59 protein-coding genes and 1 riboswitch (2 of these 60 only partly in view) are annotated in these 57,671 nt (G+C 28.2%); of the genes, 10 read left to right on the top strand and 49 right to left on the bottom strand.

The window, feature by feature from the left end; genetic code table 11:
- The 5 genes from QU666_RS05710 to QU666_RS05690 form a co-directional block, all read right to left on the bottom strand.
- Nucleotides 1-522 carry the 5' portion of an endonuclease/exonuclease/phosphatase family protein gene (locus QU666_RS05710; protein ID WP_021769051.1) on the bottom strand. 204 nt of this gene lie to the left of the window's left edge, so 522 of the gene's 726 nt are visible here — the first part of the coding sequence; the start codon lies at nt 520-522; its stop codon lies beyond the left edge, outside the window.
- 55 nt (nt 523-577) lie between these two features.
- Nucleotides 578-1,312 carry a DKNYY domain-containing protein gene (locus tag QU666_RS05705; RefSeq protein WP_021769052.1) on the bottom strand — a complete coding sequence of 245 codons (735 nt, stop codon included), beginning with the start codon at nt 1,310-1,312 and terminating at the stop codon, nt 578-580.
- Between the two features lie 59 nt (nt 1,313-1,371).
- Nucleotides 1,372-2,211, bottom strand: coding sequence for an SH3 domain-containing protein (locus QU666_RS05700; RefSeq protein ID WP_021769053.1), 840 nt, complete (start codon nt 2,209-2,211; stop codon nt 1,372-1,374).
- 261 nt (nt 2,212-2,472) lie between these two features.
- Nucleotides 2,473-3,138, bottom strand: a complete 666-nt coding sequence (deoC, locus tag QU666_RS05695) for a deoxyribose-phosphate aldolase (protein WP_036070650.1) — start codon at nt 3,136-3,138, stop codon at nt 2,473-2,475.
- Between the two features lie 80 nt (nt 3,139-3,218).
- The gene (locus QU666_RS05690) at nt 3,219-3,926 is read right to left on the bottom strand and encodes a GntR family transcriptional regulator (RefSeq protein ID WP_021769055.1); all 708 of its coding nucleotides are present in this window, start codon (nt 3,924-3,926) and stop codon (nt 3,219-3,221) included.
- 331 nt (nt 3,927-4,257) lie between these two features.
- On the opposite strand from QU666_RS05690, the gene QU666_RS05685 reads away from it, so the two are divergent.
- Together QU666_RS05685 and fabV are read left to right on the top strand one after the other, a co-directional pair.
- Nucleotides 4,258-5,001 (top strand): SDR family oxidoreductase, encoded by a 744-nt coding sequence (locus QU666_RS05685; RefSeq protein ID WP_021769056.1) that lies wholly within the window; start codon nt 4,258-4,260, stop codon nt 4,999-5,001.
- A gap of 175 nt (nt 5,002-5,176) precedes the next feature.
- Nucleotides 5,177-6,370 (top strand): enoyl-ACP reductase FabV, encoded by a 1,194-nt coding sequence (gene fabV, locus QU666_RS05680; RefSeq protein WP_021769057.1) that lies wholly within the window; start codon nt 5,177-5,179, stop codon nt 6,368-6,370.
- Between the two features lie 133 nt (nt 6,371-6,503).
- Here fabV and QU666_RS05675 read toward each other — a convergent pair whose 3' ends face one another.
- The 3 genes from QU666_RS05675 to QU666_RS05665 all read right to left on the bottom strand — a co-directional run bounded on the left by QU666_RS05675 (nt 6,504) and on the right by QU666_RS05665 (nt 8,682).
- On the bottom strand, nt 6,504-7,409 hold the full coding sequence (locus QU666_RS05675; RefSeq protein ID WP_021770261.1) for a magnesium transporter CorA family protein: 906 nt from the start codon (nt 7,407-7,409) through the stop codon (nt 6,504-6,506).
- Nucleotides 7,410-7,597: 188 nt separating this feature from the next.
- Nucleotides 7,598-8,032, bottom strand: a complete 435-nt coding sequence (locus tag QU666_RS05670; RefSeq protein ID WP_021770260.1) for a hypothetical protein — start codon at nt 8,030-8,032, stop codon at nt 7,598-7,600.
- Nucleotides 8,033-8,061: 29 nt separating this feature from the next.
- Nucleotides 8,062-8,682: an EndoU domain-containing protein gene (locus QU666_RS05665; RefSeq protein WP_021770259.1), complete on the bottom strand. Its 621-nt coding sequence runs from the start codon at nt 8,680-8,682 to the stop codon at nt 8,062-8,064.
- A 173-nt stretch (nt 8,683-8,855) separates the two neighbouring features.
- Here QU666_RS05665 and QU666_RS05660 point away from each other — a divergent pair, with 173 nt between their 5' ends.
- Complete coding sequence (locus QU666_RS05660) at nt 8,856-9,446, top strand: histidine phosphatase family protein (protein WP_021770258.1); 591 nt, start codon at nt 8,856-8,858, stop codon at nt 9,444-9,446.
- Nucleotides 9,447-9,547: 101 nt separating this feature from the next.
- Here QU666_RS05660 and QU666_RS05655 read toward each other — a convergent pair whose 3' ends face one another.
- The 9 genes from QU666_RS05655 to QU666_RS05615 all read right to left on the bottom strand — a co-directional run bounded on the left by QU666_RS05655 (nt 9,548) and on the right by QU666_RS05615 (nt 15,168).
- Nucleotides 9,548-9,817: a GNAT family N-acetyltransferase gene (locus tag QU666_RS05655; protein WP_021770257.1), complete on the bottom strand. Its 270-nt coding sequence runs from the start codon at nt 9,815-9,817 to the stop codon at nt 9,548-9,550.
- A 69-nt stretch (nt 9,818-9,886) separates the two neighbouring features.
- Nucleotides 9,887-10,645: an ABC transporter ATP-binding protein gene (locus QU666_RS05650; protein WP_021770256.1), complete on the bottom strand. Its 759-nt coding sequence runs from the start codon at nt 10,643-10,645 to the stop codon at nt 9,887-9,889.
- A gap of 27 nt (nt 10,646-10,672) precedes the next feature.
- Nucleotides 10,673-11,647 carry an ABC transporter substrate-binding protein gene (locus QU666_RS05645; protein WP_021770255.1) on the bottom strand — a complete coding sequence of 325 codons (975 nt, stop codon included), beginning with the start codon at nt 11,645-11,647 and terminating at the stop codon, nt 10,673-10,675.
- Nucleotides 11,648-11,696: 49 nt separating this feature from the next.
- Nucleotides 11,697-12,452 carry an ABC transporter permease gene (locus tag QU666_RS05640; protein WP_021770254.1) on the bottom strand — a complete coding sequence of 252 codons (756 nt, stop codon included), beginning with the start codon at nt 12,450-12,452 and terminating at the stop codon, nt 11,697-11,699.
- Complete coding sequence (locus QU666_RS05635; protein WP_021770253.1) at nt 12,424-12,735, bottom strand: thiamine-binding protein; 312 nt, start codon at nt 12,733-12,735, stop codon at nt 12,424-12,426. Before QU666_RS05635 ends, QU666_RS05640 begins: the two co-directional genes overlap by 29 nt.
- A gap of 147 nt (nt 12,736-12,882) precedes the next feature.
- Nucleotides 12,883-12,972: riboswitch (TPP riboswitch) on the bottom strand.
- A gap of 32 nt (nt 12,973-13,004) precedes the next feature.
- Complete coding sequence (locus tag QU666_RS05630; RefSeq protein WP_021770252.1) at nt 13,005-13,640, bottom strand: EexN family lipoprotein; 636 nt, start codon at nt 13,638-13,640, stop codon at nt 13,005-13,007.
- A gap of 150 nt (nt 13,641-13,790) precedes the next feature.
- The gene (rpsI, locus tag QU666_RS05625) at nt 13,791-14,189 is read right to left on the bottom strand and encodes a 30S ribosomal protein S9 (RefSeq protein ID WP_015769247.1); all 399 of its coding nucleotides are present in this window, start codon (nt 14,187-14,189) and stop codon (nt 13,791-13,793) included.
- A 13-nt stretch (nt 14,190-14,202) separates the two neighbouring features.
- Nucleotides 14,203-14,637: a 50S ribosomal protein L13 gene (rplM, locus tag QU666_RS05620; RefSeq protein ID WP_018450228.1), complete on the bottom strand. Its 435-nt coding sequence runs from the start codon at nt 14,635-14,637 to the stop codon at nt 14,203-14,205.
- A gap of 195 nt (nt 14,638-14,832) precedes the next feature.
- Complete coding sequence (locus QU666_RS05615) at nt 14,833-15,168, bottom strand: hypothetical protein (protein ID WP_036072001.1); 336 nt, start codon at nt 15,166-15,168, stop codon at nt 14,833-14,835.
- 297 nt (nt 15,169-15,465) lie between these two features.
- Between QU666_RS05615 and QU666_RS05610 the strand changes: the two genes are divergently transcribed.
- The 7 genes from QU666_RS05610 to nagE all read left to right on the top strand — a co-directional run bounded on the left by QU666_RS05610 (nt 15,466) and on the right by nagE (nt 23,236).
- Nucleotides 15,466-17,523: a PTS sugar transporter subunit IIA gene (locus QU666_RS05610; RefSeq protein WP_021770250.1), complete on the top strand. Its 2,058-nt coding sequence runs from the start codon at nt 15,466-15,468 to the stop codon at nt 17,521-17,523.
- A complete protein-coding gene (locus QU666_RS05605) occupies nt 17,517-17,948 on the top strand; it encodes a PTS sugar transporter subunit IIA (protein ID WP_021770249.1) in 432 nt (143 codons plus the stop codon). Before QU666_RS05610 ends, QU666_RS05605 begins: the two co-directional genes overlap by 7 nt.
- A 46-nt stretch (nt 17,949-17,994) precedes the next feature.
- Nucleotides 17,995-18,264, top strand: coding sequence for a PTS sugar transporter subunit IIB (locus tag QU666_RS05600; RefSeq protein WP_006803591.1), 270 nt, complete (start codon nt 17,995-17,997; stop codon nt 18,262-18,264).
- 23 nt (nt 18,265-18,287) lie between these two features.
- On the top strand, nt 18,288-19,637 hold the full coding sequence (locus QU666_RS05595; RefSeq protein WP_021770248.1) for a PTS ascorbate transporter subunit IIC: 1,350 nt from the start codon (nt 18,288-18,290) through the stop codon (nt 19,635-19,637).
- Between the two features lie 41 nt (nt 19,638-19,678).
- Complete coding sequence (locus tag QU666_RS05590; protein WP_021770247.1) at nt 19,679-20,527, top strand: transketolase; 849 nt, start codon at nt 19,679-19,681, stop codon at nt 20,525-20,527.
- Nucleotides 20,528-21,490, top strand: coding sequence for a transketolase family protein (locus tag QU666_RS05585; protein ID WP_021770246.1), 963 nt, complete (start codon nt 20,528-20,530; stop codon nt 21,488-21,490).
- Between the two features lie 315 nt (nt 21,491-21,805).
- A complete protein-coding gene (gene nagE / locus QU666_RS05580) occupies nt 21,806-23,236 on the top strand; it encodes an N-acetylglucosamine-specific PTS transporter subunit IIBC (protein ID WP_021770245.1) in 1,431 nt (476 codons plus the stop codon).
- A gap of 431 nt (nt 23,237-23,667) precedes the next feature.
- Here the strand turns inward: nagE and QU666_RS05575 are convergent, their stop codons facing one another.
- The 32 genes from QU666_RS05575 to QU666_RS05420 all read right to left on the bottom strand — a co-directional run.
- A complete protein-coding gene (locus tag QU666_RS05575; RefSeq protein WP_021769554.1) occupies nt 23,668-24,468 on the bottom strand; it encodes a M23 family metallopeptidase in 801 nt (266 codons plus the stop codon).
- Nucleotides 24,455-25,642, bottom strand: coding sequence for an efflux RND transporter periplasmic adaptor subunit (locus QU666_RS05570; protein ID WP_232218460.1), 1,188 nt, complete (start codon nt 25,640-25,642; stop codon nt 24,455-24,457). Before QU666_RS05570 ends, QU666_RS05575 begins: the two co-directional genes overlap by 14 nt.
- A 105-nt stretch (nt 25,643-25,747) precedes the next feature.
- On the bottom strand, nt 25,748-28,381 hold the full coding sequence (locus tag QU666_RS05565) for a molecular chaperone (protein WP_051285839.1): 2,634 nt from the start codon (nt 28,379-28,381) through the stop codon (nt 25,748-25,750).
- An 85-nt stretch (nt 28,382-28,466) separates the two neighbouring features.
- The gene (locus QU666_RS05560; RefSeq protein ID WP_036071234.1) at nt 28,467-29,552 is read right to left on the bottom strand and encodes a hypothetical protein; all 1,086 of its coding nucleotides are present in this window, start codon (nt 29,550-29,552) and stop codon (nt 28,467-28,469) included.
- Between the two features lie 22 nt (nt 29,553-29,574).
- Nucleotides 29,575-30,546 carry a tetratricopeptide repeat protein gene (locus tag QU666_RS05555; protein ID WP_021769558.1) on the bottom strand — a complete coding sequence of 324 codons (972 nt, stop codon included), beginning with the start codon at nt 30,544-30,546 and terminating at the stop codon, nt 29,575-29,577.
- A gap of 12 nt (nt 30,547-30,558) precedes the next feature.
- Nucleotides 30,559-30,807 (bottom strand): hypothetical protein, encoded by a 249-nt coding sequence (locus QU666_RS05550; RefSeq protein ID WP_021769559.1) that lies wholly within the window; start codon nt 30,805-30,807, stop codon nt 30,559-30,561.
- A 26-nt stretch (nt 30,808-30,833) separates the two neighbouring features.
- The gene (locus QU666_RS05545; RefSeq protein ID WP_021769560.1) at nt 30,834-31,844 is read right to left on the bottom strand and encodes a PAAR-like protein; all 1,011 of its coding nucleotides are present in this window, start codon (nt 31,842-31,844) and stop codon (nt 30,834-30,836) included.
- A 47-nt stretch (nt 31,845-31,891) separates the two neighbouring features.
- On the bottom strand, nt 31,892-33,562 hold the full coding sequence (locus QU666_RS05540) for a hypothetical protein (protein WP_021769561.1): 1,671 nt from the start codon (nt 33,560-33,562) through the stop codon (nt 31,892-31,894).
- 45 nt (nt 33,563-33,607) lie between these two features.
- Nucleotides 33,608-34,471, bottom strand: coding sequence for a protein kinase (locus QU666_RS05535; protein ID WP_021769562.1), 864 nt, complete (start codon nt 34,469-34,471; stop codon nt 33,608-33,610).
- Nucleotides 34,472-34,576: 105 nt separating this feature from the next.
- Entirely contained in the window at nt 34,577-35,755 is a 1,179-nt protein-coding gene (locus QU666_RS05530; protein WP_021769563.1) for a hypothetical protein, read from the bottom strand.
- 45 nt (nt 35,756-35,800) lie between these two features.
- Nucleotides 35,801-36,511, bottom strand: coding sequence for a hypothetical protein (locus QU666_RS05525; RefSeq protein WP_036071237.1), 711 nt, complete (start codon nt 36,509-36,511; stop codon nt 35,801-35,803).
- 136 nt (nt 36,512-36,647) lie between these two features.
- Nucleotides 36,648-37,910, bottom strand: a complete 1,263-nt coding sequence (locus tag QU666_RS05520; RefSeq protein WP_021769565.1) for a toxin-antitoxin system YwqK family antitoxin — start codon at nt 37,908-37,910, stop codon at nt 36,648-36,650.
- 15 nt (nt 37,911-37,925) lie between these two features.
- Entirely contained in the window at nt 37,926-38,345 is a 420-nt protein-coding gene (locus QU666_RS05515; RefSeq protein ID WP_021769566.1) for a hypothetical protein, read from the bottom strand.
- Between the two features lie 2 nt (nt 38,346-38,347).
- Nucleotides 38,348-39,292 (bottom strand): hypothetical protein, encoded by a 945-nt coding sequence (locus QU666_RS05510; protein WP_021769567.1) that lies wholly within the window; start codon nt 39,290-39,292, stop codon nt 38,348-38,350.
- Nucleotides 39,293-39,320: 28 nt separating this feature from the next.
- Nucleotides 39,321-40,274 carry a hypothetical protein gene (locus tag QU666_RS05505; protein ID WP_304984891.1) on the bottom strand — a complete coding sequence of 318 codons (954 nt, stop codon included), beginning with the start codon at nt 40,272-40,274 and terminating at the stop codon, nt 39,321-39,323.
- Between the two features lie 65 nt (nt 40,275-40,339).
- The gene (locus QU666_RS05500) at nt 40,340-40,528 is read right to left on the bottom strand and encodes a DUF4926 domain-containing protein (RefSeq protein ID WP_021770036.1); all 189 of its coding nucleotides are present in this window, start codon (nt 40,526-40,528) and stop codon (nt 40,340-40,342) included.
- A 188-nt stretch (nt 40,529-40,716) separates the two neighbouring features.
- Nucleotides 40,717-41,157, bottom strand: coding sequence for a DUF5376 family protein (locus QU666_RS05495; RefSeq protein WP_158663003.1), 441 nt, complete (start codon nt 41,155-41,157; stop codon nt 40,717-40,719).
- 417 nt (nt 41,158-41,574) lie between these two features.
- Nucleotides 41,575-42,597, bottom strand: a complete 1,023-nt coding sequence (locus tag QU666_RS05490) for a hypothetical protein (protein WP_071124455.1) — start codon at nt 42,595-42,597, stop codon at nt 41,575-41,577.
- A 1-nt stretch (nt 42,598) separates the two neighbouring features.
- Entirely contained in the window at nt 42,599-44,818 is a 2,220-nt protein-coding gene (locus tag QU666_RS05485; RefSeq protein WP_021768959.1) for a PAAR-like protein, read from the bottom strand.
- 17 nt (nt 44,819-44,835) lie between these two features.
- Entirely contained in the window at nt 44,836-45,438 is a 603-nt protein-coding gene (locus QU666_RS05480; protein ID WP_021768960.1) for a toxin-antitoxin system YwqK family antitoxin, read from the bottom strand.
- A gap of 29 nt (nt 45,439-45,467) precedes the next feature.
- Nucleotides 45,468-47,204, bottom strand: a complete 1,737-nt coding sequence (locus QU666_RS05475) for a hypothetical protein (protein ID WP_021768961.1) — start codon at nt 47,202-47,204, stop codon at nt 45,468-45,470.
- A gap of 49 nt (nt 47,205-47,253) precedes the next feature.
- Complete coding sequence (locus QU666_RS05470; protein ID WP_021768962.1) at nt 47,254-48,516, bottom strand: hypothetical protein; 1,263 nt, start codon at nt 48,514-48,516, stop codon at nt 47,254-47,256.
- A gap of 9 nt (nt 48,517-48,525) precedes the next feature.
- Nucleotides 48,526-49,770, bottom strand: a complete 1,245-nt coding sequence (locus QU666_RS05465; RefSeq protein WP_036070549.1) for a hypothetical protein — start codon at nt 49,768-49,770, stop codon at nt 48,526-48,528.
- A gap of 74 nt (nt 49,771-49,844) precedes the next feature.
- Nucleotides 49,845-50,000: a hypothetical protein gene (locus QU666_RS05460; RefSeq protein WP_198012120.1), complete on the bottom strand. Its 156-nt coding sequence runs from the start codon at nt 49,998-50,000 to the stop codon at nt 49,845-49,847.
- A 47-nt stretch (nt 50,001-50,047) separates the two neighbouring features.
- The gene (locus QU666_RS05455; RefSeq protein ID WP_021768965.1) at nt 50,048-52,432 is read right to left on the bottom strand and encodes a PP2C family serine/threonine-protein phosphatase; all 2,385 of its coding nucleotides are present in this window, start codon (nt 52,430-52,432) and stop codon (nt 50,048-50,050) included.
- A gap of 90 nt (nt 52,433-52,522) precedes the next feature.
- Nucleotides 52,523-53,059 (bottom strand): FHA domain-containing protein, encoded by a 537-nt coding sequence (locus QU666_RS05450; protein ID WP_021768966.1) that lies wholly within the window; start codon nt 53,057-53,059, stop codon nt 52,523-52,525.
- Between the two features lie 3 nt (nt 53,060-53,062).
- Nucleotides 53,063-54,307, bottom strand: coding sequence for a toxin-antitoxin system YwqK family antitoxin (locus tag QU666_RS05445; RefSeq protein WP_021768967.1), 1,245 nt, complete (start codon nt 54,305-54,307; stop codon nt 53,063-53,065).
- A 72-nt stretch (nt 54,308-54,379) separates the two neighbouring features.
- Nucleotides 54,380-54,907, bottom strand: coding sequence for a hypothetical protein (locus tag QU666_RS05440; RefSeq protein WP_036070553.1), 528 nt, complete (start codon nt 54,905-54,907; stop codon nt 54,380-54,382).
- 12 nt (nt 54,908-54,919) lie between these two features.
- Complete coding sequence (locus QU666_RS05435; RefSeq protein ID WP_304984890.1) at nt 54,920-55,561, bottom strand: hypothetical protein; 642 nt, start codon at nt 55,559-55,561, stop codon at nt 54,920-54,922.
- A gap of 109 nt (nt 55,562-55,670) precedes the next feature.
- The gene (locus QU666_RS05430) at nt 55,671-56,315 is read right to left on the bottom strand and encodes a hypothetical protein (protein ID WP_304984889.1); all 645 of its coding nucleotides are present in this window, start codon (nt 56,313-56,315) and stop codon (nt 55,671-55,673) included.
- A gap of 109 nt (nt 56,316-56,424) precedes the next feature.
- A complete protein-coding gene (locus tag QU666_RS05425; RefSeq protein WP_304984888.1) occupies nt 56,425-57,066 on the bottom strand; it encodes a hypothetical protein in 642 nt (213 codons plus the stop codon).
- 38 nt (nt 57,067-57,104) lie between these two features.
- Nucleotides 57,105-57,671, bottom strand: the 3' portion of a protein-coding gene (locus tag QU666_RS05420) for a polymorphic toxin-type HINT domain-containing protein (protein WP_021768972.1). Its footprint extends 2,328 nt past the window's final position; only the last 567 of its 2,895 coding nucleotides appear in the window; its start codon lies beyond the right edge, outside the window; it ends in the stop codon at nt 57,105-57,107.

Below are 57,671 nucleotides of genomic sequence, written 5' to 3'. Positions count from 1 at the left end.
ATTCCAGTTTTCAGCAATTTTCTGATAATGCTCTGTTGTTGGCAAAAGGTTAAAATCACCACATAGAAATTTTATATCTCCCTTAAAATAATCTATAACTGTCATCAAATCGTCAATTTGGGTACTTTTTACTGCAGGCTCATAATCTAGATGAGTATTTATAACCAAAATATGTTTTTTATATTTTGAACTGTTAATTTGTGCTGCCAAAACCTGTCTTTTTTCATTTCCAGCAGATGGTAGCTCGTGAACATATATATTTTTCACATCATATTTTGAAACAAACGCAATTCCAAACTCCCCTTTGTCAAAATCCATTGCCTTTTGAAAATAATAATAATTATACCCAAGTTCAAGTGCAAAATCCTGCGTTACATCACGAAAATTACTTCTTTTCGTATTTTTATCAACTTCCTGCAACGCAACAAAATCAGGCTTATATTTTTTTATGCTTTTTGCCAATTTTTTCCCATCCGCAAGCCTTGCTCCATAAATATTGTAAGTCATTATTCTAAATTCCATTTTTTATTTCCTATCCTTTTTATTTTATCTGTATAAGCAATTAGTTTCCTGTTGATTAAAACCATTTCAACTCATCTTTAGTCAAATATTCATAACTTCTATTTTTATCTTTTCCATCTCCATTTGGAAGTACTTCAAATGTATTATAATCTGCACTTTCTAAAATTTCTCCCTTAAAATAAATATTTTTATCATCCGTTATAAACCATTTATTCAGAACTTCTACTTTATCTTTATTAATCCCTTTTACTTCATAAATAGAATAGTATGTATCAAAACAGTTTATCATTTTATTTTCAATATAATACACATTATATTTATCTTTTCCATACAATGTAGCGTTTATTATTCCATTTGGCAAAAATTCAAATGTTTTAGGATCTTTAATTCCTCTACCTATTGATTCATTTCCATCATAAACATTATTTTTATCTTTTGCATAATCTTCATTTAAAACTTTAAAACTCATAATATCAGCATTTTCTATTTTTTTATCCCGATAATAAATTTTATTATCATTTTTCCAATAATTCTGCCCTAATTTTTCAAAATTTTTAATTTTTACATCTTTTATTTTTTCACCCATGTAATAAACATTCTTATCATCTTTTAAAAGAGAAAATTCTATCAACTCAGCAGTTTTCGGATTTGCTCCTTCCAAAATTTTATTTTTGTAATAAACCTTTCCTTTATCTATCGAATAATAATCTCCTATAATTTGTGCAACATCTCCAAATCCCACATTTGCCAAAATTAATAATAATACCATTTTTAAAAAAATTTTTTTCACAAGTTATCCTCTCTTTGTAATCAAAAGCATAAATTTTTTCAATTTTATTACATAAATCTCTAATCAACATGTTTTTTCAACTGGCTCTTATGGATAAATCCCCTATATTCTTTAACTTTCCACTCTTTTTCAAGGTCAGAAGGATAGTCAGCAAAGTAAACATAATACCAGTCACCATATTTTGTAATATATCTTACAATCGTTTCATTATCTAAGTTTGAAATAACTTTTGAATCTTTAGTTGGTTTTTCACGCATATTTGCATATCCATCCTTTGAGTTTACCCTGTATTCTCGAAGGTAACCCGCTTCATCTAAATGCGGTTCATCAAAATCATCTGATTCATCCGATTTTTTCACTTCAAGTTTTGTAATTTTTGATTTTGTACCATCAATTTTCTTTATTTCAGTAACTTGAGCATAAACTGTTGTAAAATCACATTCTGTATATGGAGTTACTTTTTTTATTTTAACTCTTACCGGAGACTGTAATTTCCCTTTTTGAATTTTTTCCATTTTTTCAAATTCTTCTGAAAAAGTTTTTTTTAATATTTCAACTTTAGCCTTTTCCATATCAGCAAATTCCTTTTCAGCATTTCTGGTTTCATCCCAGTTATGATAATCAAAATCCCTAGGCTTCAAAACTATAGCTTTTTCATTCACAATGTCCTTATTATAAGGATAAAACAGCATTTCTCCATATTCTATTGCAGAACATGGTACATCTGGATCACTTTTATCCCAATTAATTTTAAATGTTCCCTTCAAATCTAAAATTACTCCATCATCAGTCAAAATAATTTCATCAGATTTCCTATTTTGCCCAAAAGAAAGTATAGAAACTAGCAGAAGAAAGCAACAAAAGAAAATATTTCTAAATTTAAAATTTTTAAATTTCATAAATACTCACTTCTCCTTTACATTTTACTGACAGCTATTTGCAAAAGTTTATATACCTATTAATATGCTATTTTCAATTTTAAACTTCTTCACTTTCTGATAAAAGTTCTTAATTTCTTGCTGCATAAACATCTGTTATCCAATTTTTTACTTTAACAAGGGGTACTAACCCCTTGCTTTATAATCCTTCTTTTATTAAATTCTAAAAATATATAGTTTCTGAAGAAGTCTATTATTATGTTCCTCTTTATTTACTAAAATTTAATAGCCAGTCTTTTCACTTTCCAGTCCTGTTACAATAGCGATTCCTGAACTTGTTCCCAGTCTTGTTGCTCCTAATTCAATATATTTTTTTGCAGTTTCAAGGTCTTTCACTCCACCACTTGCCTTAACTTCTGCTTTATCTCCAACTGTTTTTTTCATAAGCTCTACATCTTCAAATGTAGCTCCTCCTGTTCCAAATCCTGTTGAAGTTTTTACAAAATCTGCCTTTGCATTAACTGATAATTCGCATGCCTTTACTTTTTCCTCATCAGTCAAATAGCAAGTTTCGATTATAACTTTCAGAACATTGTTTCCAATTGCCTCTTTTATTTTTCTAATTTCGTTTTCCACTAAATCATAGTTCTTGTCCTTCAATGCTCCAATATTAATAACCATGTCAATTTCCGAAGCTCCATCTTCAATAGCCTTTTTTGCTTCAAATACCTTCACATCAGTCGCCATCGCTCCCAAAGGAAATCCAACTACCGCCGCAACTTTCACATCGCTGTCCTTAACTTGATTATAAGCATATTCAACATTCGCCCCATTTACACAAACTGAATAAAATCCATATTCTTTCGCTTCATCGCATAATTTTTTTACATCTTCCTTTGTAGCTGTTGCTTTCAAAATTGTATGATCAATAAATTTGTTTATTTTCATCATTACCATTCCCTTCCTTGATTTATTGTTTATTATTTTTATTCTACTATAAGTATACCGAGTTTTTTCCCTTTTAGCAACTATCTTTTAGCAATTGCAGTAAAAGTAAATTTATCAGGATGATAAGTTATTGTTTCATATTGGAAAAGATTTCCGTTGGATAAATAGGCGTAAGTTTCAATAACTACAACTCTGTCAATATTTTCAAGATTTATATGCCGTCTTTCCTCATCTGTTGCGCTTCTGAACTTTATTTCCCGTCTTGAATACGATATTTTTAAATTTAGTTCATTTTCCAGATATTCATAAATAGACTTGCTGGCTATTTCATCATTCAGATAAGTGACTATTTTTCTATCAAAATAAGAAGTAGCATACTGAACAGTTTCGCCATCCAAGGAATAAGTACGGACAACCTTGTAAAAATCAGCAGTTTTAGAAACATTAAATTTTTCCATCAGTTCCTCGACACCTTGTACTATATATAGACTAACTAGATTTGCCTTGACATCTATATTTTTTATCTTATTTAATTCCTGGAATGTCTGTATTGAAGTAAGCGAAATATTTTTCAAATCGCCTTTTTCAAGCACAACTGATCTTTTACCTTTTATTTTTTGAATATATCCTTCCGATTCCAGTAAAGCAAGTGCTTTTCTCACAGTAAGCACTGAACAGGAATATTCTTTGGCGAAATCTGCTTCCTTTTTTAAATAATCTTTTGGCTTTAATTTTCCATCTTTAATTTGTTTTTTTATATTGTCGTATACTTCTTTATATTTACTCATTTTTTACCTTTCCAAAATTATAGTCAATTCTTTTAAAGTTTGAAGCAAAAATCGATAAAAACAAGAAATTGTCTATATCTAACCTTCTACTCTCGTTTTAAACTGGAATGCTATAATCCCTTTAACATCGTGTTTCTTTTTTATAATTTGAATGAAATAACCGCAACTTTTAAAGTTAATTTATTATAATTATACTTTAAAATATTAAAAATAACAACTATAATATATCATTTATTTTTTATAATAGATATATATAGACCTATTGACTTTTTAAAAAGATATGATATAATTTGATTGTATAAAAATTAATTATTTAAAGGAGATGATTTAAATGGCTGTAAAAAACAAAGTCGTTATTGTTACCGGAGCTTCTTCAGGAATTGGAAGGGCTACTGCGAAATTATTAGGAGAAAGCGGGGCAAAAGTTGTACTTGCCGCAAGAAATGAAGACAAATTACAAGAAGCTGTTGCTGAAATAAAGGAAAAAGGAGGAGAAGCCACTTACAAAGTGACAGATGTATCAAAAAGAGAGGAAGTAAAAGCATTGGTTGATTTTGCAATTTCTGAATACGGAAAAATAGATGTTATATTCAACAATGCCGGATTAATGCCAAATGCACCATTGTCAGAACTAAAAAATAGCGAATGGGACGAAATGATTGATGTGAACTTAAAAGGTGTCCTAAACGGCATAGAAGCTGTACTTCCACATTTTATCAAGCAAAAATCTGGACACGTTATCAGCACATCTTCTGTTGCTGGACTGAACACATATCTTGGAGCAGGAGTTTACTGTGCCACAAAACATGGTGTAAAAGCACTAATGGAAGTACTGAGAAAAGAAAGTGCCAACGAAAAAATGAATGTCCGTACAACAACTCTATATTTAGGAGCATTCCGAACTGAACTTGCAACACGTATTACAAACAAAGCGATTAAGGAAAGAATCGAATTTCTTTATGACACAATTGGAGCAGATCCTATGATAGTTGCCCAAGCTGTAAAATTTGCGATTGATTTGCCAGAAGAAGTTAGCATGAACGAAATCACGCTTTATCCTACTGCACAGTTATAATATTAAAAAAACTTTTCTCCAAAGAATTATTTTGATTACCAAAATTATTTATTTCTATTTAAATTAAAATATTTCTTGAAAATACATCATAAAATATGTTATCATTTTAAATGTATGATTTTTTTAAAATTGAAAAATAATTATAATAAATAATTTTTTAGGAGGAAAAGAAAAAATGGTTATAAAACCTAGATTAAAAGGTGGTTTAGCGCTTACAAACCATCCAATTGGAGCAAAAGAATTTGTAAAAAGGCAAATTGATTATGTAAAATCACAAGATAAATATGAAGGTCCAAAAAAAGTTCTAATTATCGGTTCTTCATCTGGATACGGACTTGCCACAAGAATCTCCCTTGCCTTCGGTGCCGGAGCTGAAACTATTGGAGTAGCATTTGAAAAAGGGGTAGAAGGGAAAAGAGTAGGTTCTGCTGGTTGGTGGAATACAATTGCCTTTAACGAAGCTGCTGAAAAAGAAGGTTTAGTTTCTAAAAACTTTATTGGTGATGCTTTCTCAATGGAAATGAAAGATGATGTAATAAAGTTCATTAAAGAAGAATTTGGTGGAAAAATCGACTTGTTAATTTATAGCTTAGCAAGTGCAGTTAGAACTGATCCAATTGATGGCGTAACTTACCGTTCAGCATTAAAATCTACAACAAAGGACATTACAGGTCCAACTATCAACTTTGAAAAAGAAGTTATGGAAGAAACAACAATGGGTGTCGCAACTCCAGATGAAATCAAAAGCACTGTAAAAGTTATGGGTGGAGAAGACTGGAAATTATGGATTGAAGCGCTTGATAAAGGCGGTGTTCTTTCTGAAGGCTTCAAAACAGTAGCTTACTCATATTTAGGACCAAAAGTAACTTACGGAATCTATAAGGAAGGTACAATTGGAGCCGCAAAAAGAGATTTGGAACATACTTCTGATGTTTTAAATGACTTTTTAAAAGAAAAATACAATGGAGAAGCCTACGTTTCATTAAGTAAGGCATTAATGACAAAAGCAAGTGCGGTTATCCCTATTTTCCCATTATACGCAGCATTGCTTTACAAAGTAATGAAGGAAAAAGGTATCCACGAAGGAACAATCGAACAAAAACACAGACTTTTGACTCAAATGGTTTATGGAAACAATCCTGTTATTGACGAAGAAAGAAGATTACGTCCAGATAACTGGGAAATGCGTGAAGACGTTCAAGCTGAAGTAGAAGCTCTTTGGGATAAAGTTACTCCAGAAAACTTTAAGGAAATAAGCGATTACGCTGGTGCAAGAGAAGAATTTATGCAATTAAATGGATTTGACTTTGATAATGTGGATTATGACGCTGATGTTGATTTAGATGAATTAGCTAAATTAAAACCTTAATTTTAAAAATTTACAAAAATAAACAACAAAAAATTAGACTATCTTTTAGAAAAAATATTCTTTAAGATAGTCTTTTATTATATTATATAATAAATTTACTTTAAAATTAAATTTGATTTTTTATATTTTTATATTACAAAACTTTCTTTTTTAAATATTTCCATAAAATTACCATCAGCACCATCATTATTACAAAAATTGTTCCCAATGCAAAAAATCCTGCTTCTTGAAATGGCAATTTCACATTCATTCCATAAAATCCAAAAATCATATTTGGAACAGTAATCAATATGGTTACCGCTGCCAAAAGCTTCATTGTGATATTCATATTATTTCCAATATACGATGAATATGTTTCTCTTGTCGTTTTACAGATTTCACAGTATGAAGAGGATAAATCAAGTGTAAAATTTATCTCTTGCAAAATTCTTGTCATATATTCTTCATATTGTTCAAACTGCTCATCTTCTTTCAAATTCTCAACAACATAATCCAAATTTCTCAATGCAATATTATAAACATAAAATCCTTGTTCTACTTCCGAAAGAGAAATTAATTTCTCATTACTTTGCTGCTCCCTCAAAACAGTTTCTATCTTGTCGTGTTCTCCAATCAAAATTCTCACATATTTATACAAACTTTGAGAGATTTTATGAAGCATATTTAGAAAAAAACGATTTTCTTCAAGAACGTCATTTCTTAACTTGGTATATTCCTCAACAAATTGATAGAAATCGTTGTAATAATCATCATCTAAAATAACAATTTTATCTTCTTTAAAAAAAATTACAATTGGATTAATTTCATAAGATGTAAATTCTTTATCTTTCGTAGATTTTTTAACAGTTGGATAATATAGTTTATAAATTTCCCAGTCCGATTTTGAAATTCTTGGAGTAAAAATTTCCTCATCAATAACATTTTTTATTTTATCTTCTTCAATTTCTAATCTTTCCGATAAAATCTTATAATCTTCATCTTTCAAATTGTAAACATAAGAAATTATTTTACCACTTTTCGTATCTATTCTTTTTATCATAATTACCTTTCTAAGTCTCTACTTTTGCCTATTTATATTAACTATACTCCATTTAAAAAATAGGAATAAATTTTTATAATAGGAGTATTTGATAGCTAATGCATAATCATTCAACTAAATTATTTTTTATTATTTTTCACATATTTTGTTTAATAAATATTTTTTCATATTACTGTATTTTTTATTTATTAAATCTCCACTGCAACTTCACTTTTTAAATCAACTTCCATTTCCAAAAACTTTTTCCAGCCCTCAAAGATCTTTCTATATTCTTCAAACTTACATTCCCACAGTGGATATTCCTCACAAATCCCAAACATTGTATTCTCAAATTCAACTTTTTCCTTATTAATCTTATGCTGAAAAGCCTGTCCATCCCAAAGAGTTTCCTGCACTTTTCCAGTTTCAACTTTTTCTAGCTGTGGCAAAAAAATATTAATTATTTCCACATCTGGAAAATCTTCCATTATTCCAGTTATTAGATATTTTGTATACTCTTCTTTCTTTTTTTCTAAATGTTCACTTCTTTTATTTTTTGTTATTTTTTTTTCAGAAAATCTGATTTCTGGAAATGCAGTCAATCCAAAATCTTCATCGTAATAATAACTAAATTTTATAATCATCATTTCCTCCTTTCTAAAAATTTCAGTTTCTAACGATTTTCATAAACTGGATAAGCCGTTATTCTAGGACTTTTGTAACCACGAATTACAACTCCGCTTTTGCTGATTCCTTGCCACATGTTATTATCTCTGCCTTTGACATCTTTTCTATTTTCCCATGCTGAGTTTATTTCGTCAATAATTCTCGCTTCATCCCAGTTTTCTGGAAACATTGTATTTACTCCACCATTAGAAGTTTTTGCCTGCCAAGTTCCATCTTTTTTCTTTACTTCAATGCTTGCTCTATACACTCCATTTTTAGCTGGATTTCCAATTTTTTTTACAATTCTCACATCTCCACGCAAAAGTGAATGTCCGCCAGTAACTTTCCCTTGGGAATTTTCATCTCCACCAATTACATGATCATAATCAATTTGATATTTTCTATTTCCTTGATTTGAAGTATTTTGAGTTTGTTTTCCATTTTTATTTTCTATATTTTTCTGTTTAACAACATTCTTTTTGCTATTTCTCTTATTTTGTGCAATAAATTCTTTTGAAAAATTTTCTTTTGCATTTATACTGTTATTTCTGCTTAGATAAATTTTTCCAAGTCCAAATAAGATAATAGCAAATAACAGTAATATTTTTAATATTTTATTTTTACCCATTTATAGATTTCCTCCTTTTTTATATGCTTATTAATTATATCAAACTTATATTTTAAAATCAATATTATAAACTTTTTCTAATTTAATAGTTACGAGAAAATGTGATATAATAAATTAAAAAAGAAATCAAAATTATACAAGAATATATATAAATAGAAAGGAATAGATTAATTATGAAAAAGACTTTATATTTAATTCGGCATGGACAGACTTTATTCAATTTACGGAAAAAAATTCAAGGGAGCTGTGATTCTCCGCTGACTGATGAGGGAATTAGACAGGCTAAAGTGGCTGGAAAATATTTTCAGGATAAGGGAATCGCTTTTGATGCAGCTTACTCCTCTACTCAGGAAAGAGCTTGTGATACACTTGAAATTGTGACTGACAATAAGATGAAATATGAAAGATTAAAAGGATTAAAGGAATGGAATTTTGGATTATTCGAGGGAGAAAGTGAAGATTTGAATCCAAAACATCCGAATGAAAGAACTTATGGGGACTTTTTTGTAAATTTTGGCGGAGAAAGCAATAAAGATGTTGAGAAAAGAATGCACGAAACTTTGACTCAGATTATGGAAAAGGACGGAAATAACACTGTTCTTGCCGTGAGCCACGGTGGTGCCTGCTACACTTTCTTTTTAAAGCATGCTCCAGATGTTCCATTTACAGGCCTTCCAAACTGTGCCATTTTAAAATATGAGTATGAAAATGGTAAATTTACATTCATCGAACTTATTAAGCATGATTTTACAAAAGAAATATAACTAAAAAATGCCTTAAATAAACTTTTACTCTACATAATTTTGTAAAAATTTTATTTTAAGGCTTTTTATTTTTAGCATTTTTCAATGAACTAATAGTCCTTTTATGCTTTTAAATCATCATATTCTCCACTTTCAAACTTTTTCACAATATAGCTGCAAATTGGGACAATTTTATACCCATTTTCTCTTGCATATTTCACACCAGCATTGAATAATTTTCCTGCAATCCCTTGCCCTCGCAATTCAGAAGATACGACTGTCGATTCAAAATACAATTTTTCCCCTTCTTTTCTGTAAGTCAATTTTGCAAGTTCATCTCCATTTTTTCCAAATATAAAAAATCCTTCATTTACTACATGTCTTATTTCCATTTTTCAAACTTCCTTTCGATATTTTATCTTATTATATAGTAAAATCGTTTTAAAATCAAATAAAAAAATTTACAAATATTTTAATATCTCACGCTTGTATTCAATAAATTTTTCAGACATTATAACTTCTTCATTATTATAGCCCTTGTTCTGACTATTTTTCAAGTCAACATTTATTTGTGCAGCAATTTTACCTGGACTTCCTGCCAAAATATAAATTTTGTTGGAAAGCAGTATCGCCTCATCAATATCATGGGTAATAAACAGAGTTGACATTTTAATTTTGTTCATTATGCTAAGATACCAGCTATGAATTTTATGCTTTGTAATGGCATCCAATGCACTGAAAGGCTCGTCAAGAAGAGCAACTTCGCTGGAAAATAAATATGTTCTAAGCAGTGCCGCCCTTTGCTTCATTCCCCCTGATAGTTTACTTGGATACAAATTTTCCGTACCTTCCAATCCAAAATCTTTAAAATACGGCTTTGCAATTTCCCGTGCCTTATTTTTATTTTCACCCCTTATCACAAGCGGAAGTGCCACATTGTCAATAATTTTTTTATGAGGTAAAAGCAAGTCCTTTTGGAGCATGTAACTTATTTTTCCAGATTTTCCAGTTATATCTTCTCCATTCATTTTCACATTTCCACAATCAGGCTTTAAAAGTCCTGCAATAATGTTAAATAACGTTGTTTTCCCAGCACCACTTACTCCTAAAATACAAACCAGCTCATTTTCATACAAATCAATCGAAACATTTTCCAAAACTTTTTTATTTTCAAAAGAAATGGAAATACCTTTTATTTCAAGCTTTTTGTCTTTCTTCACTTAATATTTCTCCTTTTGATAAATTTTTTATTTCAGATACTCGTTACTATATCCAAAATTCTTTGGTATTTCACGTTCTACAGCCTTATTTTTGTAAAGCCATTCATAAAATCTGTTCCAACGGTTTCCATCGATTATTCCCCATTCTTTTGCATCAGACTGATATTCTTTAGAAATCCACTTTTGGCTGGCTGTTACCAAGTTTATGTCAAGCTCTGGAGAATTTTTTACCAAAATTTTTGCTGATTCCTCTGAATTTTTCATTGCGTATTCATACCCTTTTTTTATTGCCTTCAAAACTTTTTTTGCAATTTCAGGATTTTTTTTCAGAAAGTCATTATTTGCGATAATTACAGGGCTGTAATAGTCAAGTTCTTCTCCATAGTCACGAATTTTTAGAAAATTTGTCTGAAGCCCTGCCCTTTCTGTAGCAATTCCATCCCACGCATAATAAACCCAGACAGCATCAACATCAGTCTTTAAGCCAGTTACAACATCTGTTATAGTATAAGGAATTAATTTTACTTTAGAAAAATCACCTTTATCATCTGTTACTAATTTTTTCAAAATAGCCTGCTCAATATTATCTTCCCAAGTGGCATATTTTTTACCTTCCAGTTTTTTTGGCGAGTCTATTCCTTTTTCCTTCAATGAAATAATTCCAGATGTATTATGCTGAAGAATTGCAGCGACAGCTGTTACTGGTACAGGATTCTCCTTTGCAAATGATTTTGCCAATGTATCCTGAAAACTTATTCCAAATTCTGCTCCTCCAGCTCCAATAAGTGCCGTTGTGCTCCCTTCAGGCGGCTGCACAATTTCCACATCCAATCCTGCTTCCTTAAAATATCCCAAGTCTTTTGCCACATAAAGCCCTGTATGATTAGTGTTTGGCACCCAGTCCAGTACGATTTTTATTTTCTGATTATTTTTAGATTTTCCACACGAAACAGCCAAAACCAAGATTAAACATAAAATTAAAATTTTTGAAATTTTTTTCATTTTTTATACCTCTCTTTACTTTTTATTTTAAATTTTTTTATTTAAAAATTTACTTTTCCCAAACCATGCACCATTTCTGTATTTTTTTTACAAGATACATAAGCAGCAGGCTTATTGCAGAAATAAGAAAAATTACTGCAAACATCTTATCAAATGAATACGATTTTCTGACTCTTGTCATATAAACTCCAAGTCCGCTAAATCCACCAAGCCATTCAGCCACAACCGCTCCAATTATAGAATATGAAACCGAAATTCTAAGCCCTGCGAAAAAATATCCTAATGAACCTGGCAATTTGACATGAACAAAGTTCTGAAATGGCGTTGCTCCCATCGTTTTTAACAAATTCAACATATCCTTGTCAGCTGAACGAAATCCATCCAGAAGCCCAATAGTTATAGGGAAAAACGAAGTCATAACAATAAGCGTAATCTTTGGCAATATTCCATATCCCAGCCAAAGTACCAAAAGCGGTGCAATCGCAACTGTAGGTATTGTCTGAGTAATAACCAACACAGGATAAATCATTTTGAACGCATACTCAAACCTGTCCATAACAACCGCCACGGCAAAGCCCAGAATTATTCCCAGACCAAGCCCAAAAAATGCTTCAAGCAAAGTAATTTTTGTATGCTCCATAAGCAATGGAAAATCATAAACAAACGCTTTTACAACTTCAAATGGCGACGGCAGCATAAATTTTGGAATAATATTCACCATTGACAAAATTTGCCAAATTATCAATAATACAGCAATAATAATACTTGGTGCAATTTTATCTGTTATATTTTGAAATTTTTTCATCAATCTTTAAAATATCTCCTTTCGGTTTATAATTTATTTTTACATACGACATTACACCCTCAGCCCCCGCCTTCACAGCCACAACTTGACATTCCTTCACAATTTCCATAAGCTCGTCAAAATCCCCTTCTATCGTTGTTTCAAATGGAGCAACATTCATTTTTAACCCTTTGCTTTTAATAAATTCAATAACTTCATCAACAACTCTTACAATTTCCTCATTTCCCACAACATTTGGCAATACCTGAATTGCAATACTCGCATTAATTTCTTTTTTTTCCATAATTCATCATCCCTTTCCTTAAAACTGTTTTTTTATTTAAAATTTCTTTGTATAAAAAAATCCCCTTATCACAAGGAGATTCTATATTTCTATAAATTTTCTAAAATAATTTAAAAAGATATGCAAAATAACTTTAAAATTATTCCTTATTTTATATAAAATACTCCCTCCGACAGCATTACCTGTACAGGTTATATGGGTTTAATTCTCAGCAAAATTGCTCCCCAGTATTTTTTGTTAAATTGTCTAAATTTTTTTAAAACTTTTAATTAGTCTACTTTTACTTCAGCTAAATCAGGATATACACCTTTTATAAAAAATATAAAGTCTTTATCAAAATTAATAATATACCATTTATTTTCATCTTCAAATGCCATTGATTTACCTTTTGTTTCTATTGTCTGTCCATTAACTTCCATTGCAACTGTTGTAGGAATAATAGCATAACTTCTTCCTGTTTCAGTTCTTCCAACTTTTACATTTTCAAAATCATAGCTATTTTGGATAATTTTTACTCCTTTTGTAAAATTATCAAACATTTTCTTTGACATTTCTTTTAATTGCTCCACTGATATTGAAGCTTTGTCAGCTTGGTACTTGAAATATTTTTCTGGAACTTCACTCATTCCTGCCATAAAATCTCCAGCTTCCATTGCTTTAGCAATTCTATCGAGTCTTGTCTTAATTTCAGGTTTTACCTTATTCCAAGCCTCTAATGCCAATTCATTCTGTGCTTGTTCAACATTTTTACAAATCTTTTCATCATGTTTTTCCTTACATTTCAAAACTGTTTCCTTCAACAATTTATCATCTTTTTTTAAATTCTCAACACTGTACTTATTTCCACAAGCTGTGAAAATTATCATTGATATTACAATTAGAAATAATAATTTTATCTTTTGCATACATCCTCCAACATCATTTATTTGAGTTAATTATACCTTATTTTTTCAAATTTTCAAAATTTTTATTTTTGATTGTTTTTCTAACCAAATAAAAACCCCTGAAAACCAGTGTTTCCAAGGGCGTAAAAATATCTTTTATTATGTTTTTTCCTATCTTTTTGAAAATTGTGGGCTTCTTCTTGCTTTCTTTTTCCCGTATTTTTTTCTTTCAACCATTCTTGAATCTCTTGTTAAGAATCCTGCTTCTTTTAAAGCTCCTCTTAATTCAGCGTCAGCTACTAATAAAGCTCTCGAAACACCATGTCTAATTGCTCCTGCTTGTCCAGTGTTTCCTCCACCAATTACATTAACTTTTACTCCGTATTTGTTTAAAGTTTCTGTTAATTCTAATGGTTGTTCTACTATTTTAGCCAAGATTTCTCTTCCACCAAAATATTCTCTCATATCTTTTCCATTTATTGTTACTCCAGTTTCACCTGGTACTAATCTTACTCTTGCTACTGAAGTTTTTCTTCTTCCAGTTCCTAAATATTGAATTTTTTCTGCCACGAAAATTTACCTCCTATAACTCTATTCTTTCTGGTTTTTGTGCTGTATGTGTATGTTCTGTTCCTGTGAATAATCTCAATCTGTTAATCATTTGGCTTCCTAATTTGTTTTTAGGTAACATTCTTTCTACAGCTTTTCTGATTACTTCAGTAGGTTGTTTTTGTAACATTTCTTCTAAACTTCTTACTTTCAATCCACCTGGATATCCACTATGTCTGTAATATTTTTTGTCTAATAATTTGTTCCCTGTTACAGCAATTTTATCAGCGTTCAATACGATAACAAAATCTCCTCCATCAACGTGTGGTGTGTAGCTTGGCTTATGTTTACCCATTAATCTAACTGCGATTTCAGTAGCTAATTTTCCAAGTACTTTTCCTTCTGCGTCTATCTCATACCAGTTTCTTACAACTTCTTCTTTTTTTTGCATTACAGTGTATTTACTCACTTTGTTTCCTCCTGTTTTTATTCTCTATTTTATAGAATAACGGTCCTTTGTGGGAAAGGCTCATATTAGTTAATTATATATTATTTCTTTTTACTTGTCAAGTGAATTTCCTTGATATTTTTCCATTTGAAGAAATTTAAAAGATTTTATTCATAAAAAATACCCTTTTTACTTTTAATCCTTATAAAAATCTACTCATTCCATTTTCTCAAGATTTTTACTCATCTCTTTTTTTATTTGTTTTCTAAATTCATCTGATAACAAAAACTCATATCCATGTTTCTTAATAAGTTTCATCTCTTTTTCTGTTATTTCCTCTGGAGTTTTTGAACTGGCAATTTTATATGCTAACGAATCTTCCATACGACATTTTTTAATAAGTTTCATTTCTTTTTTTGTTATGTCTTCCAGTTCTTTTGAACGAATAATTTTATCAGCCATTATACTCTCAATCATACTATTACCAAAACAAGCAAATACATTTGTACTAATTCCTAAAGCCATTATAGCTAACACTAATATTTTTTTCATATTTATCATTCCTTCCATTTATTTTTACTGAAAATGTAATTCTTGACATTTTACCTATTTGATTAAAGCAATATTCAAATCCAAAATATCCTTTTAACACAAGATTATTATACTACATTTTATCTATAATGTCAATTTTTAAAGTATTGTTTTTTCCGTAATTTTTAACAAACTTTAAAAAAATAAAGAAATAATAAATTTATGCAGATGGTAACATTTTTTCAAATATATTTGAAATGGAATTTAGATTGATTATTTAAATTTTCGAGGTATCCTTATTATAGAAAGGTGAATAATATGTTAAATTATAGGGAAACTGAAATATTAAATAACCTTATTAAAGGGGAAAAATATAATTTCAAATTAATATCTGAAAAATATGGCGTTTCAGACAGGGCCGCTAGATATTATATTAATAATATTGACAGCATTTTACGGTTACTTGACTATAAGATTACTAAAAAAGTTAAAAACAGTATTTATCTTGATACTAATCAGGATTTTAAAAATCTATTTGAGATTTTGGAAAAAATTAACAAACTATCTATAGAAGATAGAATAAATATTTTGAAGTTAATATTATTTTTTGACGAAAAAGGACTTAATATTACAAAGATATGTGAAGAACTTGAAATTTCCAGAACAACAATAAAAAAAGATTTGAAACTGATGTCAGAAGAATTTAAAATGCAAGGAATCGAGCTAGTTTATAAAAATGCTAACGGTTATCGCCTTAATGGTAATTTTCGAGAAATTCTCATAAAAAAAATTGAACTTCTGGAGCAAATATTTGATTCCCTTAATAATAAAAATTTTTCAAAAGTAATCAAAACACAAGTTTTTCGTCATTTTTTCAAATATATTAAGCAAAAAAATATTGAAAATGCAAAAAAATTTATTGTAGAAATTGAAAAGGTCATGTTTTTAAATATAAATGAAGAAAGCTATAATAAAATATTTTCTTATGTCCTGCTACTTCTAAATTTTGAAAAAGCTCATGAAAATCAAAAAGATTTGATTGCAAAAAAATTTTTAATTCACACAGAAGAATATCAAAAAATCGAAAAGATTTTACAAAAAATTCTGAATAAAAATAAAATAAAATCTGAAATGTTAATTGAAATAACTGACTTGATAATGGGAATAAATATAAACAGTCTAAAAAATAATTCATTTAAAGGCTGGATAAATGAAGAGCTGATTATAAAAAAAATGATTTCTAAAGTGAGCAAAATTGTAAAAACTGACTTGACACGCGATGAAATATTATACAATGGACTTTTATACCATATAAAGCCTGCTATGTATAGAATAAAAAATAATATTCAAATTACAAATTCAGTTTTTCAAGAACTTATTTTAGAAAAAGATCCTATTTTGGAAGTAGTAAATAAAGCTGTTGAGGAAATTGAAGGGCTTTTTGAAGTAAAGTTTCCAGAAGATGAAATTGCTCTTATGGGCTTTCATATAAAGGCTTCCATCGAAAGAAACACTTCTGAAAAAACCAAAAAAGTAATTTTAATTTGTGGACTAGGTTATGGCAGTTCAAAAGTACTTGAACAAAGTTTAAAGGAAAATTATGATTTGGATATTGTAGATGTTCTGCCATACTACTTGATAAAGACTTCAATGCCCAATTATGCAAATATTGATTTAATTTTATCTACTATCGATTTAGAAGAAAACTATGATATTCCTGTTATAAAAATAAATCCATTGCTTAAAGAGCAAGATTTTATCCTCTTATCAAAATATGGAATAAGAAAAAATATAACAAAAATTTCTTTAAAGCAAATAATGGACATAATAAAAAATAATACAACCATAACAGATGAAAATAGACTTATAAATGAATTGAAAAATAAACTTGAAAATAAAGTTATTGATGATTTGTCAGAAGTAGGAATTATTTTAAAGAAAATGCTTAGTAAAAATAATGTCCAATTTGTGGATAAAGTTAAAGATTGGAAGGAAGCAATAGTTAAAGCTGGAGAGATACTTGAAAGAAACGGATTTATCAAGCAAGATTATACAAAAGAAATGATAAACATGATTGAAAAACATGGAGCTTATATCATTATTGAGGAAGGAATGGCAATTCCACACGCACCAATTTCAAAAAATGTATTAAAAACAGGCATTTCATTATTAATTGTAAAAGAAAAAGTTCTATTTCCAAATGGAAAAGGTGCAAACATATTTTTAAGTTTTGCAACTACCAACAAAACAGAGCACCTAGGAATTTTAAACGACTTATTTGAATTAATTACAAAATATAATTTTATTGAAAAAATCTCAAAAATAACTAAATATGAAGAATTAGAAGAATTTTTCAGAAAGGAACTTATATGTTAGAAAAAATACTTGATGGTAACATTCAAATAATAGATTCTGTAATCGACTGGAAAGATAGTATAAAAATTGCAAGTAAATCTTTGTTAGAAAAAAACATAATAACGGAAAATTATATCAAAGCTATGATAGAAAGTATTGAAAAACTAGGCTTTTATGTTATTTTAAGAGATAATTTGGCAATGCCACATGCAAGACCTGAAGACGGGACATTGGGAACTGGAGTAAGCCTTTTAAAACTCAATAATCCAGTATATTATGGGGATTCCAAAGTACAGTTAGTATTTGTGCTGGCAACTAAGGATGCCAACAGCCATTTAGAAACTCTTATGCAGTTAATGGAGTTGTTTCAGGATGATGAAAGCATTGAAAAACTTATAAATTCAAAAGATTATAATGAAATATTAGAAGTTATAAAAAAATATTGATTTAAAAAATAAAAATAATTTATAAAAAAATTAGGAGGAGATTATTATGAAAATTATGGCAGTTTGTGGATCAGGATTAGGGAGCAGCTTTATGGTGGAAATGAACATTAAAAAGGTTCTTAAAAAAATTGGCGTAGAAGCTGAAGTCGAACATTCCGACTTGGCATCAGCACTTCCAGGAGCAGCAGATGTATTTGTAATGGGAAAAGACATTGCAGAAAGTGCAACAGTTCCAGCTGATAAATTAATTGTTTTAGACAGCATTATCAGTATGCCTGAGCTGGAAGAAAAATTAACAGATTATTTCAAAAAATAAAATATAAAATTTAGGAGGTAAAAATGAAAAGCTTATTAACTCTTATTGTAGACATTTTAAAAGTTCCATCAATTTTAGTTGGATTAATAGCTATGATTGGTTTACTAGTTCAGAAAAAACCAGCTACAGATATAGTAAAAGGTACAATTAAGACGATTTTAGGATTTTTAGTGCTAGGTGGAGGAGCAGGACTTGTTGTAAACTCGCTGGCACCTATGGGAAGCATGTTTGAACAAGGATTTCATGTTCAAGGAATAGTGCCTAATAATGAAGCAATTGTTTCATTGGCATTAAAAGAATACGGAACAATAACAGCGTTAATAATGGCACTTGGAATGTTCTGGAACATATTTATCGCAAGATTTACAAAGTTAAAATATATTTTCCTGACAGGACATCACACTTTATATATGGCATGCATGATTGGAATAATATTAAAAGTTGGTGGATTCGAAGGGCCTTTATTAGTGATCATTGGTTCATTGACATTAGGACTTGTAATGGCAATATTTCCTGCATTGGCACAACCTTACGTTAGAAAAATTACTGGAAGTGACGATGTTGGATTTGGGCATTTCAGCACAATAGGGTATGTTTTATCAGGATTTGTCGGATCTTTAGTTGGAAAAGGTTCAAAATCAACTGAAGAAATGAAATTGCCTAAAAATCTAAGTTTTTTAAGAGACAGCTCAATTTCAATTTCATTGACTATGATGATAATTTACTTAATTTTGGCATTAGTTGCAGGAAAAAGCTATGTTGAAACTGAATTAAGTAGTGGAGATAACTACTTAGTATTTGCAATTATTCAAGCTATAACATTTGCAGCGGGAGTTTATATTATTTTATCAGGTGTTAGACTTGTTCTTGCAGAAATAGTACCTGCCTTTGTAGGATTTTCTGAAAAACTTGTGCCAAATGCAAAACCTGCATTAGACTGTCCAATCGTATTCCCTTATGCACCTAATGCTGTATTAATCGGATTTTTATGCAGTTTTTTAGGAGGAGTTATCGGATTATTTATGCTTAGTATGCTAAAATGGACTCTTATCTTGCCAGGAGTAGTTCCTCATTTCTTCTGTGGAGCGACAGCAGGTGTATTTGGAAACGCTACTGGTGGTAGAAGAGGTGCTTCAATTGGAGCCTTTGCAAATGGACTATTATTAACATTCCTGCCTGTAATTTTATTACCAGTGCTAGGAAATTTAGGATTTGCAAACACTACATTCTCTGATGCAGATTTTGTAACAGTTGGAATTGTATTAGGTAATATGGCAAAACACGTATCTCCTGCAATAGTTTCTGGAATAATCGTTGGAATAACTGCTATTTTAGTAGCCTTTGGATTTGTACCTTCAAAAAAATCAAAATAGATTATTGTTAAAAATTGACTATCATTTGGAAGGAGCCAAAAATGAATAGTGATTATAATGAAAAAGTGAAAGAAATGAAAAAATTAGCCGCCAATATTAGAATCAACACATTAAAATCCCTTACCAATTTAGGTTTTGGACATTATGGGGGAAGTTTGTCAATCGTTGAGATCTTGGCAGTACTGTATGGCGGAATTATGAATATTGACGCTAAAAATCCACATTGGGAAGACAGAGATTATTTTGTGCTGTCAAAAGGGCATGCAGGCCCTGCACTCTACACAACTTTAGCTTTAAAAGGATTTTTCCCGCTTGAAGAAATTTACACATTAAATCAGAATGGAACAAATTTGCCAAGCCATCCAGATAGACTCAAAACAAAAGGAATTGATGCAACAACAGGTTCTCTAGGGCAAGGAATCTCAATTGCCACAGGAATTGCAAAAGCCTTACAAATAGATAAAAAATCTAATAGGGTATTCTGTATTATTGGAGATGGAGAAATAAACGAAGGACAATGCTGGGAAGCATTTCAGTTTATTGCTCACCATAACTTAAATAATTTAACGGTGTTCCTCGATTACAACAAAAAACAGCTGGACGGTGCTTTGGATGAAATAATAAAACCTTTCTCTTTTGAGAAAAAAATGAAATCATTCGGCTTTGATGCTGTTACTGTAAAAGGAAATGATATTGAAAAAATGTATGATATTTTGAAAGTGCCTCGTAAAAACAATGAAAAACCACTATTTGTAATACTTGACACTATAAAAGGGCAAGGTGTCGAATACATTGAAAAAATGGAAAATTCTCATCATCTAAGATTGACTGATGAACTAAAGCGGGAAATCGAAAAGGCGATAAAGGATTTGGAAAGTGAGGTGGAATAAATGATAAAAGTTTATACTGGAACTCCAAAAAAAGATGAAATAGAAATGAGAAAAGTTTATTCTTCCAAACTTTGTGAATTACTAGAAAAACATAGTCAAGTTATAGCTCTCGAAGCTGACTTAATGAACGCAATTACAACTGACAAGATACAGGGTAAATACCCCGAAAGAGTGATAAATTGTGGAATAATGGAAGCAAATATGATAGGTGTTGCAGCTGGAATGTCTATTGCTGGAAAATACCCATTTGCACATACTTTTACAGCTTTCGCAAGTCGAAGATGCTTTGATCAATTGTTTATGTCGGGGGCATATCAGAAAAATAATATTAAAATAATTGCTTCTGATGCTGGCGTAACTGCCGCCCATAACGGAGGAACTCACATGTCCTTTGAAGATATGGGAATAATGAGAGGTCTCGCTAATACAGTTGTATTAGAAGTGACAGATGCCACAATGTTTGAAAATATTCTCGAACAAGTTGCCACAAAAGATGGCTTCTACTGGATTAGAACAATCAGAAAAAATGCATCAACAATCTATGAAAAAGGCTCAACTTTTGAAATTGGAAAAGGAAATTTATTAAAAGATGGTTCAGATATTACTTTAATAGCTAACGGAATTATGGTAGCAGAAGCCTTAAAAACAGCAGAAAAATTGGAAAACGAAGGAATAAATGCCGCGGTAATTGATATGTTTACTTTAAATCCAATAGACAAAGAATTAATTAAAAAATATGCACAAAAAACAGGAAAAATAATAACTTGTGAAAACCACAGTATTAACAATGGTTTAGGAAGTGCAGTTGCCGAAATAATTGCCGAAACTGGAAATGCAAAGCTACGTAGAATTGGAATAAAGGAAAGATTTGGGCAAGTTGGAACTTTGGATTTCTTGATGAATGAATACGAATTAACTGCAGAACATATTTATGAAGCTGCAATGAAATTGCTAAAATATTAAAATCCATTTTAATTAAAATGAAAAATATCGATTTATTAAGTTAGAGTTTATTAATAAGTCGATATTTTATTTTCTACATTAAACCTCATTAGATTAACAGAATAAAATGTTTTATTACATAATTAAACTGTTAAAAATTAGAAAAGTATGCAAAATAAGAAAAAATAGAATAAGATAAAAACACTTAGAAAAAAAATAGAAAAACATTAAAAAAAATTGTTTTTTAATATTGACATCTAATAAAAATAAGGTAAAAAGTTTATATTTATAAATAAAAAAATATAAACAAAAAAGTAGAAAGAGAGTTGGTTAAAAATGATGAAGTATTTACAGAAAATTGGTAAATCACTTATGCTACCGGTTGCAGTATTACCAGCTGCAGCAATACTTTTAGGAATAGGTTACAGACTTGATCCTATTGGCTGGGGTGCAAATAGTCCTGCAGCAGCTTTCCTAATAAAATCAGGAGCTTCAATACTGGACAATATTCCTATATTATTTGCAGTAGGAATAGCAGTTGGAACATCTAAGGAGAAAGATGGTTCTGCGGCATTAGCAGGATTAGTAGGTTTTTTAGTAATAACTACGTTATTATCAAAAGATTCTGTTGCAGTTTTGACAAAAGTGGATGTAGATAAAGTTCCTTTAGCTTTTGGAAAAATAAATAATGCATTTATAGGGATATTATCAGGAATAATAGCTGCTGAAATATTCAACAGATTTCATAAAACACAGTTGCCAATGGCTTTTGCATTTTTCAGTGGTAAAAGACTAGTTCCGATATTAACATCAGCTGTAATGCTTATATTATCTCCTGTATTATTCTTTGTATGGCCTATAATATTTGGAGCTTTAGTGACTTTGGGAGAAACATTCTTAAAATTAGGACCTTTAGGAGCTGGAATATTTGGATTCTTTAACAGATTGTTAATTCCTTTGGGATTACATCACGCATTAAATGCGGTTTTTTGGTTTGATGTAGCAGGAATAAACGATATTGGAAACTTCCTTGGAGGAACAGGAGTAAAAGGTATTACAGGGATGTATCAAGCAGGATTTTTCCCTATCATGATGTTTGGACTGCCAGCAGCTGCATTTGCAATGTATCAAGAAGCTAAACCTGAGAGAAAGAAACAGATTGCATCGTTAATGTTAGCAGCAGGGGTCACTTCATTTGTAACAGGTGTGACAGAACCTCTTGAATTTGCATTTATGTTTGTGGCACCTTTATTGTACGGAGTTCATGCTGTTTTAACAGGATTAAGTTTATTTATAGCATCTATGTTCCACTGGACAGCAGGATTTGGATTTAGTGCGGGACTTATTGACTTTTCACTTACTTCAGGGATGCCAATGGCTAATAATCCGTTTATGTTGTTAGTTCTAGGAGTTGCGTTTGGAGTAGTTTATTATCTGTTATTTAAAATATTGATAAATAAGTTTAATTTAAAAACGCCTGGAAGAGAAGACGAGGATAATGAAGAAGAATTAAAAATAGAAGCTTCAAATAGTAATCACGCAGAAGTTGCTGCAATTATATACGAAGCATTAGGTGGAAAAGATAATGTAGTTTCTATAGATAACTGTGCTACAAGATTAAGACTGGAAGTAAAAGATTCAACTATAATTGACGACAAAAAAATAAAAAAGGTTGCAGCAGGAATAATAAAACCTTCTAAAACAGATGTTCAGGTAATTATTGGTCCATTAGTGGAATTTGTTGCAAATGAAATGAAAAGATTATAAAAGTATATTACTACAAAAATAGAAACTGCACTTAAACTTTAAATACAGGATTGAAAGTGCAGTTTTAAAATATTTTTATTTTTTTATCTAATTTTGCTATGCTTATGAATGCTCAATTTTGGATTTCTCTAGCAAGCAAATAACTTCCAAATGCGGTGTAACCGGGAACATTCCAAAGTCCTTCAAAAGCTTTATTTTAAAGGGTTTATAATTTAATTTGTTACCAATTTGTTACCATTATTCTTGTTTTATTTTAGCTAAAAACGTTCAATTTATTTTTCTTATAAAAAAATATTTATTATATTTTATATATATTGTATCATATTTTCAGTTATTTTATATATATTTTTTATAACATTATTTTTTTATTTTAAAAATTAAATTAAATACTTATTAAGTAAAATCTTGATAATTTCTTTTCATTTTTTTATTTACCTATATTCAAAATCCATCGGATTAACTGAGTTCCCATCTTTTAAAACTTCAAAATGAAGATGGGAACCTGTACTTACTCCCGTACTTCCTACCTCTCCTATTTTATCTCCCATTTTTACACTATTTCCTACAGCTGTATTTATTTTATTTAAATGAGCGTATCTCACAGTTAATCCATCTCTTCTTCTCACTTCAATGAAATTACCATATCCTCCATTCCTTCCAGCATAAGTTACTGTTCCATCTACTGACGACATTACGGCAGCTCCTGTTACCGCTTTAATATCAATTCCATTATGAATTTTTTCTTTATTTGATATAGGATGTACTCTTTTTCCATATTTACTTGTTATTTCAGTTGATAGTACAGGCCAGAAAAGTTCATTTGTATTTTCCGAAATATAATTATCGTTACTTTCATAATTTGGTGTAATTTCTTGTTTGGAAATATTTAATTTATTCACAGAATAATTTTTGTTGTTGTTATTTTTATTTGTTAATACCTTTGGGATATTTTGAAGGGTGTTGTAATTTTCTGTAGCTTCCATTTTTATATCTTCTTGTGCTTGTGAATTTGTATCCATTATTATTAATGTTTCTAAATTTTCATTTTGAGAAGAAATATTTGTTTTTACATTATTTTTTTCTTCTCTATTCTTTAAAATTTGCTCTATTTCCAAAATCTTTTTATCATCCTCATCTTCGTATTCATTTTGACTAATTTTTCCTATAAAGAATGCAAATAAAATTAAAACAATTGAATATCCTGCTATTTTTAAAACATTATTTTTTTTCATTTCTTTTCAACCTTATTATCTCAGCTTCATTTTTCTCTATATCTTTTTTCTTTTGTTCATTTTCTCTTTGTAATTTTTCAAGCTCTTTTTCCTTATTTATCTTTATTTGCTTATAGTCTATTCTTTTCACAATTACATTATTTTTTATTTTATCATTAGGATTTACTACTATTTCCATTCCCTCTTTTATATTTTCACCAGAAATTTCTATTTTCTCTCCATTATTCATACCAACCAGAACTTCTTTTTCAGTAACTTTATTATTTTTATCTATCAAATAAATATAATATTTATCAGTTTTTCCATTTTTAGATTTTCGTTTAACTACAGCATTTAATGGTACAGTTATTACGTTTTCCTTCTTCTGATGAATCAGCCTTATATTTACTTCCTGATTTAAACTTAAATCTTTAAAATCTGAAGTTAAAAATTCCAATGTTTTCAAATTTTCTATACCTATATTATTTATTTTATACAAAATGGCTTCATATGAATTATTATTGTTTATTACACTAATATTTGCTGTATTTCCTACATTAACATATTGTAGCTGATTTTCTCTTACAGGTTCACTGACAATCTTGACATCCTGTATTTTTGCTAAAACTACTACTGGAGTTAACGAATCAGCATATTGTCCTTTTAAAGCATTTATTTTTACAATATAGCCATCAATTGGACTTATTATAGCTCTTCGCACTAATCCACTTTCATTGTTTAATTTTATCAATTCTCCTTCCAATGCTTTAATTTCTCCAGTAAGGTTGTTTATATCATTTGTAGTATCTGCTCCTTCACCATATTGATTTTTCAAAAATCTTAGTTGTGAATTTTTGACAGCTAGATTTTGTTTAAGCTCCTGCATTTTTGAATTTAAATCTCTTTCTTTATAATCACTGAATTTAACTAAAATATCCCCCTTTTTTATCCTAGCACCTTCCTTAAAAAAAACATCATCAACTTGCAACTGAACATCAAGTCCTATGGACACAAAATCTTTAGCTTCAACTTTACCTTTCATTTTCGTAAATATTTCTAAAGTTTCTCTTTTAGTAGTATCTACCATATACTTTTCATTTATTCTCGGAGTACACATTCCAACCATTAATAAAATTACAAAAATTAAAATACAAGGTAGTAACCAGATTATATTATCTTTTTTATTTATTATCAAAGTCTTCTCCTTTTTTATATTTAGTCATTATTTCAAATATAAATTTTTTGAATTTTACCCCCTCTTTTTAAACTTTGCTTATTTTCTATTTACAAAGTAATAATATTAATGTTCTCCATCAAAATATGAAATTTCATTAAGATTATCTTCATAAGGGAAATATTGTTTTTTCCCTAAATATAGCTGATCTCCATGTCTTTGCACTGGCACTACATAAAATCCCCAATTGTTCATATCAGTATATACGAAAAATCTTACTACATTGTTTTCAATTTCATCTGTTTCATATTGAGTAAATATTCCTTCATATTCACGTAATATATCTTCTGCATCTTCTTCTTTATATTCATTAACATTTTTATAAATTACTTCTTTTTTCAACTCATTTTCTGCATTATGTACATACAATTTCAATTCCATTGCTGAAATGGATTTATCTATATAGCTCATAAGTACGCTAGCCTTTCTTGAAGTTTCCAGCATTTCAACTTTTTCTCCATCATATCTTTCAGCATATACAGAATACGGTACTAACGGAACTTCATTTTCTATATTTACATCCATATGTCCAAATCTCTTATAATCCAAGTATTTTATCGCTCCGTCAAGACAATTTAACTTTAATTCGTAATCATCCCTGTGGCTAAGTTCCTTATACTCTATCATTTTTCCAGGCACAAATTCCTTTAGAACTTCCTGAAATGTACTTATTTTTGTAGATTGTCCACTTAACTTGATTAATGAATATTCAAATAGCATACCTTCCTTGTAATAGGTATTCAAGAATTTTCTAAGCATTGAATAAATATCTGATTTTAATATTTTTTCTATTTCCTTTATAGTAAAAATCTCATCAGGAAATTTATTTATCGTTTTAAATTTATCATTTTCCATTATATGAATATTCCATGTTTTCAATTCTGTTATATGCAGATCCTTTTCTCTTTCCATAATTTTAGGAATGTCAAATCTTGTTCTTAGCCTTCCGTCAGATGTAAAAAATTCTTTTTTCATATTTTCAGCAGCTTCCCATAACATATAAAAATTATTCTTTATTTTTCTATATGATTCACTCATTTTATTTTCAAATTTTGAATATTTTGTAGGAATTATTTTTTCACTTTTTTCATATTCCCTGTCTAAATTTTCAAATATTTTTTCTATTCCGTATTCATCTATAACTTTATAAATCATATCATTATCATATGGGATTAAGTCATTAACCGATATTTCATTATTTTCTGAATATTTTTCCGCAAGTACAACTTTCAAGTACTGCATTAATCGGTATGTCAAATTATTTCCCCCAAAATTTTCATCCCCATTTTCAAAACTTGTCTTTATATCAAGTTTATACGAAATTTTTCCATTGTCAATCACATATTTACAAGCCGCAAGATCCGTTGTTCCTCCTCCACAGTCTATAATTAACGCACTGTATTCTTCCCCTTGTATATATCTTCCTTTTTTTATCTGATTCTCTATTGTATTGTATAGCACAGCTATCGCTTCATCCATAGCATTGTCGGTTATTATTTCATATTCATACCTCTTGCCAGTTACTTTTTCATCCTTATTTTTCACATCAATAGAAAATATTTCCTGAAACATATTCAAAAACTGCTCCTTTAGCCTTACTGGACTGGAAGCATGTATTTTTTTAAATTTACACTTAAACATATACTCAGCTCTTTTTACGATATATTTCAAATATGCTTTTATAATTTCTCTTCTCTTTATATACCTTATATTTCCAAATTCATCATTTATTTTCTCCACTTCATCATGATCATGCACCCATTTTTTTAATCCGTAAAAAAGAGAGCCGTTTACAATGTAATCATTCATTTCAAGTTTTTTAACTACATCATAGCCAAAAGAATATTTTATATTATTTTCATCGCTGCAATCCTCAACATAAGCTATTGTAGGCAATATTTCCCTGTATCTTCTTTCTCCATCATTAAATTTCACATAGTTTATCTCATTTATTTTTATATTCCCGTTCAGTATATCATTTGTCGGTAAATCCCTTACATAATTGGTATCTAAATATGCTCCTAGTGCAGTATTAGAAGTTCCAAAATCTATACATAAAACTGTACTTGTTTCTTCCAGTTCCCTTACTTCAAAATTTTCAATATCAACTTTATAATAATTTAATTTATATGGATATGTTGGCAAAGCATCATCTTCTTTTGTATTATAAAATTTATAGATATATTTCAAGTCATCTGACTTAAAAAATAAAAATGAAAATTTATTATTTCTTAACTTTTCTACCCTTAAAAACTCTGTCTTGCATGTCAAATAGTATTCATCATTTTTTTCAAGATCCTTCTCAAGATTAAATATTCCACAAACATAATTATTTGCATTTACCAAAAAAACATTTGCATTCCCGATTTTATCAGGAATAATTATTTTATAATTATCTTCCCTGGTCAAATTCAAATCCTTATACAAAATTATCTTGTGCGGTATCTTTATCTCATTTTCGTGATGAATCCTAACACTTAACTTGTCATCAAACAGAGCTTGAACCATAGGAAGCCCATTTTCATTATATTTATTAATACTGTAATCTGGCCTTGCCCCTCTGAATTTTAACAAAATATTTATCAATTCTTCTCTGGTAGGATTCTCCAAATAGACATCCACAAGTTTTTCATCTACTGCAATCTGGTACATCTCGTTATACGACTTTCTTCTCAATTCGTCTTCATAAAATAATCTCATTTTCATTTTTTCCTTTCTTCATCAATTCAGTTTTTATAACAAAATTTCCCTCATTCTATCATCAACCCCTTAATTTAAATTAAAATTATATATCAAAAATTTCTTCAAAAACCTTCAAAACCTCTTTTTCTGAAATATATATCCTATCTCTTTCACCTTCAATAAGTTCTAAAAATCCTATCTTATTCGTTTCTATATACCATTTTAAAGTCTTAAAAATTTTAGGTTTTTCTGAAAATGCTATCCCATCTAAAAAATTTTCAAATTTCTGTCTATCAATTTCCTTTTTATGCCCCAACTTATCCAAATACTCAAACAATTCTTCAACTGCCTCATCATACGTTCTTCCCTCATCCGTCTCATTTTCGTCGAATCCTTCCAATTCCAGCACCCTTTTAGTCGAAGTAGTTACCTTATAAAATTTAATTTCCTTATCCACTTCTATTTTCTCAACAGTTTTTGTTTCAGTATTATAAATATAATATCCTTTTATGATAAAATCAAACTCAAAGGGTTCTGTTTCAGGAAGTTTAAATTCTTTTTTAAATTCAAATTTTATTTCTTCTAAAGAAACTTTATTTTCATCAAGTTTTTCTTCAAAAAAAATTTTTATTTTATTTCTATGAATTTTTTTTGTAAAATAATTCATAGTGGTTGGAACATTATATCCTGAAATAATCTCAGGACTTTTATTTTCAAATTTTTTAATACTGTCATTTATAATAAACTTTTCCACTTTAAATATATACGGATATATACTCCCTTCATCTATTTCTTGCTCAAAATTTTCATATTTTAACCCTTGTTTTATATCATTTAATATTGAATTCATTTCTTCAATTTTATTAGGGTACTTTTTGAAAAAATCAAATGTTTTATCTTCTAATTTTTCTAATAGTTCATTTTTATTAATTATTGTAATTTCATCATTTATGTATTCTATTTCAAGGGGTGAAAATAACGTTTTTACCTCATTAATAAAATATCGATAAAAGTATATTGATGAAAATTTTAAATTTTCAGAATTTGTTTTATCTATTATTTTATATTTTTTATTTTCTACTTGAGATTGAATCAATTCAAATTTTGAATATTGTTCTAAAATTTTTTGTTGTTCTTTCTCTTTTTCATAATAAACTTTCATGTTATAATTATATAAATTTCTTTTCATTACAAAATTACCTTTCTTAAACTTAATATTTATCTTTTAATTCATTATATTTATTTAGTGCTTCTTTATCTCCTAATTCAGATGCCTTTTTATACCATTCTTTTGCTTTAGTATACAATGCTCTATCTTCATATAAAATTCCTAAATTATACATAGATTTTTTATTTCCACGATTTATTGCTCTAATATACATTTTTTCAGCAAGCTCATATTCTTCAAATATATGATATATTGCACCCAAATTAGCCATTGCATCTATCGAGCCTTTTTCTGCTGCTTTTTTATACCATTTTTCTGCTTCTTCCAAATCTTTTTTATTTAAATTTTCTTTTTCAAAGTAATATCCTGCTAAATTATTAAGCGTTGTTATATTTTCATCTTTTTCCAATGCTTTTTTATACCAGTATAACATTTCTTTTTCTTGATTATTTTTATTGTAATGTACTCCTAAATTATTCATTGCATCTATCGAACCTTTTTCTGCTGCTTTTTTATACCAATATAGCATTTTATCTATTTGTCCAATTTCATCATAATAATTTCCTAAATTTGTCATTGCTATAATTGATGTTTTACCATTTTTCTCTATCACTTTCATATACCATTTTAGCATTTCATTTTTATTTCCCCTTTTCTGGTATAATCCTCCTAAGTTAAACATCGCTCTCTCATTTCTATTTTCAGCAGCTTTCAATAAATATTTTTCATAATTTTTTTCATCATTTTTATCACTATAATAATCTGCAAGACAAGAAAAAGCTTCTGAATCATATTTTCCTAATTCTTCCCATATTTTTTTTGCTGTTTCTTCATCTCCATTTTTATAAATTTTCTTGCTTTTTTCTAATAATTTAGCTATATTTTCTTTTGTGGGTTCTTTTTTTATTAATTTTATTTCATTTATTATCATCATTTTATTTTCTTCTTTTTTTTGTGTATTACAGGAAGAAATTAATAATAATGGTAATATCAATAACAATTGTAATTTTTTCAACTTTTAACCTCCTTACTCGTCTTCAGGATATTCCTGATTAATAGAAAAATATGGTTTTTTTGAAAATTCATTTATATCTTTATAATACATTTTCTCTATTGAATTTAAATATAATGAATCTGTTGTATAATTATGAACCGAAATAACAGTATTAGTAACATTAAGCGAATCCGAATGTATATAAGGAGTTATTTTTTTTAATTTTTCATTAAGTGCTCTGTTGGTTTTTTCTAAATTTTTTAATTGAAATCTAGCTGGCATTTTTATTTTATCTGTTTTTTCTATTTTTAATTTGTTTTTTTTATATCCTGTATTTTTCCATTATTTTCATTAATTTCTGCTAAAACTTCATTTTTTTTACCTATATTGCTAGTTAGTTCCGATATATCATTAGAAAGGTCTGATAATCCTTTCATTGTATCTATAAAATCAATTGAAACTGTTAAGATTTCTCCTTTTTCTTCTCCAATTGCAGCTTGTGATAGCTTTTGCAATATATCATATCCTGTAACTTCATTTATTATAGTTCTTGCCCCACTAAATACTCCCCAACCTTTATATTTAAGAAATTTAATAGTTGCTTCTCCAGTTACACCTACCGCACCTACAGCAGCAGCTTCATCTCCTGGCGTTGGAGTAGCTATTGTTACAAAAATAGCTAATGCACCACTGCCTATTTTAATACTTTTTCTAACAGTCGGAGGAAAAAATTTTTCAATCCCTGCATTAGATATATGTATATCTTGTCCATTCTGTACAATTTTAAGCTTAGCTTCTCCACCATGCTGACATATTAACTCAGATTGTTGTAGAAGTAAATTATAACCATTTACTTCAGTTTTAGATAATTTACTCCAATATTTTTTAGAACTTTTTATACTACATTTTTCATGATCGTAAGAACAATACACCCCAGGTAATGGTTCAAAGTTATCATTTTCTATATCTCTTTCTGTCGCTACGGGATCCTTTTTCATTAAAAAGACATGATGTTCTTTAGGAATGTTTAGCCTAATCGCTGGAAAATCCTTTGGTAAATTAAAAGTTTCTATAACTTCACCATTAGGTGTTATAGTTTTTGTTTCTGCTAGTGGACAAGATAAAAAAGCTCCATCACAAACTATTGATTTTGATATATTTTTGTCTACTGATACTTTTTCTTTTTGTTTATAAAAGTTTTCTATTTGCATAATCGCTAATTCTAGTTTTATTTTTTCCATTTCAAGATCTTTAAATAAAGATTTTTCATTAGATCCCAAATAAATACATTTATTTTTATAATCATAATAATATGGCATTTTAATTCACCTTGTATGATGAATATCATACTTTCCTTTCTTTAAATTTATCCATTTATAAATACATTTGCTCCACCATTTACTGTTGAATAACCTGTTGAATTTATTTCAGTATCTCCATTCGACTGTATTATTGTATTACCTTGTGTTACTTGCGATACACTATTTGCAGCTATCAGTTTTTTATTTTTTATTATCTCAGTATGATTATTTGACATATTTGCTATATTTTCAGCAGTTTCTCGTATTTCTCTTGCTTGTTCTGAAATATTGCTTGCACTCTGCGATATACTTTCTGCCGCACTTGTTGACAAACTATTAGTCGCAAGAACCATATTAAAGTCCGAATCTCCCACGTGATAATTTCTATTAGCTACATCAGTAAATCTTCCATTCCCATCATTATTCAAAGCTCCTATTATAAAAGCCTTTGTTTCGTTTCCGTTTGGAAAATAAAGTGCCACCCTATCATTTACTTCTGGTGCTGGTGTAAATCCTGTATTTGTTTGGCTATACGGAGTTACATATGGAAAATAACTTTTCCCAGCATACTTATCCTCAAAAGATTGCCCATTTTCTCCCAAATCCATAAGCCCTTCTGTTAAATTTAATGTCATAACTGCAATATCTTTTGTCTTGACTTTTTCTTTTGTATTTTCATTCTGATTATTTTCAGTTTTCTCTATATATTTGTTAAGCGGTTTTGCTCCAATCGTTTTGCCCTCAAGATTATCCGAACTTCCGTCAGTCCTTCCATACTCACTCTTACTTTCATCTGTCCTTGCAATGTGAATTGTTCTTGCCTCTATTACTGCTCCTCTTATCTTTTCATGCGGTATTGGATCTACAAAATAGCCTGTCTGTTTTCCAAGTATATATTCACATTTTAATGTATTTCCTTCATTATAAATTTTATTTTCAAGAACATAGTAATCATTTTCTACTTCTTCTCCTGATACTCTGTTTCTGGTCTTTAATTTTATTGGTGTTGCTACTGGATATACTTCTGTTCCTGTTATTTTAAAATATCTTCTCTCTTCTTTTGTTCTTTTCCCAAATTGAGAATACTTTAAGTTTGGTGTCTGTGCTGGCATATTCTTGAAAAATCCTACAAATACCTTATCTGAGTATGCCATTACTGGCTGTCCCGTATACGATGCTATTCTTTTCAAATATTCCCAGTCTGTTTCGTTATACTGGATTGTCATTCTAGGTACTGCCTGCATATCTTCGCCAACATTTACAATTTTCCCATCATTTGTACCATAATTCCCATTTATTTCTTCCGCTATCGCTGAATAAGTTAATGTTGGATCTTGAAATGAACGGTATCTTGGTATTCTATCCAAAAGGACACTTTTTGAGATTGCTGTAATTTCTACTGTCAAGGCTCCTGCTGTCGTTTCGTTTATTTGAAGTTCTTTTATTACTCCATTTAGAAATATTTTTTCTGTTGAATTTCCAGTATTATCAGTAATATTGCTTCTCCCTAGTATTTTTATCTCCTTATCCCCTTTTCTGTCTATCAAGGCATCGTATAAACTTAACTGATTTACTGAACCAATATATTTTATTCTCCCAATTGTATGTTCCCCTATCCTTGAATCAATTTCTAGACTCATATCTCTCCAAAGTATCTGCTGTCCATCTATTTCTATTTTTATTCTTTCTGCTGAAAAAAATTCTACTGGTTTTTGATTGTTTAAATTATTATTCATTTCATATCACTTCTTTCTCTTTAAAAATTTTTCTTCCATACATTTCTAAATATCCTTAAAATCTAATTTTTCAAATTCCGATTTCATTTCAACAACATTGTTAAATCTATCCTTTATCTCTACTTCCATTCCCTTTTCAATAAATTTTCTTATATCCTTACTTATATCTTTATCAAAAATCAATTCAGGATTATAGAATCTTTTTAATACTTCATCTGGTTTCTTTTTAGTTATCATAAAATATAGTAATGCCGAAAGGCTATATATATCTGTTCTTTCATCATTTTCAGCTTTTAATGAGTACATTTCAAGCGGGGAGTATCCGTCCGTTACTTTTATATATGTCCCATTTTTTTCATCAAAATATATGCTTGATCCAAAATCTATTATTTTTATTTTATTTTTCTTATTGATTAATATATTTGAAGGCTTTACATCCCTATGAATTATTTTTTCATTATGAATTTTTATAAATATATCTAAAATATCAAAATATATTTTTTTTATATCTTCACCTTTCACATTTTCTTCATTAAGTATATACTGTTTTAATGTTGGAAAATTAAAATATTCCTCGACAATGTAAACTGTTTTATTTTCCTCAAAATAATCAAACAATTCAATTATTCTGCCTTTAGAGTTTGAATCAAGCACATTATGCAGATGTGCCAATATTTCCGCTTCCCTGTCAAAACTTTCCTTTACTTCCTTTAATCTATCCTCATATTTTTTAGTAAAAACTTCCTGATTCGATCCCCTAATAACTAGCTGTGATGGGAAACATTCCTTTATGACATATCTTTTTTTCTTGTTAAATGTTAAATATACATTTGAAAAATCACTTTCTGCAATTACCTGTTTTACTTCATATTTATTTTTCAACTTATAATTTATTGGCAAATAATTCATAAAAACTCCTTTTTCTAATATTAAATTTTTATTTCATTAACAAGTTTATAATCAACTTTCTGATCTTATTTTAAACTAAAATTGCTATACAATAAAATATTCTGATTAAATAACATTTCCGTTATTATCTCTTCCCAATTTTTTCCAATTCTGTCTAATTTCCTCATCAAGTGAATCATATGATTTTCTTGCTGTTCTAGGTTTTGATTTTGGTTTTACGTTTGTATTACTTCTCTCTCTTTTTGGCTGTTTTTTTACAGGATTAACAGGTGTTCTCACTTCTCTTTTTATTTCTGGAAGTTTCACTGCCTTACTCTGATTTTCCTGTTCTAATTTTTCAATTTCTTTCTCTTCTTCGTTTTGTGGCGGTAATACAGCTGTTTCTTCTGCTTTTTCTTCTACAACTGGAGCAGAAATTTGTGGTTGAACATTTTCAGGTTTAACAGTTGTGTTTATTTTTGCCATATTTTCTGATTGTTGATTTTGAGATGGCTTCTGAACAATCACTTTTTCTTTTTTAGATTTTTCTATTCTACTGTTATAGATACTCTTCCCCACTGCTGTGACAAAAAATACTGCTATTAACATCGGAAGTATGTAATTAAGTGGATTTACTCTTTCCACAACAGTAGTTACTGTATATTCTTCCTCTTCTTCCTTTTCCAAATTTTCAATAAAAATAGACAAAAACGGTATCTCAATCTTTCTCTGTACTTCTATATTATTTACTTTCTGGCTTAATTCGCTCTCAAAACCGAAACGACTGCTGTTTCTTATAAACATGTCCAGTATTTCATTTTCATTTACGATTTCCCAAAATTCGGCTGTCCCCGATAATATATAATCATATTTTTTTAAATCAAGGCTTACAATTGTATCTCCCTCAATTTCTTCAATCAGTTCATTATCACGGAAAATTTTTACTTTTGAATTTCCTATATTTCCAACTATCATTTTATTGTCTTCGGCAGTCACTATTGATGTTGAAAATTTACTGTAATAATCCATATTTCTCTTAATTTTGTTTTCAATTATCTCTTTATTTGCAACATTAAGAAGATGTGTCATATTATCTTCTGACAGGCTATTATTTGAAAAATATGCTTCAGCCACAGCCATTACTGCAATTTTTGCAACATTTTCCTTCTTTTCAGTATCTTCAGTTAATATCCAAAATCCTTTTTTCCCTTCTGGAATAAATGCAGAAAATGTATTTTCCTCCTGATCTGTATTATGATGTTCCCTAAAAAAATATGTTGAATATTTAGTTTTTGTTATTTGCATAATAATTACCTTCCTTTATATTTTATCTATTAATCTTCTTTAAATTTAAAAAATTGATGATGATTCAATTGTCATTGTTTCTTCTATTCCTATTACTCCAAAATGATGTTCCCAGTAAACTTTTGTTCTTAATCCCATTGGTAAAAATAATTTTGAAAGCAATTTAAATTTTTTCCTGTTTTTTTCATTTTTTTGACTATTAATATAGATAACAAGTTTATCTTCTGAAACTTTATTATTATATATTATCGAATCAGGATATATCCTCTTTATAATTTCCTCAAAAGCGTACATCCCGTTTGAATGTTTATACATATCATTTATTGTGTTAGCAATATTTATTTTTTCTATTCTGTCAAACTCTTTTATCAAATTTTTTATTTCAAATCCATATTTTCCTTCTTCCAAATCCTTAACTATTTTACGGTTTATTATAATCTTTTTATTCATACCCTCATACAAATCAAGTTTTGCAAGTATATGCACCATCACATTAAAAACTATCTTTCTAACTTCCTCATAGTCCTTTTTTATATTTATATCAATAATATTTGACAAAATCTTATTAAATCTTAAAAACGGATTTATCTCTATCTCCATCTCTTCATCAAAATAATTTATATCTTTATCATTTATCTCCATATATGGCGAAATCTGCTTTGACAACACATATTTTATCTTATTTATATCTTCTCCCTTTTGAAACATTTCATAAATAACATTCCAAATATACTGATACTGCTTTTTATTCTCCATACATTCCATCTCCCTTGCTTCTTTCTAAAAATTTTCCTCTTATCTCTAATCTCTACAATAAACTTTTTCCAAATATTTTATAAATCTACTTTTCCCCATCTCTTCATTTCTTCTATTCATCTACACTTTCTTATTTCTATTTATCTTCTTTCATTCTTTTAAGAAAATATTTTTTTCTTAACTGTTGTGGCGTAAGTTTCTTTTCTTCTTCTGTCTTTGTTTTCTCATTTTCTTTCACATGTTCATCTTGAATAGATAATCCCATTGTATTACTAAATATTTTTAATGCCTCTTCTATTTCATATTTTCCTTTTGTTTCAAACGTTACCGTTTCAAGATAACTTTCCAAATACCATTTTATATACTCATACAACCTTTTTTTCAAATCAGCATCAAAATTCTCTATTCTTTCAATAAATTTTTTTAATGGAAATACATTTCCCTGCCCCAAAACTCCACTCCCAAAAAAACCTTCTTCACCTGTACTTAGCCAGTTTTGTATTTCAGTAAATTTCTTATCAGCTTCCAATTTATCAATTTGTTCTTGTGTCAATTCTGGTTTTGTTTCCTTAGACGGTACAGATGTTTTAGTATTTTGAGAATCTAATATTTTATTTTCTTGTTCTTCGGTTTCTTTTTCTGATAAGTTTTCTAAATTATTTCCATAATATCTAGTAATATCAGTATAAGCATCATATTTTTTTATAACTTCATCTTTAGAATAAGTTGTTATATATCTTAAATTCCCATTTTTATCATATGTTTTTACCTCATTTTCTAATAATCCCTCTTTATATTCTCCTTCCTCTTCTAACTCACCACTATCATAATATCTTAAATATTTCCCATGTTTTTTCCCATTATACATAAATCCTTCAAAAATTAAGTTCCTGTTCTCATCATAACCTTTTAAAATTTCTGTATTTCCATCCAAAAGTGGCTCTATCTCTCTTTCAACATTTCCATCTGGATAATAAAGTTTCCACGCACCTTTCATTTCTCCATTTATAAAATTACCCTCTTCTTTGATAACACCAGTTGGATAATACCATTTCCAATGCCCAGCTTTTTCATCATTTTCAAGAAAACCATCTATTTGCAATATTCCTGTTTCATAATAAATTTTGTATGTTCCATTTCTTTTACCATTTTCTGAGTAATATTCCTCTATTTTTTCTTGTCCATTTGGATAATATTGTGTATTTTTTTTATATCTTTTACCATCTTTCAATTGTCCTCTTACTTGAATTCTTTCTTCATATCCGTATATTTCAATATGTCCAGTAAAAGGTTCTCCATCCTTATAAAAAACATCTTCTCCATCTTCATTTTTTTTTACTACAAATATTTCTCTTATATCGTCTTCTGGATATATTTTCATTACTTTTATTATTTTCATAATTTCCTCCAACTTTTAATGAAATCTATCAAATAAATTTTTTAAATCTATTACAGGCGGTTCCCTTCTTTCTTTATCTATTTTATTGTAATAATCTTCAAGACCTTTTTCTACAACTTCTCTTTCAGTTTCAAAATTTTCCATATTTTCCAAACAATAAATTAACAAATAATGAAAAAATTCTTCATGTGCATAAAAAACCTTCATTACTTCATCTTTTATCTCGGTTACTATATACACTGCCTTTTCTAATATTTCCTCTTTCCAAATAATTTTTATTCTTATCTTTTTATTTGAAAAATATAACTCAGTTTCATCACATATTTTTGAAACAATATTAACAAAATTTTCTTTTTTCTCCACTGCCATTAAAAACAAATCATGTTTATTCATTCCTAAATTTTCATAAAAATCTTCTATTATCAATTTTTCCATAATTATTCTCCTAACTCTTCTTTAAATTTTTCAAACATTTCTTTTATTTCATTGTCATTATAAATTTTTTCATAAGCATTTACTATTATTTCCAGTTCCTTAATAAAATCTTGCTTTGATATTTCTTCCATATTTGCAGTTATTCTTTTATTTTTATAAATTTCAAATTTTTTCTTTTCAGAATCACTGTATTGGGAATAATAGAGATTTATATCGTTTTCTAAAAATTGGTTATAATATTCAATTTTTACATTGTTTTCAATAGTTACAGTGTAACTTTCCAAAATTTTATCAAATCCACTAAAATAACCATTTACTCTCATAAATGTTCTTTTTCCTTTAAAAAATTTCAATAACATATTTTTAGTTATTAAATATGAAAAAAAATTTTTCGCAATATTAACACTAAAATAACTTATACGCTTTTCAATTTGAATATCATAATTATACTCTATCAAAAACTTTCTTAACTTGTCCCTTTTCAAAATTTTTTCTATATTTAAATTCAATTTATATTTTTTATTATTATTTACTTCTTCAATATATTTTTGAAAAGAATTTTCTATTCTATTCAAAGTATCAGCAAAACAACAAATATTTTCCAAATAGTAACTAAACATATAATGAAACAGTTCTTCATAGCTGTAATAAACTCTTGTTTCCTGATCATCAAAATATTGAACAATATACAAATCTTTTTCATCTTCTTCCAGTTCATACCAATAATTCACTAATCCCATTCCCAAAAATTCATTGGAAAAAAATGGCTCCTCATTATTATCATTATAGGAATAATCTAGCAAATCAGCAAAACTTCCTATTTCATCAATCGTATAAACCAATAAGTCATACTTATTCTTATCTATTAAATCTGTTGTTCCTATTTCAGTGACTTTATTAAAAAGATTTTTTCTTACTTTTGATAACTTATTTTTAAATACATTCATTCTATTTCCCTTATTAATTTTTTTATAATTATTCTCCTAATTCTTCCTTAAATTTTTCAAACACACTTCTTATTTCATCATCGTTATAAATTTCTTCATAAGCATTTACTATTATTTCGAGTTCTTTAACAAAATCTTGCTTTGATACTACTTCTACATTCATTTTATCCCTTGTCCCTTTAAATCTTTCTTTTAAAAATTTATCAGTTTCATCTTTTGTAACAAAATTTTCTAAATATTTATTTGTCCTAGTATTTTCTTTATACGCTATTCCAGTTTTATCAATTACATTATAATAATTTCCTAACCTATTGTACTGCGTGTAATAGTCTATTGATACACTATTTCCATCTAATTCAATATTAAAACCTTTATCATAACCTCTATAACCAAAATAATATGTTGTTTCTATTTGAAACTCTCTTTTTCCTTCCAAAAATTTTCTTAATACATCTTTTCCCATTAAATAGGACATAAATTTTTTCAATATGTCTATATCCCAATAATTTATATATTCGTTATGATAATTTATAAATCCATATAGATATTTATTTTCTTCATTATTATAGTCCAATAAAAAATTTCTAAGTTTATCTCTTTTAAAAATTTTTTTTGTATTTAATTTTATACCATATTTTTTAGCATAGTCTCTATGTTTAGTATAATTTATAAATTCTTGTTCTATAGTCATTATCATATTAGCATAACAATGTATATTTTCCAGATAATAAGTTAAAAAATAATGTAAAAATTCCTCATATGTGTAATAAACTCTTATTTCTTTATCTTCACTTTCTATACCCCAACAAAATTGAGAAATATAAGTTTCTGTTTCATCATCATCACTCCAGCCACTATTTATTTTAAATCCTATATATTCATCACTGTCATATCCCATATTATCAAAATAAATTTCAATAAATATTGATGAAAAATCTCCTATTTCATTTATTGTGGTTACAAAAAGATCATATTTATTCATTTTAAATTCTTGATTGATATTTTTTCTTAATTTTTTTATGCTCATATTTTTTCCTATTATATTTTTTATTTTATTTTTTCAAGATTTTGTTCATTAACTATTAAAATTTCTAAAGTTTCCTCATTTTCAATAAATTCAACCATATAATCATTTGGAAATTCAGGAAATACCATTACTACTGCTCCTACTGTATTCTTTTTAACTTTTTCTGATAAATCAATTTTTGATTTTACTACATCGTATTCATTTAACATAAAAAACTCCTTTTATCATTTTTAGACAGGATTTAAAATTTTTTTAATTTTATTAAAGTTTATATAAAAATTCAAAATTTGTAATAATATTCCTGACCTTATAAATTAGATAAAATTTTATCATTTAAATAATTTTCAGACACACTTTATTATTCAATCTTATTTTTTAATATATCATAAAAAATGTTTTATATATTATCTAGATTTATAATTTCCTGATAATTCATATCGTAATTTTTTTCTAAAAAAATTATCCATTTTTTTATTGCATAAGATACTTTTTTTCTATCAATACGTACTTCATCATCACCTTCTTCATAAACTATATCCCTAATTATTACACTATCATTTTTTATCAATGCTTCATATGCTTCTGAACTAATATTATAGTTTTTTATGTTAATATTTTCCAATTTATCCAACATATCTTTTATCCAATTAACATCTAAAGAATCTATATAATCTCCTAAAAATACTTCATCTAATATATTTTCTTTATATATTATTTCTACAGATTTTTTTAACCCTAATTCTCTTGATTTTTTATTATCCATTTTAAAAGATTCACACACTTTATAGTATTTGTTGTCATTTTTTGAATATTCATATCTAAAAATTAATTTCATCATTAATCATTCCTTTCATTATTAAAATTTATTACTAGCGACTATTAGGATTTATCAGGTATGTTCTTGTTACTTCTTCCATTAAATAGGATATAAATTTCTTTAATATATTTATATCCCAATAATTTATATGTTTGTTAAGGTAATTTATAAATTATTGTTCTATAATCATTATTATATTTGTATAACAACTGTATTTTTCAGATAACTAAGTTAAAAATAATGTAAAAATTCCTAGACTGACATCTTTCCTTAATTTTTCTATGCTCAAATTTAATTTCTTTTCTTAGCTTTAAACTCCCACAACTTTCACATAATTTAAACCGAATTATTTTTGTAAAAAACTATATGTTTATATAATATTTTTTTTGGGAAATTTCTATTTTAAAATTTACTTTAACTTCATAAATTTCATAATTACTATCTTCTAAAAATTTCATTTTGACTTACTTCAATATTTTCTTCTAAATCTATTATTTTTATATATGGAATATCATCTTTATCTATCACAAATTCAATTGAATAGTCATCTGATATATATACATGACTTATTTTATCTTTTTCAAAATCTTGAAATTTTTCGTAAAAAATTTCTTCCCAATAACTTTTTATAAAAAACTCTGAATTAATGGATGACCATAAAAATACATTTTTTCCAGTTCCTATTCTATTTTCTTTTAATATTAAATATTGCGGGTTTTGTAAATTTTTATATTCAAATATTATTTTATATTTGTTATTTAATCTAAAGTATAGTTCATAATTTATAGCTTCTTCAAAAAAATTATTATTTATTATTTTCTTTGTTATTCCCATAAAAACTAACTCTTTTTTATATTTCAAAGTTAATTCGCTTTTCAAAATTTCATTCACTTCTAAATTCTTAAATTCCAATATATATTTTTTTTCAATATTTAATTGATTATCGGATTTCATAATCTTATTTTCTAACGGAACATAAATTTCCTCTTTGTTTTTTTCGTTAGAATTAATCATTGATATATTTTTGCTAATATCAAATTTTGTTAAAATTTCAAAGTAGCAGCTATCTATGAAGAATAAATTATGAATATAATTTTTATTTTTTATATACCATCCATCTAATTTAGAATCTATTACTTTATTTATCAATGAATTTTTTAAATCTTCATTTTCAAATTGTTCCACAAAATCAATTATTGCAGAATGTCCAGCTATATCTCCAAAATTTCTAATTCCAACTATATCTTCTGCTTGAATTTTGAAATTAATAACTTCTTCTAAATTTTTATCAAAACATTCTAATAAAATTTCATTATTATTTTCAAAAAAATCAATTTTCAAATTTATTACATTAATCCTATTTTTTTCAATTTTAAAATCTGTCGGAACTATCTTCTCGTCTGTTTCATATTCATCAAAACAGTAAATTCCTTCATTATTTTTTATGTACCTTGTTGACATATTATTCTCCTTCATATCTTATTTTTATGTGTCTTTTTACTATTTTTCCATTGACTTCTACCTCTCCAATTAAATCCAATGTAGGTTCATAATTACTTAAATGACTAGAAGTATTCCTCGCTGTTAATGTTACTGGTTTCTCGTTTACTATCGTTTTTCCTATTAAAATTTTTTTATCTTGATTACTTTTATTCAGTATTTCTTTTGGATTCATTTTAAAAAAGTCTTTTTCTGTTTGTGTATATGAACCCTTTTTGTGGAAATCACCCCAAGATCCTTTTTCTCCAAGTTCAGCATCGAAAAATTCAATAATTGAATCTTTTTCTAAATTTTTTAATTGTGTATTTTTAATTTCTGTATTCTGAGCAATATTATTTCTACTAATACAATCATCCAAATTATGGTTCAACAATCCTTCCCCACCTACATAATAATTCCTAGTCTCTTCCACACTAAAATTATAAACTTTCTGTTCTTTTTGGTACTTTATTATTTCTGTTTCTAGTATTTCTACTTCTTTTCCCTCAAAATCTGTTAATTTCATATTAGTATTTAAAAATCCTGCTAATATGTATTGTCCGTTTACATAAAATGGATGTTCTGGGGTTGTAAATATTATGTCTTTTTTTGTTTTTATTTTTACTAATAAATCAGTTGTATGTAGATATACTGCTTGCACACTTTTTAAAATATTTTCCTTTTTTATTTCATCATAGCCATATATTTTATCACCTACTTTTATTTCCTCAATTTTTTTAATTCCATTTTCTGTTAAAATAAAGGTTCCTTCCGCAAAACATCTTGTACCTTTACAGTATAAATCACAATTCATACTTTCTTCATATCTTGCTCTTGCATTCTTATACCTTGTTTCTATATCCAGTTCTGATGTTTTTCCATTTGACATTTTTCTTTTAGATTTATTTCCTGACATAACACGGTAGCTTTTCATCGCTCCATATGCTGCTAAAAATCCTACATAAGTTTCATACATACTTTTTATATTTTTTCCATCAATATATTCATCATCGTAGTTAAAACCCCTTATATACTGTTGTTTTATTGTATACTGCTGCATAGCATGTTCCGTACTCATATAGCTACCTACGATACTGTTTTTAAATTTTATTCCATTTTTTTCATATTCTTTAATTGTACTCTGATTTTCCCTTTTATTTAAAAAATTTCCAAAATCATCAACTACTAGAGTTACACTTCCATCTTTATTTTTTTTATAATCTACAATTTTAACATTTAAATCATCAAACCACTTATCACTTTTTTTGTTAAATTCTTTTATGTTTTTTGTCCATTCTATATTATTATGTGATTCTTGCTTTTTTTTAACTCTTTTTTCAGCCTCATTAGCCCAATCTTTCTTTGTTTTTTCAATAATTTCTTTACTTATTCCCCTTTTTTCACGATAATTACTAGAATCTGTATATATAACCCCTCTTACTGGAAAATTTTTATCTTTTGTTTCTCTTACCCGATATTCATTTCCTAATAATTCTACTTTTTGTATTGCTTTCCTTTCTGTAAAAAAGATTCCATTTTTATTAAATTCATTTACATCGGTTTGTAAATTTTTATTCAACTCAATCTTGTTAAAATCATTTTGCATTTGTCCCCTTGTTGTAATATCTAATGTTGGAAATTTCCCATTTGTAAATTTAAAATCTTCTACATTTATTGATTGATTATACTTTTTGGATAAATATTCACTCAACTTTTTTTTGATTTCTTCTTTAGTTCCTCCTTGCGAAGCTATTTTCATTAGTTCCTCAGAATCTTTTGCTATTGTTTCTGACGTTAAAAACTGACCTGAATGTATTACTCTTATAATTCCACCTTTTTGACATCGTGCAAAGGAATTTTTGGATAAACATTGATTTGCTCCACAAAACTTATCTTCTATATAATTTTCCCAATCGCCTTCAACAATTACTTCACATTTTGCATTATCATTATATATACAACTTTGAAACGGAGGTATATTTTCGAATGTTTCTTTGTCTTTTTTAGTTGCAACTAACTTATTTTTTATTTCATAATCATTTTGACTGGTTACTTGTAAATTAGTTTTTTCTCCAGGACAGCCATCACAAATTAACTCAGCCCCATCAACTACATATTCTATTTCAGAAATATCTGCTAAATCTAATTTTTTAGCTACATTCTCACTTAATATTAATACTTTATTTAAAAATAATCCGTTCATAATAAACCTCTTTTAGTTTAACTTTTTATTTCTCTGCCATTTACATACCTAGTTCTCATAATTTCCCTGCCAGCTTCATCAAAATATATCTCCTCTCCATTTTTTTCACTATCCCTAAGAAAACACTTATATAAAAGTATACCACTTTTTGAATATTTTTTATAATTTCCATAAAACATATTATTTCTTGTAGGACATTCACATTTTAATTCTCCACTTTCATAAAATTTTTTCCAAATACCATTCTGCTTATTTAAAACATATGAAGTTTCAACATCTAAATTTCCATTCTTATAATACGACTTCCATGTACCTTCCATTTTGTCGTATCTCATTTCTCCAACTTCCATTAGTTCTCCGCTTTCATAAAATCCTTTATAATTTCCAGTCAATTCCCCAAATTTATATGTTTCAATTTTTTCAACATTCCCATTTTCATAAAAATATCTCCATTCTCCCGATTTTAATCCTTTTTCAATTTGTCCCGTCACTTTAACTTTATCACTATTATTAAATCGAATTTCTATTTTCCCTGTGTAATATTTTTCATTATTTAAAATATAATAATTTTTACCATTCATTATTTTTTTTGACAATTCTACTTTTTCATAATTTTTCATTACCTATTATTCTCCAATCCAATTTACTATTAATGTACTTTTACCTTCCCTCCTTTTATATCTGTTGTTCCTGCTCCATCTCCTATTGAAACTTGTCCTCCTGTTGCTGACAATTTTGCACCTCCTTTAATATCAACACTACTATTTCCATTAACATTGACATTATTTGGATCTATTGTTACTTTAGAGCTTCCAACAACTGAATTTACAGATTTTGAACCTATAACATTTACATTTGATGTTGTTGAAATAACTCCTACATTACTTCTTCCTGCCACATTAATCATTCCTGATGATTCCATATTTATGAGATTACCAGTTCTCATACTAAATTTTTCGCTGCTTAAAGTAAAGTCATACATCGGTTTCCCATTATTCGCTCCACCTTGACTATTTCCCAAAGTGAAATTCCTTTTATCAGGATTAGTAAATCTACCATTCCCATCATTATTAACAGCCCCCATTACCAATGCATGTGTTTCATTCTCACTTGGAAAATAGAGTGCCACCCTGTCATTTGTTTCTGGTGCTGGCGTAAATCCTGTGTTTGTCTGACTGTATGGCGTTACATATGGAAAATAGCTTTTCCCAGCGTATTCATCTTCAAAAGACTGGCCATTTTCTCCCAATTTTAGCAATCCTTCTGTTAAATCTAATGTCATTACGGCTATATCACTCGCTTTAACTCTTTCTTTTACATTTTCATTCTGATTTTGATTTTCAGCCTTTTCTATATATTTATTAAGTGGTTTTGCTCCAATCGTTTTCCCCTCAAGATTATCTGAACTTCCTTCGCTTCTTCCGTGATTGCTTTTGCTTTCGTCTGTTCTTGCAATATGGACTGTTCTCGCTTCTATTACTGCTCCTTTTATCTTTTCATGCGGTATCGGATCTACAAAATAATCTGTCTGTTTTCCAAGTGTGTATTCGCATTTTAAGGTATTTCCTTCGTTGTATATTCTGCTTTCTATAACGTAATAATCGTTTTCAGTTTCTTCTCCGCCTGCCCTGTTTCTAGTTTTCAATTTTATCGGTGTTGAAACGGCATATACTTCTGTTCCTGTTATTTTATACATTGTTCTTTTATTTTTCTTGCTTTTTCCATATTGGGAATATGTTGTATTCGGTGTCTGCACAGCCTGATTTTTCAAAAATCCAACTAGGACTTTATCATAATAAGGAATTATTGGTTGTCCTGTATATGAAGCCAGCCTTTTTAGATATTCCCAGTCTGTTTCGTTATACTGGATTGTCATTCTTGGGACTTCTTTCATATCTTCCCCTACACTTATTATTTTTTCTCCATTTGCCCCATAATTTTTGTTAATTTCTTCAGCTATTGCTGAATAAGTTAGTGAAGGATCCTGAAATGAACGGTATCTTGGTATCCTGTCAAGAATAATACTTTTAGAAATACAGGTAATTTCCACTACCAAAGAGCCTGTCTTAATTTCAGAAAGTTTAATATCGTCAATTATTCCATTTAAAAATATTTTATCATTTGAAGTTCCGTTTTCATTTGAAATATTGCTTCTTCCAGAAATAATTATTTTAATATCCTCATCCTTGTCTATTGCGGCATCATAAATATTTATCTGCTGTAAAGAGGCGATATACTTTATTTTTCCAACAGTATGCTCCCCAATTCTTGAATCTATTTTTAAAGTCATATCCCTCCACAATATTTGCTGTCCGTCAATTTCTATTTTTATTCTTTCTGCCGAAAAAAATTCCACTGGTTTCTGATTTTGCAAGATACTGTTCATTTCATATCACTCCTTTTTTATTCTTAATTATTACTTATTCTCAAAAAATTTAAGAAAACTTTACTATAATTTCATATTCTGGAAAGAAAAAGTTTATTACAGAACAGAAATAGTCTATCTTATCCTGTTTAAAAGTCATATTTTCAGGAAAATCTATCGTAATAACAAGCTTATCCTTTGAAAATGTTTTTACGATTTCCCTTGATATTTCATCAACTATATATCCATATTTATTTTCAAAATAATCAAATTCTTTTAAATATCCGTTTATTTCCACTCTCTTTAGTTTTATCTCTCTCAAATATTCATAGGCATTTGCCAGTCTATATATTTCCAGTTCACTTCTGATTCTATTTTTATATTTTTGTCTAATTCGGTTAAGCATATTTTTATTCATTTCATTTGATATTAATTCAAATTTCTGTTCATTGTACCTATTTTCACTACGAATATTTTTCACCGTTAAAGTTGACCAGTTTTCTATATTTTTTAGTTTTGAATTTATTTCCACTATTCCATTTGCTTTGAAAATTATATCTGTTATTACTCCTTTATTGTCCCTTGTATTTATAAAAGTTTGCCCTTCTTGCAGTATCGTTGTCTGATGTACATACATTCCCTCATCTTCCCTCAGCAGGTAAGTATTTGTCGTTATGTTATTTTCAAATACATTCCACATAAGGACATAATCCCTAAAATACTCATTTTCTATTTCAGGAAACTCATAATTTATCTCCCCAAGATTTATATTTTTCAATATCTTTTCATCAAGTTCTTTATTATCTTCCAGTTTTAAGATTACATTGTAAAATTTCGTATTATATGGCATTACAAATGGCTTCCAACGAATTTTATTTGTTTCATACATTTCATAAAGCTCTTTTTCCTTTTTTACATATTTATCTGTATTTTTTAATCTTACCTTAAATTTATATTCCTCATTATTTATTTTTACTGTCGCAAAATATAGTTTATTTTCTATATTTTTCAAATTTTTATTGTCTGATGTTATTAAAATTTCTTCCAATATATGCTCATCTTTTCCCACATTTTCAAGTTCTAGAGAAACTGGACTCATTTCATCGTCATATTCCGCTATTTCATCTTTATGAATAGGAATCGTGTATATCGGATATTCCTTTTTGTTGTCAAAATACTTTTCCACAACCTTTTCCACATCACTCATATCCAAATTTATTTTTTCCATAAAATAATTATAAAATTCGTTTATTTCTTCCCTCAAATAAACCCTATCCTTCTCATCCACAAGTTTTACCAATGATTTCTCCAGCAATTCTTCTATCTTTTCCATAATTTTCAATTAGAACTCAGTAAATATGCAGTCGCAATCTACTAGATATTCTTCCAAAACTCCTTTCATAAAACTAATTATATCCGAACTATATTTAGATTTTACATATTTCAATCTCAAATACAATCTTTTTCTTTTATTTTTCAACAAAAACTCATCCCTATTCTTAATCTGTAAATCATATGTTTCAATAATCTTGCTATTTTTATCAGAAAATCCCTCTATACTGTAATCATCAAATACTTCATATTGCTGTAATACATTATTCATTTCCGCTATGTTTCTTAATATTAAAACCATTTCAGTATTCTGATTATTTTGCCTATTATATTTTTTTATATTTCCATACAGTCTAACTTTTTTTGCAAAGTTAAAATCAATATTTTTTATAAAATAAAGTTTTAATCTTTCATACTTTATATTGCTTGTTATTATCTTTATAAACTCCCCGTCTCTGTATAAAAATTCAAAATTTCTTGTACTTTTGTCCACAAGCACATTCTCATCTCTTTCTTCCAATATATGCTCATAATAAATCTGTTCCTCCGATGGACGCACTAATATTTCAGGGTATTCAGTTTCTTCATTTATATTCCAGCACAATATTTTTTCTATCATACTTTTCCTTATTTCTTCAGGAAAATCCACTTTTATAGTTACTTTATCAAAATTCTCTATGTTATTTATATTCTCAGGAAAATCTTCTACTATTAACGAAAATGCCTTATATGCAAAAGGACAATAAATATTTTCCCATTTTATATTATTTCTCTGTATAACTTCAGACATTTCCCTCAATTTTTTTATATACTTCTCCTCTTTAACCAACCTAAACTCAATCTTATATTTATTTCCAAATTCATCTGTTGCTTCCCCATCTATTTTTTTCTCATCAATTTTCTTCAACTTTTCATAAGACATATCAAGAAATATAGTCTTATACACCCTTTCTTCTTCAGTATTCTCGTCGAACAGTATTTTTGAAACCTTCTTATTTAAATCACTCAGAAACATCGGAGAAATCTCCCTTTCAAAAAGCCTCACTTCCTCTCTGTCCAACAACACAGTCCCAATTGTATAATCTACAACTTCCCCATTTAGTGAATCTGCAACTCTTTCAATGAGTGAACTCACTCTTTCATGCTGCTCCTGCAGTAATTCAAAACTTGCATGATTTATTGCCACCTTCTCTTCATCCGACATATTTTCTAATACCCGTGACTTCAGTAAATTCTCTAAACTTTTTTTATCCATTTTCTCTTCCTCTCGCTTCATTCTTAACAATTTATTTTTTAGACTTCTTTCATTTTCATTTTATTATTGGTTTTTTATTTTTCTTCTTTAGGAAATCCCATTATTTCCCTGAACTTCTTCAACGCTTCCTCCAATTCATATGTTTCCCCTGCATCAGAGTCTTTTATCCTTTCAACAAAACTGCTTACTGGAAATATATTTTTTTTAGTTTGTCGCAATGTATTATACAATCTATGAATCAAATAACTTTTATATTTTAAATACTCTTAAAACTGTACTATTTCCAGAACTGCCACCATTTTTTCCCAGCCTTTGAAGTTGCTTTTTTCAATTTCTTTTCTACTCTTTTTTGAATTTCATTTGATTCATTAGTTAATTTCATATTATCTGCTGCCAGTTGATATTTTTTCTGGCTTTCTTGCCAGTTTTTCTTCTTGTATTCATCATCTCCCTGCTCTTCATATAAATATCCTTCTGTTCTAGTAATTTTTTGCCCTAAATATTCTATTTTGTTAGTCTGATCATCAAAATCTCCTGCTGATTTTAATTCTTCAAAGATTTTTTTAGATTCATTGTATTTTGCTATACTTTCTGTATATCTTTTTAAGGTAAACATCTGATCAGCCTGCATTTCTAAATTCGTAGCATTTTCTATACTTTGTGCAATTTTCTCTCTTCTTTGTTTTTCAAGTTCAATTTCCCGTTGTCTAGCCGCAATCTCTGCTTCTTTTGCCGCTATCACCTGTTGTTCCTTAATTTTTTGTTCTTTTAATTCCTCTGCATTTCTTGTTTCTAATTCTTTCATCTCAGTTTCTTTTTGTTTTAATTCAGCATCTTTCTTACTTTCAAACTTAATAAATTCCTGAGCTTGTGAAATAAATTTATTTACATTATTTACATTATTACTATCTCCCAACCCTTGATAAATATTCTTAGCTTTTGTAAGCAATGTTATTGCTTCAGCGGGATTATTTGCAGTTATTTGATTTAAACCTTCTTGAACCATATTATTTGCTGTTTGAAGGCTTGACATCTGTCTTGCATTCAATTCATTTATCTTATTATCTATTTCCTGTGCCTTAGCAGTATCTCCTAGACTTTGATACATTTGTCTTGCCTGATAATACGACTGTCTCGATTTATTCGTATCTGTTGGGGATAATAAGTCAGCCTGGTTTTCAGTCAGCATTGCCCCACTATATTCAGTTTTTGCCTTGTCGTCTATTTCAGCTATTTTTCTTTCAATGTTTGCAACATAGTCTGCACGTCCATTTACTAGATAAAGTTCTGATGCAGTTTTATAATTTTCTTTTGCCAAGTTATAATTTCCTGCTGAAAAAGCCTGGTTTCCCGCTGTTTCGATTGCCAAAGCCTCTTTTAACTTACTAGATGAATCTATTCTTGCATTTAACGTTGTTAGAACTTCATCTGTATTAAGTTCATCCTTTTTATAAGTATTTTCTTCCAAAACATATTTTGCCTCTTGGTATTTTCTTGACGCTTCATCATAATTTCCCGAATTAAATAGCTGATTTGCCTCATTTATATCCTGAAATGCCTTTTGCAATTTTGAAGTCTGAGATATTTTAGTGTTTACAGCACTTATTCTTTTTTCAGCGTCAGCTCTTTTACCATTAGCTCCCGTAAAAAATCCTATTATTCCTCTAGATTTCGGTTTCAATTTTTCAAGTTCCGCTTTTTCCAGCTTAAAACTTTCTATTGCATTATTAAAATCTTTTTTGACAATATCATCGTTTGCCTGTTCTTCGTATACTGCCGCTCTCTTTATAATATTATTCCTTTTACTTATATTCCAAAACGTCAAGGACAATATTATTACTAGAACTGCTAAAGATATTAACCCAACTTTTATCCAAAATTTCTTCTTATCCTTTTCAACAGGTTCAGGTGATGCCACTTTTTCCACATTTACTAGTGCAAAAGTATAGTTTTCCACACTTTCTCTTGTTGTTGCCATAACTTTATGTTCCAATGATCTTAATAAACTATCTTTATTTGGGTATCTTGAAATTTCAACTTCCATTTCCCTTTCATCAATATTTTCCCAAAATCCTATTGTTGTTAAGCATAGCATATCATTTTCCTGAAGTGTTACAGGGTTTTTTATAATATTTGGCTTTATCTTTCCAAAATCTCCTATCGCCTGAAGCAAATCATTTCTTTGTCTATGATACTTCATATCATTCATATCAAGTGCATTTTCATCTACCAGAAGCTGAGCTATTGTGTCATCTCTACTTTGAGAAATCACATAACCACCTCTCAAATGATAAAGCCTTGTATTCCCAACATTTCCGTATAAAAATGAATTATAATTACTTATTACAACTAAAAGGGAAGTGTGCATTAATGAATATTTTTCAGTTTCCTCCTGTTTTTCCTTTACTTTTAAATTTGCATATTCCATTATTTCCTTAATTACTTCTGGATTAAAGCGTGGACGTAACATAAAATATTCTATTGCAGAACTTACTGCCAATTTTGCAGCCACATCAGCCCCAGCTTCTTCATCGTATCCATCAGCCACTACCCATATCGCATAATTATCCAGCTGGGTATATCCAAAATAATCATTATTTTTCCCTTTAGTCCCAGCTTCACTAAAAAATCTCGTTTCAAACTTTGCTTCTTCTTTTCTCATTAAGCTCTCCTACTAATATTATCTAAAAAAACAATATTAAAACTAAATTTTACATTTTTAAATTCTAATATTGTTTTCCTCATTTATTTATTAACTTTCTTTTGTTTTATCCTTGCTCCAATCAAAATTTTGCCCACAAAACTCAACAAATACAAATTTACTTTCTCCTATCTCCAATGTATCAAAACTTTGAAGCTGTCTTGTATTGTATACTGCCTCATCACTAAGATATATTAATCCATTTGCATCTCCAGGAGTAATATAGAATTCCCTATTTTTGGGATTGTAACTAATTGAACAATGATTTTTTCTCGATATATTCATATCTCCTTCAATCCTAATGTCCATACCTTCTCCACGTCCTAAAAAATTTCTCTCTGATACTATCTTGAAATCTTTTCCTTTTTCTGCTCCTGCTATACAAACTAGCCAACCTACCACAGGATCTACCCTGCTATCTTTTGCCCAGTACGCTGTTGTTCTGTCATCATCATCCAATTCCTCTACCAAATTAACTTTCTTTTCCTTAATTTCAGGTTTCAATCCTTCCGATTTACAATACGGACAATTCTCCCCATATCTTGATACATCATACATGTGCCCATTTTTACATCTGTCTAAATTCATTTTTTATTCCTCCGATTTTATTATATTATTTGTTAAGATTTTTTCTCTAATTAAACTACCCTCTTTATTATATTTTTTTATTTTTTTTTTATTATCTTCAATTACCAAAATTTCTTTAATTGCTTTGTTACTATAATATTTTTCCATTTCAATTAAATTTTCATTATTTTTTTTATACCTCTCTTTAGAAACACCATTTTCATAATAATTTTCACTAATTTCTTCTACTGCGTCAATTGTTTCTAACCATTGTATTTTTTTGAAAATTTGTTTTTTATTATTATCAAAATACCCTATTGTCTGTAACAATTTACCTTCTTCATAATAATTTTCTTCAATTAAGTTACCATGTTTAGAATATTTATACTCTTTTCCATCTAATTTATCTTTTTTATAATTTTTTTCTTCCCATATTTTGCCATTTGGATAATATATTTCCTCCTTTCCATCTTTCAAGCTATTTTTCATTTTGACTTTTTTATAAAGTTGTGCATTTTCTAAAGGGGTATTAAAAGATTTAATGCCATTAAATTCTGTATTTTTTTTGTAGTATATTTTTTTAATCCCATTTTCCTTTCCATGTTCCATATTATATTTTGAAAAAATATTTCCATCTTTATAAAATTTTTTCCATATACCTTCTTCAAAATCGTTTTTAAAATTACCTCTTATTCTTAAATTTCCATTTTGATAAAATACTTCATATCTTCCATTTCGCTCACCATCTATAAAATTAGAAATTAAAGCCTTTTTTTCATTTTTATGATAAATTTCCACTAAGCCTTGTAATTTGTCATAAAAATATTTACCTTTCCATAATAACATTCCATTATCTCTATATTTTTTCCACTCTCCAGTTTTCAAACCGTCTTTATAATTGGCAACTAACCACTCATTCCCATTTTCATAAAAAGTTTTATAACTTCCATTGTAAATACCATTTTTATGATATATCTCTACTGACTTTTTTCCATTTTGATAGTATTCATTGTATTCATTTTCTCGTAAACCTTTTTCATAATATTCCAAAACTTTTAATTCTCCAGTTTCATAAAAAGTTTTCCATACACCTTCTTTTACCCCCTTTTCTATATTTCCTTCTGAATATATTTCACCAGATTCATAAACCAATTCTAATCTTCCAGAAAATTCTTTTCCTTCTTCTAGTAAAACTATACATTTATTTTCATTTATTTTTATATCAAAAACATTGCCTATTTCTTCGTCATATCTTAATTTTTTTACCATTAAATAATTACCTTCTCTCAGATATATTCTTAAAAATATTTATCAATTTCAAAATTGAATATCTTAATTATATTAATCCTCAATATAATACAATTTATCAAAAAATTCATCAAAGTTATCTCCTAATTTTATCCATTTCCATTTTTCCCTATTTCCTCCTTCAGTAAAAATTTTATGTATATCATCAGCAAAATAATACATAAAAATCTCCTTTGTTTCTTTAGAAATAAATATGTACTCATCTTCATCTGCACCTATTGCCACATAGTTGTTTCTCCAAAAATATGTTCTTTTTAAATCAGGATTTTTTTCATATTCTCTCTCATCAAATTCTGTAAGCATATTTTTTCCTCTCTCAACTGTTTCATCATCAAAATATAAATACGAAATAAATTTATCATTTATATTCTCATCATCAATGGGTATATATACAGTTTCCTTAAAATAAATTTCAGAATATTTTTTAACCATACATCTGTATTCTTCTTTTTCAATTCCCAGACTTTCTATAAATTCATCGTCATAATAGTAACTTTCCTCTTCCCTCACTTCACAATCTTCTATCTCTAGTATTTCTTCCAAATGCTTTTGTCTATCCATTTCTATCATCTCCTATCTTTCTTCATCCAATTGTTCCAGCAATCCATCAACAAATTTTGTCAGCTGCTCTTTTTCTTCCTTAGACATTTCCTTATTGTCTTTTGGATCTACATACAGTTTTTCAATAAATTCATCAAAATTTTCTGCTAATTCTGTCCATTTCCAATAAACTCCTTTACTTTCATCCTCTAAATCTGAATATGAAGAATACTGCACTATCCTATTTGATGCCTTTGATATATACATATAGGCATAAGGTTCCCCACTTATTATTGGTATATAATTATCTAACTCTTCATAGTTTACTTCAATTTTTTTAGCATCTTTTCCATATTTCTTCTTATGAATTTTTTCAGAGTACCATCTTAATTTTTTTCTTCCATTTTCATACACTTCATCACCAAAATCTAATTCAAAAAATAAAGACTCGCCTTCTTCATTCGTTTCTGGGTCAATATTTTTACAATGAAGCAGTGGCTTAAATGCTATCAATTCATAGTCTAATACTAAATTAACATATTTTCTTACTCCATATTTCTCCAGCAACTCTTTTGTATAATATTTGCTTTTCTCTTTTCTCTTCCCTTCTTTTTCAGTATATTCTATATCCACAGCTTCCCAAAATTTTTTATATTTTTCCATTCTTTTCACCATTATAATTGACTTTTACTTATTACCGCCTTTCTTTTTATTATTTAATGTTTTTACTGTTGATAATATAAGATTATTGTCATTTCCAATCCAAAAGTTTTTCTATCCATTACTATCTTTCTTCATCCAATTGTTCCAGCAATCCATCAACAAATTTTGTCAGTTGCTCTTTTTCTTCCTTAGACATTTCTTTATTGTCTTTTGGATCTACATACAGTTTTTCAATAAATTCATCAAAGTTATCTCCTAATTTTACCCATTTCCAATAAACTCCCTTACTTTCATCTGATAAATCTGAATATGAATAAAATTGTACTATTCTATTTGTTTCTTTTGATATATAAACAAAAGAGCCATAAGAACTAGCCTCTATAAATGGAATATACGAATCTAATACTTCGTAATTTACTTCCTTCTTTTTGGCATTTTTTCCATATTTTTGCTTATGAATTTTTTCAGAGTACCATATTAATTTTTTTCTTCCATATTCATATACATTATCTGAAAAATCTAAGTCAGAAAATAAAGACTCGGCTTCTTCATTCGTTTCTGGGTCAATATTTTTACAACGAAGCAGTGGCTTAAATGCTATCAATTCATAGTCTAATACTAAATTAACATATTTTCTTACTCCATATTTCTCCAGCAACTCTTTTGTATAATATTTGCTTTTCTCTTTTCTCTTCCCTTCTTTTTCAGTATATTCTATATCCACAGCTTCCCAAAATTTTTTATATTTTTCCATTCTTTTCACCATTATAATTGACTTTTACTTATTACCGCCTTTCTTTTTATTATTTAATGTTTTTACTGTTGATAATATAAGATTATTGTCATTTCCAATCCAAAAGTTTTTCTATCCATTCCTATTTTTCTTCATCCAATTGTTCCAGCAATCCATCAACAAATTTTGTCAGCTGCTCTTTTTCTTCCTTAGACATTTCCTTATTGTCTTTTGGATCTACATACAGTTTTTCAATAAATTCATCAAAATTTTCTGCTAATTCTGTCCATTTCCAATAAACTCCTTTACTTTCATCCTCTAAATCTGAATATGAAGAATACTGTACTATTTTATTTGTTTTTTTTGATATATATATATATGAATAATATCTTCCACTTATTATTGGTATGTAATTATCTAACTCTTCATAGTTTACTTCAATTTTTTTAGCATTTTTTCCATATTTCTTCTTATGAATTTTTTCAGAGTACCATATTAATTTTTTTCTTCCATTTTCATACACTTCATCACTAAAATCTAAGTCAAAAAATAAAGTCTCCCCTTCTTCATTCGTTTCTGGATTAAAATCTTTGCAATGGAGCAGTGGTTTAAATGCTATAAACTCATAATCTAATACTAAATTAACATATTTTTTTACTCCGTATTTCTCTAGTAACTCTTTTGTATAATATTTGCTTTTCTCTTTTCTCTTTCCTTCTTTTTCAGTATATTCTATATCCACAGCTTCCCAAAATTTTTTATATTTTTCCATTCTTTTCACCATTATAATTGATTTTTACCAATTATTACCTTTCTTTTTTATTATTTATTTAATGTTCTTGCACCTTTTCTACTGTTTCTCATTAAAGCAGCATCTCCCATATGTGCCAATCCACCTTCTGCAACATTATGATCTCCTGTTCTCAATATCTCGAATCCATGTTTTCCATTTTCTGTTATATGATTTCCTACTAATCCATATTCTCTGAAAGTTTTCTCAACTTGATTAGCATTTTTTCCAAATCTGCCATCCTCTGCGATTTTCTTGTATAATAATGGCATATCAGTGTTATGATTTCCTGTTAATCCTTCAACTTCTATAAAATCACTCAATTTATTATGAAATATTGTCTGCTCTCCTGTTTTTGCCGTTGCTAGCATCCGATTATTCTCATTTCCAAATCCATATGTCCATTTTTTTGAGTTTGTATCCACTATTATAAAGCCATCATCATGATTCTCAAACCACTTTTTAGCATTTGTTGCATGTTTAGGCTTGTCTTTCCTTGCTCGAACGCTTTTATCTTTTAACATTTCATCATAGCTATTAAATACTTTCTTTTCATTATGAACTAATACTCCTGTATTTCCAACATAATAATTATGATT

The organism is Leptotrichia sp. HMT-225, from assembly GCF_030644325.1.
GTDB lineage: Bacteria > Fusobacteriota > Fusobacteriia > Fusobacteriales > Leptotrichiaceae > Leptotrichia > Leptotrichia massiliensis.
The sequence above is the reverse complement of the archived record's forward strand: the minus strand, read 5'-3'. Positions and strand labels throughout refer to the sequence as shown.

Coding starts and splice junctions, on each gene's coding strand:
- QU666_RS05480 (WP_021768960.1), bottom strand. CDS start 45,438: ATGAAAAATTATGAAAAAGTAGAATTGTCAAAAAAAATAATGAATGGT.
- QU666_RS05590 (WP_021770247.1), top strand. CDS start 19,679: ATGAATAGTGATTATAATGAAAAAGTGAAAGAAATGAAAAAATTAGCC.
- QU666_RS05495 (WP_158663003.1), bottom strand. CDS start 41,157: ATGATGAAATTAATTTTTAGATATGAATATTCAAAAAATGACAACAAA.
- QU666_RS05660 (WP_021770258.1), top strand. CDS start 8,856: ATGAAAAAGACTTTATATTTAATTCGGCATGGACAGACTTTATTCAAT.
- QU666_RS05435 (WP_304984890.1), bottom strand. CDS start 55,561: ATGGTGAAAAGAATGGAAAAATATAAAAAATTTTGGGAAGCTGTGGAT.
- QU666_RS05510 (WP_021769567.1), bottom strand. CDS start 39,292: ATGAATGTATTTAAAAATAAGTTATCAAAAGTAAGAAAAAATCTTTTT.
- QU666_RS05585 (WP_021770246.1), top strand. CDS start 20,528: ATGATAAAAGTTTATACTGGAACTCCAAAAAAAGATGAAATAGAAATG.
- QU666_RS05525 (WP_036071237.1), bottom strand. CDS start 36,511: ATGGAGAATAAAAAGCAGTATCAGTATATTTGGAATGTTATTTATGAA.
- QU666_RS05665 (WP_021770259.1), bottom strand. CDS start 8,682: ATGGGTAAAAATAAAATATTAAAAATATTACTGTTATTTGCTATTATC.
- QU666_RS05655 (WP_021770257.1), bottom strand. CDS start 9,817: ATGGAAATAAGACATGTAGTAAATGAAGGATTTTTTATATTTGGAAAA.
- fabV (WP_021769057.1), top strand. CDS start 5,177: ATGGTTATAAAACCTAGATTAAAAGGTGGTTTAGCGCTTACAAACCAT.
- QU666_RS05440 (WP_036070553.1), bottom strand. CDS start 54,907: ATGGATAGACAAAAGCATTTGGAAGAAATACTAGAGATAGAAGATTGT.
- QU666_RS05485 (WP_021768959.1), bottom strand. CDS start 44,818: ATGAACGGATTATTTTTAAATAAAGTATTAATATTAAGTGAGAATGTA.
- QU666_RS05540 (WP_021769561.1), bottom strand. CDS start 33,562: ATGAATAATAATTTAAACAATCAAAAACCAGTAGAATTTTTTTCAGCA.
- QU666_RS05685 (WP_021769056.1), top strand. CDS start 4,258: ATGGCTGTAAAAAACAAAGTCGTTATTGTTACCGGAGCTTCTTCAGGA.
- QU666_RS05470 (WP_021768962.1), bottom strand. CDS start 48,516: ATGGAAAAGATAGAAGAATTGCTGGAGAAATCATTGGTAAAACTTGTG.
- QU666_RS05700 (WP_021769053.1), bottom strand. CDS start 2,211: ATGAAATTTAAAAATTTTAAATTTAGAAATATTTTCTTTTGTTGCTTT.
- QU666_RS05690 (WP_021769055.1), bottom strand. CDS start 3,926: ATGAGTAAATATAAAGAAGTATACGACAATATAAAAAAACAAATTAAA.
- QU666_RS05545 (WP_021769560.1), bottom strand. CDS start 31,844: ATGCCATATTATTATGATTATAAAAATAAATGTATTTATTTGGGATCT.
- QU666_RS05565 (WP_051285839.1), bottom strand. CDS start 28,381: ATGAGATTATTTTATGAAGACGAATTGAGAAGAAAGTCGTATAACGAG.
- QU666_RS05550 (WP_021769559.1), bottom strand. CDS start 30,807: ATGCCAGCTAGATTTCAATTAAAAAATTTAGAAAAAACCAACAGAGCA.
- QU666_RS05445 (WP_021768967.1), bottom strand. CDS start 54,307: ATGGTAAAAAAATTAAGATATGACGAAGAAATAGGCAATGTTTTTGAT.
- QU666_RS05520 (WP_021769565.1), bottom strand. CDS start 37,910: ATGAAAATAATAAAAGTAATGAAAATATATCCAGAAGACGATATAAGA.
- nagE (WP_021770245.1), top strand. CDS start 21,806: ATGATGAAGTATTTACAGAAAATTGGTAAATCACTTATGCTACCGGTT.
- QU666_RS05560 (WP_036071234.1), bottom strand. CDS start 29,552: ATGAAAAGAAATTTATATAATTATAACATGAAAGTTTATTATGAAAAA.
- QU666_RS05450 (WP_021768966.1), bottom strand. CDS start 53,059: ATGAATTTAGACAGATGTAAAAATGGGCACATGTATGATGTATCAAGA.
- QU666_RS05610 (WP_021770250.1), top strand. CDS start 15,466: ATGTTAAATTATAGGGAAACTGAAATATTAAATAACCTTATTAAAGGG.
- QU666_RS05425 (WP_304984888.1), bottom strand. CDS start 57,066: ATGGTGAAAAGAATGGAAAAATATAAAAAATTTTGGGAAGCTGTGGAT.
- QU666_RS05640 (WP_021770254.1), bottom strand. CDS start 12,452: ATGAAAAAATTTCAAAATATAACAGATAAAATTGCACCAAGTATTATT.
- deoC (WP_036070650.1), bottom strand. CDS start 3,138: ATGAAAATAAACAAATTTATTGATCATACAATTTTGAAAGCAACAGCT.
- QU666_RS05615 (WP_036072001.1), bottom strand. CDS start 15,168: ATGAAAAAAATATTAGTGTTAGCTATAATGGCTTTAGGAATTAGTACA.
- QU666_RS05515 (WP_021769566.1), bottom strand. CDS start 38,345: ATGGAAAAATTGATAATAGAAGATTTTTATGAAAATTTAGGAATGAAT.
- QU666_RS05475 (WP_021768961.1), bottom strand. CDS start 47,204: ATGAACAGTATCTTGCAAAATCAGAAACCAGTGGAATTTTTTTCGGCA.
- QU666_RS05490 (WP_071124455.1), bottom strand. CDS start 42,597: ATGTCAACAAGGTACATAAAAAATAATGAAGGAATTTACTGTTTTGAT.
- QU666_RS05455 (WP_021768965.1), bottom strand. CDS start 52,432: ATGAGAAAAGAAGAAGCAAAGTTTGAAACGAGATTTTTTAGTGAAGCT.
- QU666_RS05575 (WP_021769554.1), bottom strand. CDS start 24,468: ATGAAAAAAAATAATGTTTTAAAAATAGCAGGATATTCAATTGTTTTA.
- QU666_RS05670 (WP_021770260.1), bottom strand. CDS start 8,032: ATGATTATAAAATTTAGTTATTATTACGATGAAGATTTTGGATTGACT.
- QU666_RS05600 (WP_006803591.1), top strand. CDS start 17,995: ATGAAAATTATGGCAGTTTGTGGATCAGGATTAGGGAGCAGCTTTATG.
- QU666_RS05635 (WP_021770253.1), bottom strand. CDS start 12,735: ATGGAAAAAAAAGAAATTAATGCGAGTATTGCAATTCAGGTATTGCCA.
- QU666_RS05645 (WP_021770255.1), bottom strand. CDS start 11,647: ATGAAAAAAATTTCAAAAATTTTAATTTTATGTTTAATCTTGGTTTTG.
- QU666_RS05465 (WP_036070549.1), bottom strand. CDS start 49,770: ATGGATAAAAAAAGTTTAGAGAATTTACTGAAGTCACGGGTATTAGAA.
- QU666_RS05675 (WP_021770261.1), bottom strand. CDS start 7,409: ATGATAAAAAGAATAGATACGAAAAGTGGTAAAATAATTTCTTATGTT.
- QU666_RS05505 (WP_304984891.1), bottom strand. CDS start 40,274: ATGAATAAATATGATCTTTTTGTAACCACAATAAATGAAATAGGAGAT.
- QU666_RS05500 (WP_021770036.1), bottom strand. CDS start 40,528: ATGTTAAATGAATACGATGTAGTAAAATCAAAAATTGATTTATCAGAA.
- QU666_RS05535 (WP_021769562.1), bottom strand. CDS start 34,471: ATGAATTATTTGCCAATAAATTATAAGTTGAAAAATAAATATGAAGTA.
- QU666_RS05430 (WP_304984889.1), bottom strand. CDS start 56,315: ATGGTGAAAAGAATGGAAAAATATAAAAAATTTTGGGAAGCTGTGGAT.
- QU666_RS05595 (WP_021770248.1), top strand. CDS start 18,288: ATGAAAAGCTTATTAACTCTTATTGTAGACATTTTAAAAGTTCCATCA.
- QU666_RS05630 (WP_021770252.1), bottom strand. CDS start 13,640: ATGCAAAAGATAAAATTATTATTTCTAATTGTAATATCAATGATAATT.
- QU666_RS05530 (WP_021769563.1), bottom strand. CDS start 35,755: ATGCAAATAACAAAAACTAAATATTCAACATATTTTTTTAGGGAACAT.
- QU666_RS05605 (WP_021770249.1), top strand. CDS start 17,517: ATGTTAGAAAAAATACTTGATGGTAACATTCAAATAATAGATTCTGTA.